Origin of the sequence: Cryobacterium psychrotolerans (assembly GCF_900101115.1) — a bacterium.
GTDB lineage: Bacteria > Actinomycetota > Actinomycetes > Actinomycetales > Microbacteriaceae > Cryobacterium > Cryobacterium psychrotolerans.
Map to the genome: position 1 here is coordinate 1 of NZ_FNFU01000017.1, position 57511 is coordinate 57511.

54 protein-coding genes, 1 tRNA gene and 1 rRNA gene are annotated in these 57511 nt (G+C 66.0%); 35 read left to right on the plus strand and 21 right to left on the minus strand.

Features of this window, described 5'->3' with window-relative positions:
* Positions 1–183 precede the first annotated feature (183 nt).
* Positions 184–300 (plus strand): 5S ribosomal RNA (rrf, locus tag BLQ39_RS12325).
* Between the two features lie 288 nt (positions 301–588).
* On the opposite strand, the gene BLQ39_RS12330 is transcribed toward rrf, so the two are convergent.
* The gene (locus BLQ39_RS12330) at positions 589–1470 is read right to left on the minus strand and encodes a hypothetical protein (protein WP_092324368.1); all 882 of its coding nucleotides are present in this window, start codon (positions 1468–1470) and stop codon (positions 589–591) included.
* Here BLQ39_RS12330 and BLQ39_RS12335 point away from each other — a divergent pair.
* From BLQ39_RS12335 to der, 16 genes are all read left to right on the plus strand, one after another.
* Positions 1417–2292, plus strand: coding sequence for a hypothetical protein (locus BLQ39_RS12335; protein WP_241986919.1), 876 nt, complete (start codon positions 1417–1419; stop codon positions 2290–2292). The two genes, BLQ39_RS12330 and BLQ39_RS12335, sit on opposite strands and share 54 nt — an antisense overlap.
* Positions 2267–3298 carry an HAD-IIA family hydrolase gene (locus tag BLQ39_RS12340; RefSeq protein ID WP_092324369.1) on the plus strand — a complete coding sequence of 344 codons (1032 nt, stop codon included), beginning with the start codon at positions 2267–2269 and terminating at the stop codon, positions 3296–3298. The genes BLQ39_RS12335 and BLQ39_RS12340 overlap by 26 nt, the downstream gene beginning before the upstream one ends.
* 10 nt (positions 3299–3308) lie before the next feature.
* Positions 3309–3473, plus strand: coding sequence for a hypothetical protein (locus BLQ39_RS15875; RefSeq protein WP_166784385.1), 165 nt, complete (start codon positions 3309–3311; stop codon positions 3471–3473).
* On the plus strand, positions 3470–4270 hold the full coding sequence (locus BLQ39_RS12345) for a TlyA family RNA methyltransferase (protein ID WP_092324371.1): 801 nt from the start codon (positions 3470–3472) through the stop codon (positions 4268–4270). Before BLQ39_RS15875 ends, BLQ39_RS12345 begins: the two co-directional genes overlap by 4 nt.
* Entirely contained in the window at positions 4234–5196 is a 963-nt protein-coding gene (locus tag BLQ39_RS12350) for an NAD kinase (protein ID WP_174775328.1), read from the plus strand. Before BLQ39_RS12345 ends, BLQ39_RS12350 begins: the two co-directional genes overlap by 37 nt.
* Before the next feature lie 9 nt (positions 5197–5205).
* A complete protein-coding gene (recN, locus tag BLQ39_RS12355) occupies positions 5206–6900 on the plus strand; it encodes a DNA repair protein RecN (RefSeq protein WP_092324372.1) in 1695 nt (564 codons plus the stop codon).
* A 31-nt stretch (positions 6901–6931) separates the two neighbouring features.
* On the plus strand, positions 6932–8614 hold the full coding sequence (gene pyrG / locus BLQ39_RS12360; protein ID WP_422386360.1) for a CTP synthase: 1683 nt from the start codon (positions 6932–6934) through the stop codon (positions 8612–8614).
* Positions 8615–8620: 6 nt separating this feature from the next.
* Positions 8621–9283, plus strand: coding sequence for an NUDIX domain-containing protein (locus tag BLQ39_RS12365; protein ID WP_092324374.1), 663 nt, complete (start codon positions 8621–8623; stop codon positions 9281–9283).
* Positions 9280–10185 carry a site-specific tyrosine recombinase XerD gene (gene xerD / locus BLQ39_RS12370; protein WP_092324375.1) on the plus strand — a complete coding sequence of 302 codons (906 nt, stop codon included), beginning with the start codon at positions 9280–9282 and terminating at the stop codon, positions 10183–10185. Before BLQ39_RS12365 ends, xerD begins: the two co-directional genes overlap by 4 nt.
* A gap of 177 nt (positions 10186–10362) precedes the next feature.
* Positions 10363–11250 carry a ParA family protein gene (locus BLQ39_RS12375; protein WP_092324377.1) on the plus strand — a complete coding sequence of 296 codons (888 nt, stop codon included), beginning with the start codon at positions 10363–10365 and terminating at the stop codon, positions 11248–11250.
* Between the two features lie 158 nt (positions 11251–11408).
* Entirely contained in the window at positions 11409–12233 is an 825-nt protein-coding gene (locus tag BLQ39_RS12380) for a segregation and condensation protein A (RefSeq protein ID WP_092324437.1), read from the plus strand.
* Positions 12223–12825 carry an SMC-Scp complex subunit ScpB gene (gene scpB, locus BLQ39_RS12385; protein ID WP_092324378.1) on the plus strand — a complete coding sequence of 201 codons (603 nt, stop codon included), beginning with the start codon at positions 12223–12225 and terminating at the stop codon, positions 12823–12825. Before BLQ39_RS12380 ends, scpB begins: the two co-directional genes overlap by 11 nt.
* Positions 12822–13634, plus strand: coding sequence for a pseudouridine synthase (locus BLQ39_RS12390; RefSeq protein ID WP_092324380.1), 813 nt, complete (start codon positions 12822–12824; stop codon positions 13632–13634). The genes scpB and BLQ39_RS12390 overlap by 4 nt, the downstream gene beginning before the upstream one ends.
* 86 nt (positions 13635–13720) lie before the next feature.
* Positions 13721–14803, plus strand: coding sequence for a prephenate dehydrogenase (locus BLQ39_RS12395; protein WP_092324381.1), 1083 nt, complete (start codon positions 13721–13723; stop codon positions 14801–14803).
* A gap of 5 nt (positions 14804–14808) precedes the next feature.
* A complete protein-coding gene (gene cmk, locus BLQ39_RS12400) occupies positions 14809–15501 on the plus strand; it encodes a (d)CMP kinase (RefSeq protein ID WP_092324383.1) in 693 nt (230 codons plus the stop codon).
* Positions 15494–17005 carry a ribosome biogenesis GTPase Der gene (gene der / locus BLQ39_RS12405; RefSeq protein ID WP_092324384.1) on the plus strand — a complete coding sequence of 504 codons (1512 nt, stop codon included), beginning with the start codon at positions 15494–15496 and terminating at the stop codon, positions 17003–17005. The genes cmk and der overlap by 8 nt, the downstream gene beginning before the upstream one ends.
* 211 nt (positions 17006–17216) lie before the next feature.
* On the opposite strand, the gene BLQ39_RS12410 is transcribed toward der, so the two are convergent.
* Genes BLQ39_RS12410 through BLQ39_RS12425 form a run of 4 tightly spaced genes read right to left on the minus strand, consistent with a single transcriptional unit; the run spans position 17217 to position 21064 of the window.
* Complete coding sequence (locus BLQ39_RS12410) at positions 17217–18701, minus strand: sodium/solute symporter (RefSeq protein ID WP_241982813.1); 1485 nt, start codon at positions 18699–18701, stop codon at positions 17217–17219.
* Positions 18698–19093: a DUF485 domain-containing protein gene (locus BLQ39_RS12415; RefSeq protein ID WP_092324385.1), complete on the minus strand. Its 396-nt coding sequence runs from the start codon at positions 19091–19093 to the stop codon at positions 18698–18700. The genes BLQ39_RS12410 and BLQ39_RS12415 overlap by 4 nt, the downstream gene beginning before the upstream one ends.
* 37 nt (positions 19094–19130) lie before the next feature.
* Positions 19131–19853 carry a LytR/AlgR family response regulator transcription factor gene (locus BLQ39_RS12420; protein ID WP_092324387.1) on the minus strand — a complete coding sequence of 241 codons (723 nt, stop codon included), beginning with the start codon at positions 19851–19853 and terminating at the stop codon, positions 19131–19133.
* Positions 19850–21064 (minus strand): sensor histidine kinase, encoded by a 1215-nt coding sequence (locus BLQ39_RS12425; RefSeq protein WP_092324389.1) that lies wholly within the window; start codon positions 21062–21064, stop codon positions 19850–19852. Before BLQ39_RS12425 ends, BLQ39_RS12420 begins: the two co-directional genes overlap by 4 nt.
* 177 nt (positions 21065–21241) lie before the next feature.
* On the opposite strand from BLQ39_RS12425, the gene BLQ39_RS12430 reads away from it, so the two are divergent.
* The 5 genes from BLQ39_RS12430 (at position 21242) to BLQ39_RS15880 (ending at position 26599) form a co-directional block, all read left to right on the plus strand.
* Entirely contained in the window at positions 21242–21613 is a 372-nt protein-coding gene (locus BLQ39_RS12430; RefSeq protein ID WP_092324390.1) for a DUF485 domain-containing protein, read from the plus strand.
* Positions 21610–23223 (plus strand): monocarboxylic acid transporter, encoded by a 1614-nt coding sequence (locus BLQ39_RS12435; protein ID WP_092324392.1) that lies wholly within the window; start codon positions 21610–21612, stop codon positions 23221–23223. Before BLQ39_RS12430 ends, BLQ39_RS12435 begins: the two co-directional genes overlap by 4 nt.
* A 14-nt stretch (positions 23224–23237) precedes the next feature.
* Positions 23238–25226, plus strand: a complete 1989-nt coding sequence (gene acs / locus BLQ39_RS12440; RefSeq protein ID WP_092324440.1) for an acetate--CoA ligase — start codon at positions 23238–23240, stop codon at positions 25224–25226.
* A gap of 208 nt (positions 25227–25434) precedes the next feature.
* On the plus strand, positions 25435–26004 hold the full coding sequence (locus tag BLQ39_RS12445) for an RNA polymerase sigma factor (protein WP_092324393.1): 570 nt from the start codon (positions 25435–25437) through the stop codon (positions 26002–26004).
* A 94-nt stretch (positions 26005–26098) separates the two neighbouring features.
* On the plus strand, positions 26099–26599 hold the full coding sequence (locus BLQ39_RS15880; RefSeq protein WP_167738525.1) for a hypothetical protein: 501 nt from the start codon (positions 26099–26101) through the stop codon (positions 26597–26599).
* 312 nt (positions 26600–26911) lie between these two features.
* Here BLQ39_RS15880 and BLQ39_RS12455 read toward each other — a convergent pair.
* The 5 genes from BLQ39_RS12455 to BLQ39_RS12475 form a co-directional block, all read right to left on the minus strand.
* Positions 26912–26988: transfer RNA gene (locus BLQ39_RS12455), tRNA-Pro, on the minus strand.
* Positions 26989–27092: 104 nt separating this feature from the next.
* Positions 27093–27782, minus strand: a complete 690-nt coding sequence (locus tag BLQ39_RS12460) for a hypothetical protein (protein ID WP_135109274.1) — start codon at positions 27780–27782, stop codon at positions 27093–27095.
* A 110-nt stretch (positions 27783–27892) separates the two neighbouring features.
* Complete coding sequence (locus BLQ39_RS12465) at positions 27893–28213, minus strand: hypothetical protein (RefSeq protein ID WP_135109276.1); 321 nt, start codon at positions 28211–28213, stop codon at positions 27893–27895.
* A gap of 484 nt (positions 28214–28697) precedes the next feature.
* The gene (locus BLQ39_RS12470) at positions 28698–30422 is read right to left on the minus strand and encodes a formate--tetrahydrofolate ligase (RefSeq protein ID WP_198417077.1); all 1725 of its coding nucleotides are present in this window, start codon (positions 30420–30422) and stop codon (positions 28698–28700) included.
* A gap of 238 nt (positions 30423–30660) precedes the next feature.
* The gene (locus BLQ39_RS12475) at positions 30661–32562 is read right to left on the minus strand and encodes an ABC transporter ATP-binding protein (RefSeq protein ID WP_092324401.1); all 1902 of its coding nucleotides are present in this window, start codon (positions 32560–32562) and stop codon (positions 30661–30663) included.
* Positions 32563–33306: 744 nt separating this feature from the next.
* Between BLQ39_RS12475 and BLQ39_RS12485 the strand changes: the two genes are divergently transcribed.
* Entirely contained in the window at positions 33307–33969 is a 663-nt protein-coding gene (locus BLQ39_RS12485; RefSeq protein ID WP_092324402.1) for a hypothetical protein, read from the plus strand.
* Here BLQ39_RS12485 and BLQ39_RS15640 read toward each other — a convergent pair.
* Positions 33966–34775, minus strand: a complete 810-nt coding sequence (locus BLQ39_RS15640) for a GIY-YIG nuclease family protein (RefSeq protein ID WP_134574771.1) — start codon at positions 34773–34775, stop codon at positions 33966–33968. The genes BLQ39_RS12485 and BLQ39_RS15640 overlap by 4 nt on opposite strands.
* Before the next feature lie 335 nt (positions 34776–35110).
* The gene (locus BLQ39_RS15885) at positions 35111–35254 is read right to left on the minus strand and encodes a hypothetical protein (RefSeq protein ID WP_166784382.1); all 144 of its coding nucleotides are present in this window, start codon (positions 35252–35254) and stop codon (positions 35111–35113) included.
* A gap of 253 nt (positions 35255–35507) precedes the next feature.
* Between BLQ39_RS15885 and BLQ39_RS12495 the strand changes: the two genes are divergently transcribed.
* Positions 35508–36407, plus strand: a complete 900-nt coding sequence (locus BLQ39_RS12495) for a proline iminopeptidase-family hydrolase (protein WP_092324406.1) — start codon at positions 35508–35510, stop codon at positions 36405–36407.
* Positions 36408–36491: 84 nt separating this feature from the next.
* Here the strand turns inward: BLQ39_RS12495 and BLQ39_RS12500 are convergent, their stop codons facing one another.
* The 5 genes from BLQ39_RS12500 to BLQ39_RS12520 form a co-directional block, all read right to left on the minus strand.
* Complete coding sequence (locus BLQ39_RS12500; protein WP_092324407.1) at positions 36492–37214, minus strand: FadR/GntR family transcriptional regulator; 723 nt, start codon at positions 37212–37214, stop codon at positions 36492–36494.
* 46 nt (positions 37215–37260) lie between these two features.
* A complete protein-coding gene (locus BLQ39_RS12505) occupies positions 37261–38736 on the minus strand; it encodes an APC family permease (protein WP_092324409.1) in 1476 nt (491 codons plus the stop codon).
* Positions 38733–39578 (minus strand): carbon-nitrogen hydrolase family protein, encoded by an 846-nt coding sequence (locus BLQ39_RS12510; protein ID WP_092324411.1) that lies wholly within the window; start codon positions 39576–39578, stop codon positions 38733–38735. Before BLQ39_RS12510 ends, BLQ39_RS12505 begins: the two co-directional genes overlap by 4 nt.
* 229 nt (positions 39579–39807) lie before the next feature.
* A complete protein-coding gene (locus tag BLQ39_RS12515; protein WP_198417078.1) occupies positions 39808–40251 on the minus strand; it encodes a GlcG/HbpS family heme-binding protein in 444 nt (147 codons plus the stop codon).
* 8 nt (positions 40252–40259) lie between these two features.
* The gene (locus tag BLQ39_RS12520; protein ID WP_218121505.1) at positions 40260–41714 is read right to left on the minus strand and encodes an APC family permease; all 1455 of its coding nucleotides are present in this window, start codon (positions 41712–41714) and stop codon (positions 40260–40262) included.
* Positions 41715–41966: 252 nt separating this feature from the next.
* On the opposite strand from BLQ39_RS12520, the gene BLQ39_RS12525 reads away from it, so the two are divergent.
* The 9 genes from BLQ39_RS12525 (at position 41967) to BLQ39_RS12565 (ending at position 51464) form a co-directional block, all read left to right on the plus strand.
* A complete protein-coding gene (locus tag BLQ39_RS12525) occupies positions 41967–42557 on the plus strand; it encodes a helix-turn-helix domain-containing protein (RefSeq protein ID WP_092324415.1) in 591 nt (196 codons plus the stop codon).
* Positions 42558–42638: 81 nt separating this feature from the next.
* Positions 42639–43775, plus strand: a complete 1137-nt coding sequence (locus BLQ39_RS12530; RefSeq protein ID WP_092324417.1) for an ABC transporter substrate-binding protein — start codon at positions 42639–42641, stop codon at positions 43773–43775.
* Positions 43776–43783: 8 nt separating this feature from the next.
* A complete protein-coding gene (locus tag BLQ39_RS12535; RefSeq protein ID WP_092324418.1) occupies positions 43784–44680 on the plus strand; it encodes an ABC transporter permease in 897 nt (298 codons plus the stop codon).
* Entirely contained in the window at positions 44680–45480 is an 801-nt protein-coding gene (locus BLQ39_RS12540) for an ABC transporter permease (protein ID WP_092324420.1), read from the plus strand. Before BLQ39_RS12535 ends, BLQ39_RS12540 begins: the two co-directional genes overlap by 1 nt.
* A complete protein-coding gene (locus tag BLQ39_RS12545) occupies positions 45470–46621 on the plus strand; it encodes an ABC transporter ATP-binding protein (protein ID WP_092324421.1) in 1152 nt (383 codons plus the stop codon). Before BLQ39_RS12540 ends, BLQ39_RS12545 begins: the two co-directional genes overlap by 11 nt.
* Positions 46622–46647: 26 nt before the next feature.
* A complete protein-coding gene (locus tag BLQ39_RS12550; RefSeq protein ID WP_092324423.1) occupies positions 46648–48066 on the plus strand; it encodes an NAD(P)/FAD-dependent oxidoreductase in 1419 nt (472 codons plus the stop codon).
* A gap of 41 nt (positions 48067–48107) precedes the next feature.
* The gene (locus BLQ39_RS12555) at positions 48108–48530 is read left to right on the plus strand and encodes a cupin domain-containing protein (RefSeq protein WP_241982811.1); all 423 of its coding nucleotides are present in this window, start codon (positions 48108–48110) and stop codon (positions 48528–48530) included.
* 16 nt (positions 48531–48546) lie between these two features.
* Entirely contained in the window at positions 48547–49776 is a 1230-nt protein-coding gene (locus tag BLQ39_RS12560) for a flavin monoamine oxidase family protein (protein WP_277871494.1), read from the plus strand.
* Positions 49776–51464, plus strand: a complete 1689-nt coding sequence (locus BLQ39_RS12565) for an amidohydrolase (protein WP_092324426.1) — start codon at positions 49776–49778, stop codon at positions 51462–51464. Before BLQ39_RS12560 ends, BLQ39_RS12565 begins: the two co-directional genes overlap by 1 nt.
* A gap of 596 nt (positions 51465–52060) precedes the next feature.
* Here the strand turns inward: BLQ39_RS12565 and BLQ39_RS12570 are convergent.
* Both BLQ39_RS12570 and BLQ39_RS15890 read right to left on the minus strand, forming a co-directional pair.
* On the minus strand, positions 52061–53131 hold the full coding sequence (locus BLQ39_RS12570) for a TM2 domain-containing protein (protein WP_092324427.1): 1071 nt from the start codon (positions 53129–53131) through the stop codon (positions 52061–52063).
* A gap of 76 nt (positions 53132–53207) precedes the next feature.
* The gene (locus BLQ39_RS15890; RefSeq protein ID WP_167738526.1) at positions 53208–53597 is read right to left on the minus strand and encodes a hypothetical protein; all 390 of its coding nucleotides are present in this window, start codon (positions 53595–53597) and stop codon (positions 53208–53210) included.
* On the opposite strand from BLQ39_RS15890, the gene BLQ39_RS15895 reads away from it, so the two are divergent.
* Both BLQ39_RS15895 and BLQ39_RS12580 read left to right on the plus strand, forming a co-directional pair.
* Positions 53596–54075: a MarR family winged helix-turn-helix transcriptional regulator gene (locus BLQ39_RS15895; RefSeq protein WP_256332757.1), complete on the plus strand. Its 480-nt coding sequence runs from the start codon at positions 53596–53598 to the stop codon at positions 54073–54075. The genes BLQ39_RS15890 and BLQ39_RS15895 overlap by 2 nt on opposite strands.
* A gap of 150 nt (positions 54076–54225) precedes the next feature.
* Positions 54226–56580, plus strand: coding sequence for an FdhF/YdeP family oxidoreductase (locus tag BLQ39_RS12580; RefSeq protein ID WP_092324430.1), 2355 nt, complete (start codon positions 54226–54228; stop codon positions 56578–56580).
* A gap of 72 nt (positions 56581–56652) precedes the next feature.
* Here the strand turns inward: BLQ39_RS12580 and BLQ39_RS12585 are convergent, their stop codons facing one another.
* Both BLQ39_RS12585 and BLQ39_RS12590 read right to left on the minus strand, forming a co-directional pair.
* The gene (locus BLQ39_RS12585) at positions 56653–56952 is read right to left on the minus strand and encodes a DUF6457 domain-containing protein (RefSeq protein ID WP_092324432.1); all 300 of its coding nucleotides are present in this window, start codon (positions 56950–56952) and stop codon (positions 56653–56655) included.
* A gap of 207 nt (positions 56953–57159) precedes the next feature.
* The coding region (locus tag BLQ39_RS12590) for a transposase (protein ID WP_143006470.1) at positions 57160–57511 on the minus strand (352 nt) is incomplete at its 5' end.

Consider the following 57511-nt stretch of genomic DNA (forward strand, 5'->3'; position numbering starts at 1 on the left):
TAAAGACTCTTGAAGCTGACCGGTACTAATAAGCCGATAATTTGATAACACTCAGTTTGAATAAGCTGCTCTGCGTCCACTATGTGGTTCTCGATGTACGGTCGAGAACAACGCCCCACGGTGTCTCATAAACACCAGGGGCTCTATAACTAAAAAATATAGGTTCGAAACATCGAAAAGTGTTTCGGCGGCTATAGCAAGAGGGAAACGCCCGGTCTCATTCCGAACCCGGAAGCTAAGACTCTTTGCGCCGATGGTACTGCAGGGGGGACCCTGTGGGAGAGTAGGACACCGCCGGACTTAACTTAGAAACAAACAAAATGGCCACCTCACAGGGTGGCCATTTTGCGTTAAGTTACGCTTGAACAGTCGGTCGAAATGACCAGGCACAATTACACAGGAGACACAGTGAGCCCTTCAGGATCGCACGGCAACGAATCACGCGACGGCGGACGCGACGAGCGTCGCTCCAGCGGGGGCCACCAGGGTCGGTCGGACCGGCCGCGCCAGGACGGCGCACGTCCTCCCTACCGTGCCAATTCCGATCGCCCCCAACAGGGCGGCGAGCGTGCTCCGTACCGCGGCAACTCAGACCGTCCCGCCCAGTCGCGTGACGGTGAGCGTCCGGCTTATCGCGGGAACTCCGACCGTCCACAGCGTGATGGCGAGCGTCCTCCTTATCGCGGCAACGCCGACCGGCCCGCGCAATCGCGCGACGGTGAACGCAAGCCCTGGGCGAAGGATGGGGAGCGTCCGGCTTACCGCGGAAACTCCGATCGTCCGCAGCGTGATGGCGAGCGTCCTCCTTACCGTGGCAACTCCGACCGTCCCGCCCAGTCCGGTGAGCGCAAGCCGTGGGCGAAGGATGGCGACCGCCCGGCTTACCGCGGAAACTCCGACCGTCCGCAGCAGGGCGGCGACCGCCCCGCCTACCGGGGCAACTCGGACCGTCCCGCGCCGTCGCGTGATGGTGAGCGCAAGCCGTGGGCGAAGGATGGCGAGCGGGCTCCGCAGCGCAACTCTGACCGTCCGGCCTATCGCCCCGATGCCTCGCGTGGAGAGCGTCCGCAGCGTGATGGTGAGCGCAAGCCCTGGGCCAAGGATGGCGAGCGTCCCGCGTATCGTGGCAACTCCGATCGTCCGCAGCAGGGTGGCGAGCGTCCCGCGTACCGGGGAAACTCGGACCGTCCCGCCCAGTCGCGTGACGGCGAGCGCAAGCCCTGGGCCAGGGATGGTGCCTCGTCCGAGCGCCCGCGCCGTGACTCTGCTCCCCGTGACGGGGAACGCAAGGAGTGGGGCGCACGCGGCGGTTCGCCGACCCGTGCCGGCGCCCCCCGTGACGCCGGAAAAAAGCTCTGGACCCGCGAAGGCGCCCCCGCCCGCGGTGACCGCGACGCGCGCGCCGTCGAAGAGGAGATGACCGAAGAACAGCGGATGCAGCGGGAGCTCCGCGCCGTTCGGCCTCGCCACGACGACCCCGAGTTGCCCGACGACGTGACGTCGCAGGACCTCGACCGGATCGCCCGAAACGAACTCAAGACCCTGACCAAGGACAACGCCGAGGCAGTCGGCCGTCACCTGGCCATGGCCGCCCGCGTCATCGACGAAGACCCCGAGCTCGCGCACCGGCACGTGCTGTCGGCAGCCCGCCGAGCCGGCCGGATCGCTGTCGTGCGCGAAAGCCTCGCCATCACGGCATACGCCACCGGCGACTTCGCTCTGGCGCTGCGCGAACTGCGCACCTACCGCCGCATCTCCGGCTCCAACGACCAGCTGCCCCTGATGGTGGACAGTGAACGTGGCGTGGGTCGCCCGGACCGCGCGCTCGAGCTCGGCCGTTCGGTCGATCGCAGCACGCTGCCGGCATCCGTGCAGGTTGCCCTGGCCATCGCCATGTCGGGCGCGCGCCTCGATCTCGGTGAGGCCGAGGCAGCGCTGAGCGAGCTCGAGATCCCGCAGCTCGACCCGAAGAAGGCCTTCTCCTACAGCCCGGAGCTCTTCTCCGCCTATGCCGAGGTGCTCGAGGAACTCGGCCGCGAAGAGGAAGCCGAGACCTGGCACGAGCGCGCGGCCCGCGCGGATGCCGCCCTCGGCACGGCCGGCGACCAGCCGGACGAGACGATGGAGATCATCGAGATCGACGAGGACGAGGACGAGGACGAGGACTACGCGGAGATCGGCGAGGTCCCGACAGGCTCGACCACTGAGGGCTCGACCGCTGGGGGCACGACCACTGCAGGCTCGACCACCGAGGGCTCGACCACCGATGCTGACGAAGCGGCGAAGGATTAGTACGGCGACGCCGCTCACCGGCGTCGACGTCGTTCTCGCCGATCTCGATGGCGTCGTCTACGCCGGCCAGAAGGCGATCCCGTACGCCGTCGAGAGCCTCAACCGGGCGGCCGAAACCCTGCGCGTGGGATACATCACCAACAACGCCGCGCGCACAGACCGGTCCGTGGCCGACCACCTGACCGAACTCGGCCTCGACGTGGCGGCAACGGATGTCGTCACCTCGCCCCAGGCGGCGGTCCGGCTCCTCGCCGGCCAGGCGCCCGCGGGGTCCCGCATCCTCGTCGTCGGCGGGGAAGGGCTCGTCTCCGAGGTGGAGAAGGCCGGTTTCGTCGTCACCCGGTCGGCGGACGACTCCCCGGCCGCGGTCGTGCAGGGCTTCGCCCCCGAGGTGGGCTGGACGCAGCTGGCCGAGGCATCCTTCGCGCTGCACCCCGCCGCCGACGGCTCCGCTATCCCCTGGATCGCCACGAACACCGACTGGACCATCCCGGTGGCCCGGGGGATCGCGCCCGGCAACGGCACGCTCGTCTCCGCCGTGCACACCGCGGTCGGCCGCCTGCCCATCGTGGCCGGCAAGCCCGAGGTGGCCATCTTCGTCGAAGCCGTCGACCGGTTCCGGGCGAAGCAGGCGCTGTTCATCGGCGACCGCCTCGACACCGACATCCTCGGCGCGAACCGGGCCGAGATCCCGTCCGCGCTCGTGCTCACCGGCATCGACAGGGCCAAGCAGGTGCTCGCGGCCGACGCGAAATCGCGGCCGACGTTCATCCTCGACGACCTCCGCCAGCTGCACGAACCGTACCCGGAGACCGAGTTCTCCCGCGACGGATCCTCGGCGAGCGTCAACGGGGCGACGGTGCGCATCCGCGGCGCCGAGGTGGAGATCGTGGCCGAGGGCGACGGAGCGATCAACCTGTTGCGCGCCGCCTGCGCCGTGATCTGGAAGTCCGGCCGCCCGATCTACGGGCTCAACGTTCCGGAGCGACTGTATCAGGGCCGGTAACCTAGGGAACGTGAACACCGAGGACCAGACACCGCTGGACGACGCTCTCGTCTCCACCCTCGCCGTGATCGAGGCGCAACCGCTGGAAGCGCGCGCCGCGGCCTACGTGCAGTTGCACGAGCACCTGCGCGAACGCCTCGAGGGCGGGGACGTTCCCGCCCAGGTGGCCGGATGACCGAGCTGCGGCTGGACGCCGCCCTCGCCGAACGCGGGCTGGTGCGGTCGCGCACGGTCGCCGCGCGGGTCATCGCCGACGGCCTGGTCACGGTGGACGGCAAGCCGGCCGTCAAGGCATCCGCGAAGGTGCGGGACAACCAGGTGATCGAAGTCGCGGCGACCGACCACTACGTCAGCCGCGGCGCCCACAAACTCATCGCCGCCCTCGACGCGTTCGGCCTTGACGTCACCGGCCGCACCGTGCTCGACGCCGGCGCGTCGACCGGCGGGTTCAGCCAGGTGCTGCTCGAACGCGGCGCCGCACAGGTGATCGCCGTCGACGTCGGGCACGGCCAGCTGGCCCCGCAACTGGCGCTCGAGCCCCGGCTCGCGCTCGTCGAGGGCTTCAACGTGAAGAACGCCACCGCCGAGAACGTTGCCGCGGCCTCCGGCGTGGCCGAGCGGCCCAGCCTGGTCGTCGCCGATCTGTCCTTCATCTCCCTCACCCATCTGCTGCCCGCGCTCGTGGCGACGGCCGAGCCCGGCGCCGATTTCGTGCTGCTGATCAAGCCGCAGTTCGAGGTCGGCCGCGGCGGCATCCGCGAGGGCATCGTGCACAACCCCGGGCTCCGGGCGGATGCCGTCTCCGGCGTGCTCTGGGCCGGCTGGGACCTGGGCCTCCACACCAACGGCCTGATCGCCTCGCCGATCGCCGGAACCGCCGGCAATCACGAGTATCTCTGCTGGATGACCACGAAGTCGGGCAGCAATCCGACAGAATGGATGGACCGGATACCAGCCCTGGTGGGAGCGTGAGCATTGTGACAGCACCGCCACGCAACATCCTCGTCGTCGCCCACACCGGCCGGCAGGACACCCTCGCCGCCGCGGTCACGGTCTGCGAACAGCTGCTCGCCGCCGGCGCCGTGCCCGTGCTGGCCCGCGACGAGCAGGCGGACCTGCTCGCCGCCTCGCCCTCCCTGGACGGCCATGTCGCCATCCTCGGAGACACCGTCGAGCTCACCGACCTCGAACTCGTCATCGTCCTGGGCGGCGACGGCACCATCCTGCGCGCCGCGGAAGTCGCCCGCGAATGCTCGGCGCCCCTGCTCGGGATCAACCTCGGCCATGTCGGTTTCCTGGCCGAAAGCGAACGCGACGACCTCGGCGAAGCCGTGCGCCGGGCGCTCTCCCGCGATTACCTCGTCGAAGAGCGCATGACGCTGGCCGTGCGGGTCAAGGTCGACGACACCGTGGTCTATGAAACCTGGGCGCTCAACGAAGCGACCGTGGAGAAGGCCAGCCGCGAACGGATGCTCGAGGTCGTCATCGAGGTCGACGGCCGCCCGCTCTCCTCGTTCGGCTGCGACGGGGTGGTCATGTCGACGCCGACCGGGTCGACGGCCTACTCGTTCTCGGCCGGCGGTCCCGTCGTCTGGCCGAGCCTCGACGCCCTGCTGCTGGTGCCGCTCAGCGCCCACGCCCTCTTCGCCCGGCCGCTCGTGGTCGGACCGGACTCGTCCCTCGCCGTGGAGATCCTCGCCCGCACGCCCGGATCCGCCGTGCTGTACGCCGACGGACGCCGCACCTACGACCTGCCGCCCGGCGCCCGGGTGGTCGTGCGGCGCTCCCCGGTGCCGGTTCGCCTGGCCCGGCTGCACAGCGGCCCGTTCACCGACCGCCTCGTGAACAAGTTCAACCTGCCCGTCTCGGGCTGGCGGGGCCCGGTCGGCCGTGAATAGGCCCCCGGCATGATCGAGGAACTCTTCATCCGGGATCTCGGCGTGATTGCCGAGGCAACCCTGCCGCTCGGCCCCGGCTTCACCGCCGTGACCGGCGAGACCGGCGCCGGCAAGACCATGGTCGTCACCGCGCTCGGCCTCCTGCTCGGTGACCGGGCGGATGCCGGCACCGTTCGCCAGGGGCAGGCCCAGAGCTGGGTCGAGGGCCGTTGGCTCGTCGCGCCCGACGGCGCCGTGGCCGACCGCGTGCGCGACGCCGGGGGAGACCTCGACGGGCCCGAGCTCATCCTGGGCCGTTCGGTGTCCGCCGAGGGCCGCAGCCGGGCCGTCGTCGGCGGCCGCAGCGCCCCGGCCGCGGTTCTCGGCGACCTCGGCGGCGACCTCGTCGTCGTGCACGGACAGTCCGACCAGGTGCGCCTGCGATCATCCGTCGCCCAGCGTGGCGCCCTCGACCGCTACGCCGGCGCCGAGCTCGCCGAGGCGCTGGGTAACTACCAGCAGGCCTTCCACCGCTGGCAGGCCAACCGGGACGAGCTCGACCGCCTGGTGGCCGAGCAGGAGCTGCGCGCCCGCGAGGCCGAGCAGCTGCGCGAGGCGATTGCCGAAATCGAAGCCATCGCGCCGCAGCCGGGGGAGGACGCCGAGCTCGGCGCCCGCGCCGAACGCCTCGGCAACCTCGAAGACCTGCGCCTGGCCGCGGCCGAGGCCCGGGAGCACCTCTCCGCCGAGGAGAGCACCGACGGGGCGCCCGACGGGGTCGCCCTGCTCGAATACGCCCGCCGCCGGCTCGACAAGGCCGCCGAGCACGACCCCGCGCTGCCGCCGCTGGTCGAGGCGCTGGCCGACGCCGGGTTCCTCGTCGCCGACATTGCCGGCCGGCTCTCCAGCTACCTCGCCGGCCTCGACGCCGACGGCGCCCGAGAACTCGAGATCGTGCAGGAACGCCGGGCCGAGCTGATCGGCCTCGCCCGCAAGTACGCCGGAGGCCTCGACGAGGCGATCGAGTTCCTGGACACCGGGAGCGCCCGGCTCGTCGAACTCGACAGCGACTCCGACCGGATCGAACTGCTCGGCAACGACGCGGATGCCGACGCTCGCCTGGTCGAGGAGCTCGCCGACCGGGTCAGCGCCATCCGCCGGGTCGCCGCCGCCGCGCTCGGCGCCGCCGTCACGATCGAACTCGGCGCCCTCGCCATGCCCGACGCGGTCCTGGTCGTGGAGATCGACAGCCGCGACGATTTCACCGCCACCGGGCGCGATCTGGTGAAGATCCTGCTGCAGCCGCACGCCGGGGCCGAGCCTCGGGCCCTGGCCCGTGGAGCATCCGGCGGCGAACTGTCCCGGGTGATGCTCGCAATCGAAGTGGTCATCAACCAGGCCGACCCGGTGCCGACGTTCGTCTTCGACGAGGTCGACGCGGGAGTGGGCGGGGCCGCGGCCATCGAGATCGGGCGGCGACTCGCCCGGCTCGCGGAGACCTCACAGGTGATCGTCGTCACGCACCTCGCGCAGGTGGCCGCGTTCGCCGACAACCACCTCAGCGTGGTCAAGGGCAGCGACGGCGCGGTCACCGCCAGCAGCGTTCGGCAGCTGCACGGCGACGAGCGGGCCGCGGAAATGGCCCGGCTGCTCTCCGGCCTTCCCGACTCCGCGAGCGGGCTCGAACACGCCCGGGAACTCATCTCCCTCGCCCGGTCCCGCTGAACGTCATCTCCAACTGATAGGATCAAAGCCCGTGGTGGAAAAAATAAACGCGGACGATTCACACGGCACGACCAAGCACATTTTTGTGACCGGTGGTGTCGTTTCTTCTTTGGGGAAAGGCCTGACGGCGGCAAGCCTCGGCAATCTCCTCACGGCTCGCGGACTGCGGGTCGTCATGCAGAAACTGGACCCGTACCTCAACGTCGACCCCGGCACGATGAACCCGTTCCAGCACGGTGAAGTCTTCGTCACCGACGACGGCGCGGAAACCGACCTCGACATCGGCCACTACGAGCGATTCCTCGACATCAATCTCAACCAGGCCGCGAACGTCACGACCGGCCAGGTGTACTCCCAGGTCATCGCGAAGGAACGCCGCGGCGAGTACCTCGGTGACACCGTGCAGGTCATTCCGCACATCACCGACGAGATCAAGCGCCGGATGCGCCTCCAGGCCGGCGACGAGCCGCGCCCCGACGTGATCATCACCGAGATCGGCGGAACGGTCGGCGACATCGAATCCCAGCCGTTCATCGAGGCCGCCCGCCAGGTGCGCCACGAACTCGGCCGCAAGAACGTCTTCTTCGTGCACGTGTCGCTCGTGCCGTTCATGGCCGCCTCCGGCGAGCAGAAGACCAAGCCCACCCAGCACTCCGTCGCGGCTCTCCGCTCGATCGGAATCCAGCCCGATGCCCTCGTGCTGCGCAGCGACCGCCCCGTCTCCGAGTCGAACAAGCGCAAGATCGCGCTCATGTGTGACGTCGACGAGGATGCCGTCGTCAATGCCATCGACGTGCCGAGCATCTACGAGATCCCGACCATGCTGCACGACCAGGGCCTCGACAAATACATCATCGACAAGCTCGGCCTCCCCGCGGCGGACGTGGACTGGTCGGCCTGGCAGAAGGTGCTCGACGCCGTGCGCGAGCCCAGGCACGAGGTCACCATCGGCCTGGTCGGCAAGTACATCGACCTGCCCGACGCCTACCTGTCGGTGACCGAGGCGCTGCGCGCCGGCGGTTTCGCGCACCAGACCAAGGTCAAGATCAACTGGATCCCCTCCGACGAGTGCGAGACCGAGGAGGGCGCGTCGCGCATGCTCGGCGAACTCGACGGCATCCTCGTGCCCGGCGGCTTCGGCGTTCGCGGCATCGAGGGCAAGCTGGGCGCCCTGCGTTTCGCCCGCGAAAACGGCATCCCCACACTGGGCCTCTGCCTCGGCCTGCAGTGCATGGTGATCGAATACGCGCGCAACAAGGCCGGCCTCGCCGGGGCATCCTCTTCGGAGTTCGACGTCGACACCGAGTTCCCCGTGATCGCGACCATGGAAGAGCAGGTCGAGATCATCGCCGGCGGCGACCTGGGCGGCACCATGCGCCTCGGCCTCTACCCAGCCAAGCTGGCCCCGGGCTCCCTGGTTGAGGAGATGTACGGCGCCCCCGAGGCCTCGGAGCGCCACCGCCACCGCTACGAAGTCAACAACGCCTACCGCAGCCAGATCGCGGATGCCGGCCTCTGGTTCTCCGGAACCTCGCCCGACCGCCACCTGGTCGAGTACGTCGAGCTCAAGCGCGAGGAGCACCCGTTCTACGTGGGCACCCAGGCGCACCCCGAACTGCGCTCCCGGCCGAGCAACGCGCATCCGCTGTTCCGCGGGCTCATCGGCGCGGCCCTCGACCGCCAGCAGGCCAGCCGCCTGTTCGAAGATGCCTAACGATTGATGCCTCGCGACTCAGGCGAGCCGGCCGGTCACCCTCCGCTGGAGGATGAACCGGTCGACGCGGACGTCTCCGGCAGCGAACTCGTCTTCGACGGCAGGGTCTGGGGCGTGCGCCGCGACCGGTTCGGTTACAACGGCTCGGCGATCATCCGCGAGTACGTCGACCACCCCGGGGCCGTGGCGGTCCTGGCGCTCGACGACCACGACCGGGTGCTGCTGATCAAGCAGTACCGGCACCCGGTGCGCGTGCGAGAGTGGGAGCTTCCGGCCGGCCTGCTCGACGAGCCGGGCGAAGACCCGGCCGTCGCGGCACGGCGCGAACTGGCCGAGGAAACCGACGTCGCGGCGACGGACTGGAGCGTGCTCGCCGAGTTCTACACCTCGCCCGGCGGCAGCACCGAGGCCATCCGGATCTACCTGGCCCGCGGGCTCTCGGCCATCGACGACGCCTTCGCCCGCACCGACGAGGAAGCCGACATGGAAATCCGCTGGGTGCCGCTCGACGACTGCGTCGACGCGGTGCTCGCTCGACGGGTGCAGAACCCGTCACTGGCCCTCGGGGTGCTCGCGGCACAGGCCTCGCGCTCGCGGGGCTGGGCCAGCCTCGCCCCGGCGGACACACCCTGGCCGCGGCATCCGTCGAACGGGATCGCCGGCTCGTGAGCGTCGAGACGGCTGTGGACTCGTTCCTGCGGCACGTCTCGGTCGAGCGCGGGCTCGCCGCCAACACGGTCTCCGCCTACCGCCGCGACCTGGCCGTCTACACGGCGTGGCTGGCCGAGCACGAGCTGACCGATCTGCGGGAGGTGACGAGCGGGCACGTCTCCGAATTCGTGCGGTACCTGGGGCAGCGCGAGGAGTCGCCGCTCACGGCCTCGTCGATCGCGCGGATGCTGTCGACGGTGCGGAGTCTGCACCGGTTCCTGCTGGGCGAGTCGGTGGTCGAAATCGATGTCGCCCACGACACGAAACCGCCGAAACTCGGGTCCAGGCTGCCGAAGGCCATCTCGATCGACCAGGTCGCAGCCCTCCTCGCCGCGACCGACGGCGACGAGGTGCAGCAGCTGCGCGACAAGGCCCTGCTCGAGCTGCTCTACGCCACCGGCGCCCGGGTGTCCGAGGTCATCAACCTCAACGTCGACGACGTGCTGGACGAGGAGGTCGTGCGGCTGACCGGCAAGGGCGACAAGCAGCGCATCGTGCCCGTGGGCAGCTACGCCCGCGCGGCCATGGACGCCTACCTGGTGCGGGCGCGGCCGCTGCTCTCGGTGCGGGGGAAGTCCACGCCGGCCCTGTTCCTCGGCATCCGCGGGCAGCGGGTGAGCCGACAGAATGCGTGGCTGATCATCCGGGCCGCCGCCGTGCGCGCGGGCCTCGAGGTCGAGGTGTCGCCGCACACCCTCCGGCACTCCTTCGCCACGCACCTGCTCGCCGGCGGCGCCGACGTGCGCGTCGTGCAGGAACTCCTCGGCCATTCCTCCGTGGCGACCACCCAGATTTACACGCTCGTCACCGCCGACACGCTGCGCGACATGTACACGACCGCCCACCCCCGAGCCCGCTAATCCCGCTTACCCCCCGCGAAACCGCAGTTGTGCGCGTTATTCGGCACGAATAACGCGCACAACTGCGGTTTCGCGGGGGAAGAAGGTGCGGGGGAGCGGCGATCCTGCCCGGATGAGCGGCATTCGCTCGCTACAATCGAACAAGTGAGTGGCGCAGGACGGATCGAGGACATTTCAGTGGCGAGTACGCAGACTGACCGGACACGACTCCCCGGTTTTGACGAGGTACCGCTCGGCCCCACCGGGCGGCCGAAGCAGGAATTCGAGCAACCGCAACCCCTGAAGAGCCATGGCCCGGCTCGGATCATCTCGCTCTGCAACCAGAAGGGCGGCGTCGGCAAGACGACGACGACCATCAACCTGGGCGCGGCCCTCGCCGGCTACGGCCGCCGCGTGCTCGCCGTCGACTTCGACCCGCAGGGCGCCCTCTCGGCCGGCCTCGGCGTGCCCACGCACGACGTCCCCACCATCTACGACCTGCTGCTCAGCGGGTCGAAGGACCCGTCCATCGCGATCCAGAAGACCGCGGTCGAGGGTCTGGACATCATCCCGGCCAACATCGACCTCTCCGCCGCCGAGGTGCACCTCGTCAACGAGGTCGCCCGCGAGCAGATCCTCGCCCGCGTGCTCCGCAAGGTGTCCGCCGACTACGACGTGATCCTGATCGACTGCCAGCCCTCGCTCGGCATCCTCACCGTGAACGCGCTCACCGCGAGCCACGGCGTGCTCATCCCGCTCGAGTGCGAGTTCTTCGCCCTCCGCGGCGTCGCGCTGCTGATCGAGACCATCGACAAGGTTCGCGACCGCCTCAACCCGGCGATCGAGCTCGACGGCATCCTCGCCACCATGTTCGACTCCCGCACCCTGCACTCGCGCGAGGTGCTCGAGCGGGTCGTCGACGCGTTCGGCGACCGCGTGCTCGAGACGGTCATCGGCCGTACCGTGAAGTTCCCGGATGCCAGCGTCGCCGGCGTGCCGATCACCGATTTCGCCCCGGAGCACCCGGCCGCGAAGGCTTACATGCAGGTGGCGCGGGAACTGATCGACCGTGGCGCCGTCGCCTAACCCGGCTCTTTCACAGGCCGGCGAGCTGGAGATTTCGAGCTGCGCGGGTGGTACGCCGTTCCGCGCGTGGCACATCTCCCGCGAAGCGGCGCACGACCCGCGCATCGATCCAAACGGGCCGGTTTGACCTCGTGGACGAAAAATCTCCGCGGTCGCGAATTGTCCCGGCGACAACGGCCGTCCCGCCTAACCCGGCTGCAGCGCCCGCATTCTCGGTTGCCCTCGGCAACTTCGAGGGCCCGTTCGACCTCCTGCTCTCGCTGATCGGCAAGCACGAGCTGGACATCACCGACATCTCGCTCAGCCGGGTCACCGACGAGTTCATCTCCTACCTGCGCGGGCTGGATGCCACGGAGGAGCTCGACCAGGCCACCGAGTTCCTCGTCGTGGCGGCCACCCTTCTCGACCTCAAGGTCGCCGGGCTCCTGCCCCAGGGCGAACTCGTCGACGCCGAGGACGTCGCCCTGCTCGAGGCCCGCGACCTTCTCTTCGCCCGGCTGCTGCAGTACCGCGCGTTCAAGACCGCGTCGGCCTGGTTCCAGGGCCGGATCGACGTGGAGTCCTCCCGGCACGTGCGCTCGGTGCGGCTCGAGGAGAAGTACCGCAAGCAGACGCCCGAACTGGTCTGGACGCTCTCCGCCGCCGACTTCGGCGCCCTCGCGGCGCTGGCCCTCACCCCACGCGAACTGCCCACCGTGGGTCTCGACCACCTGCACGCTCCGCTGGTAAGCATCCGGGAACAGGCCGCCTACGTCGTGGCGATCCTGCGGGCGGGGGAGACGGTCTCGTTCCGGCAGCTGATCGTGGGCGCCGGGCAGAAGGGCGTCGTGATCGCCCGCTTCCTCGCCGTGCTCGAGTTGTACCGGCGCGGCGCCATCTCGTTCGACCAGCTGGAGCCGCTCGGCGAGCTGAACCTGCGCTGGAGCGCGGAGTCCTGGTCGGAAGAAACCCTCGCCAACCTCGGAGCCGACTATGACAACTGACACCGTGACAACCGACACCGCGCAGGCCGACACCGCGATCGACCGGCAGCTCGAGGCGATCCTCATGGTCGCCGACGAACCGCTCGGCCTGATCCACCTGGCCACGGCCGTCGACCGCCCGCTGAAAGAGGTGAGCGCGGCCGTCGCCCGCCTCGTCGCCGACTTCGACGGCACGGGCACAGTCACGGGCGGCACGATTCGCCGCGGCTTCGAGCTGCGCGAGGTCGCCGGGGGCTGGCGCATCTACGTGCGCGCCGAATACGACGCCGTCGTCGCCGACTTCGTGCTGATCCAGAACCCCAGCCGCCTCTCCCAGGCCGCGCTCGAAACCCTGGCTGTGATCGCCTATAAGCAACCGATCAGCCGCGGCGCGGTAGCCTCAATCAGGGCAGTTAACGTGGACTCCGTCGTGCGCACCCTCCTGGGCCGCGGCCTGATCACCGAGGCCTTCACCGACAGTGAGACCGGAGCCATCAACTACGGCACCACCGACCTGCTGCTCACCCAGCTTGGAATCAACTCGCTCGACGAGTTGCCGCACATTTCGCCGTTGCTCGCCGACGGCGCAGAAGGATTCGAGGACTTGAAATGACAACCGACCACGAGGGAACCCCTGATTTCGCGGGCAACCCGGATGCCGCAGCCGACGGAGTGCGCCTGCAGAAGGTCATGGCCTCCGCCGGCGTCGCCTCCCGGCGCGTCTCCGAAGACCTGATCATCTCCGGCCGGGTGCGCGTCAACGGAAAGGTCGTCACCGAGCTCGGCCGCCGCATCCACCCGGAGTCCGACCAGGTCGCCGTCGACAATGTTGCCGTGCAGCTGGACACCAGCCGCCGCTACATCATGCTGAACAAGCCCGTCGGCGTCGTCTCCTCGATGCAGGACGAGAGCGGCCGCCCCGACCTGCGCGAGTTCACTGAGCAGTTCGAGGAGCGCCTCTTCAACGTGGGCCGCCTCGACGCGCAGACCTCCGGCCTGCTCATCCTCACCAACGATGGCGACCTGGCGCATGTGCTGGCGCATCCGTCGTTCGGCGTCTCGAAGACCTATATCGCCAAGGTCGAGGGCCGCGTCTCGGCGCAGACCATCGGCAAGCTGCAGACCGGAATCGAGCTCGACGACGGCCCGATCGCCGCCGACAAGGCCCGGATCCTCGCGAGCCCTCCCGGCGACGGCTTCAGCCTGGTCGAACTCACCCTGCACTCCGGCCGCAACCGCATCGTTCGGCGCATGCTGGAGGCCGTCGGCCACCCGGTCGTCGACCTGGTGCGCCGGCAGTTCGGGCCGCTGCACCTCGGCACGCTCCGCGCCGGCGACGTGCGCGAACTCACTAAAGTTGAACTCGGCGAGCTGCTCACCGTGTCGCGGGCCGGCGGCCGGGACGTAGCCGGCACGAAGTAACTCACCTCGTAACCAGGGTCGCCGGCCAGAGCGGCCCGGCCCCAGCAAATCGCGACGTCACACCCCGCGAAGTCAGGAGACGGCACGTGGCCGAGAGTCGCCTAGTCGGGCCCGTGCGCATCGTCGGCGTCGGACTGCTCGGAACCAGCATCGGCCTGGGCCTCCGTAACCGGGGGATCGAGGTCATCCTCGCCGACGCGTCGCCGACCAACCTCAGCATCGCCGTCGACTACGGCGCCGGCCGGGCCGCCGCCGCGGGCGACGCACCGCAGCTGGTCGTCGTCTGCGTGCCGCCGGACGTCACGGCCGAGATCGTCGCCCGCGAACTGGCATCCTTCCCCGGGGCCATCGTCACGGATGTCGCCAGCGTCAAGCTCGCCGTGCTCGACGACCTCCGCGCGAGCGGCGCCGACGTGTCCCGCTACATCGGCACCCACCCGCTCGCCGGCCGCGAACGCGGGGGACCGCTGGCCGGCCGGGCCGACCTGTTCATCGGGCGGCCCTGGGTGGTCGCCGGCCACGACGCGATCACCTACCAGCAGGCCACCGCGATCGACGACCTCATCCTCGACCTCGGCGCGACCATCGTCGAGATGACCGCGGAGGACCACGACCGCAGCGTCGCCCTGGTCTCCCACGTGCCCCAGGTCGTCTCCACGCTGATGGCCCGCCGGCTGACGGATGCCGCGGCCTCCTCGCTCAACCTCGCCGGCCAGGGCCTGCGCGATGTGACCCGGGTCGCGGCGAGCGACCCGGAGCTGTGGGTGCAGATCCTCGGCGCGAACGCGAAGCCGGTGCGCGACATCCTGCTCGCCTACCGCGACGACCTCGACCGCTTCATCGACGCCCTCGCCGACCCGGCAGCGCCCGGCGCCCGCCGCAAGCTGGCCGAGGAGCTCGCCGGCGGCAACGCCGGCGTCGCCCGGCTGCCCGGCAAGCACGGCCAGGACCGCCGCTTCGCGTCGATGATCGTGATGGTCGACGACCGGCCAGGCCAGATCGCGCGCCTGCTCAACGACATCGGCGACCTGGGTGTGAACCTGGAGGACCTCCGCCTCGAACACTCGCCCGGCGCTCAGCTGGGCCTGGCCGAAATTTCCGTTGTCCCCGAGGCGGTCTCCCGCCTCACCGAAGAGCTGGCCGCCCGCGGCTGGCGGATTGCTGGTTAACGTACATGGGCCGTCACGCCTTCCCCACCCTTGTCGCCATCGACGGGCCCGCCGGAAGCGGCAAGTCCAGCGTGAGTCGCGCCGTCGCCCGCAAACTCGGCTTCGCCTACCTCGACACCGGCGCCGCCTACCGGGCGCTGGCCTGGGCGATGCAGCACCGCAAGGTCGACACCAGCGACGTCGACGCGGTGATCGCGGAGCTGGCCGACTTCGACTACTCGATCGGCACCGACCCGGATGCCTCCGCCGTCACGGTCGGCGAGTCGGACGTGACCGAGGCCATCCGCGAGCCCGCCGTGTCGGCCGCGGTGAGCGCCGTCGCCCGCATCCCCGAGGTGCGCACACACCTGACCGAGCTGTTCCGGAGCATCGCCCGGGACGTGGACCGGCCCGGGATCGTGGTCGAGGGACGGGACATCACGACCATCGTCGCGCCGGAGGCAGAGGTACGAATCCTGCTCACGGCATCCCAGGAGGCTAGAATGGGTAGGCGCTCTGCGGAATTACCGACCGAATCGGCCGATACCGTGGCGGAGGCGTTGCGATCGAGGGATCGCGCTGACTCGCAGGTTGTCGATTTTATGAGCGCCGCAGACGGTGTGACGACCGTCGATTCCACCCATCTCGACTTCGAGCAGACCGTAGACGCGGTCATCGAGGTCATCAACACACGTACCGCGAGGAACTCGCATGACTAACAATATCGACGACGCGATCCCCGAGCTCGACAGCGAACTCGCATCCCGACTGTCCAACCTCGACGAAGACCTTGCGTCGCAGCGCGCCTCCGCGCTCCGCAGCGGCCTGGACGACTACGAGCTCGACGAGGAAGACTTCGACGTCCTCGAGACCGTCACGGATGACCCGAACGCGATCACATACCTCCCGGCCCTGCCGGTCATCGCCATCGTCGGCCGCCCGAACGTGGGCAAGTCGGCGCTGGTCAACCGCATCCTCGGCCGCCGCGAGGCCGTCGTCGAGGACACCCCCGGCGTGACGCGTGACCGCGTCACGTACAAGGGGGATTGGAACGAACGCAAGTTCAGCCTCGTCGACACCGGCGGCTGGGAACCCGACGCCCGCGGGATCGACGCATCCGTCGCCGCCCAGGCCGAGGTCGCGATCGACCTCTGCGACCTGGTCATGTTCGTCGTCGACGCCAACGTCGGCCCCACCTCGACCGATGAGGCCGTCGTGCGGATGCTGCGCAAGTCCGGCAAGCCGGTCTTCCTCGTCGCCAACAAGGTCGACGACATTCGCCAGGAGCCAGAGGCGGCCAGCCTGTGGGCCCTCGGCCTCGGCCAGCCGTGGCCGGTGTCCGCCCTGCACGGTCGCGGCGTCGCCGACCTGCTCGACGCGATCCTCAAGGAACTCCCCGAGATCTCCAGCGTCGCCAAGCAGGAGGTCGGCGGACCTCGTCGCGTCGCGATCCTCGGCCGCCCGAACGTGGGCAAGTCGAGCCTGCTGAACAAGGTCGTCGGTGAGGAGCGCGTCGTCGTCAACGACATCGCCGGCACCACCCGCGACCCGGTCGACGAGCAGGTCGAACTCGGGGGCAAGGTGTGGCGCTTCGTCGACACCGCCGGCATCCGTCGTCGCGTGCACCTCTCGCAGGGCGCCGACTTCTACGCCTCGCTGCGCACCAGCGCCGCGCTGGAAAAGGCCGAAGTCGCCATCGTGCTGATCGACGTGACCGAGGTGATCAGCGAGCAGGACATTCGCGTGATCGACCTGGTGCTCGAATCGGGCCGCGCCCTCGTGCTCGCCTTCAACAAGTGGGACCAGCTCGACGACGACCGTCGCCGCTACCTCGAGCGTGAGATCGAACAGGACCTGGCCCACGTGGCCTGGGCCCCGCGCGTGAACATCTCCGCCAAGACCGGCCGCCACATGGAGAAGCTCGTCCCGGCCCTCGAGCTCGCGCTCGAGTCGTGGGACACCCGCATCCCCACCGGCAAGTTCAACGCGTTCCTGGCCGAGCTCGCCGCGGCGCACCCGCACCCCGTGCGCGGCGGCAAGCAGCCGCGCATCCTGTTCGGCACGCAGGCCTCCAGCCGCCCGCCGACCTTCGTGGTGTTCACCACCGCGTTCCTCGACCCGGGCTACCGCCGCTACATCCAGCGTCGCCTGCGCGAGATCTGGGGCTTCGAGGGAAGCCCGATCAACCTCAGCATGCGCGTGCGCGAGAAGCGCAAGCGCTAAGCAGTCGCTCGACAGAAACGCGCGCGCCCTTCGGGTCGCGCGCGTTTCGCGTACCTCGCCCCGCGGGTCGAGCCTCTCGAGAGCTGGGTGGATGTCGCCCATTCCCAGCTGACTTGCGGAGAAAGTACCTTCGTTGGGCAATCTAAGGTACTTTCTCCGCAACTCAACTGTCAGCAACTCGACTGTCAGCGGCGGCCCGGGGAGGGCGCGATCAGCGGTTCGGGGCGGGCACCGGACGCTCCGGCGCGTGCAGACGGGTCATGATCGTCGTGATGCCGGCCGGGCGTCGGTTTTTTGTCATCAGCGAGACGCCGATCATCACGGCGAAGGCCGCCGGCACGCTCCAGGCCGCGGGCTGCGCCAGCAGGTCTCCCATCGGCCCGGCCTCGGCTCCCAGCGCGCGGCTGAGCATGATCGAGCCGCCGCACAGGATGGCGCCGGCCAGCATCCCGGCGATCGCGCCGGCGTCGGTCAGGCCGCGCCACCAGATGCCGAGCAGCAGCAGCGGGCAGATCGTCGACGCGGTGAAGGCGAAGACCAGGCCCACGCTTCCGGCCAGTTGCGTCGTGTCGGTCAGCAGGGCGACGCCGAGCGGCACCAGGGAGGAGAACACCGCGGCCAGCCGGAAGCCGCGCACGCGTCCGCCGAGCATGTCCTGGCTGATCACGCCCGCGACGGAGACCACGAGCCCCGACGTGGTCGAGAGGAACGCGGCGAAAGCCCCGGCGATGACGAGCGCCGTGAGGGCGTCGCCGGCCAGCCCGGGGATCAGCCGGCCGGGCAGCAGCAGGACCAGGGCATCCGGTGAGCCGCTGGTCGCGAGGTCGGGCATGAAGGCGCGCCCCACCACCCCGTAGAGGGTGGGGAAGAGGTAGAAGACCGACAGCAGCCCGAGCACGATCAGCGTCGTGCGCCGGGCCGACGGGCCGTCCGGGTTCGTGTAGAAGCGCACCAGCACGTGCGGCAGGCCGAGCGTGCCGAACAGCAGGGCGATCACGAGCGAGATGTTCCGGTACGCACCGGCGGTGGGGGAGCCGACCGGTTCGGCTGCGAACGGCTCGGCGACGGCGGGAACCGTCAGCCCCGAATTGGCCATGACGATTAGCACAAAGACGATCGGCACGGCGATCGCCGTGAGCTTGAGCCAGAACTGGAACGCCTGCACGAACGTGATCGAGCGCATCCCGCCGGTCACGACGGTGATGCACACGACGACGGCCACGGCCACGGAGCCGACCCACGGCGGCAGCCCGGTGGCGATACGGATGGTCAGGGCGGCGCCCTGGAGCTGCGGCACGATGTACAGCCAGCCGACGAGCACGACGAGCAGGCTGGTGATCCGCCGTGCCGCCGGGGACTCCAGGCGCGCCTCGGTGAAGTCGGGAATCGTGTACGCCCCCGAGCGCCGAAGCGGTGCGGCCACGAAGAGCAGCAGCATCAGGTAGCCGGCCGTGTAACCGATCGGGAACCAGAGCGCATCCGCCCCGGAGATCAGGATCAGCCCGGCGACGCCGAGGAAACTGGCGGCGGAGAGATATTCGCCGCCGATTGCTGAGGCGTTCCACCAGGGCCGAACCGTGCGCGAGGCGACATAGAAGTCCTCGGTGGTCCGCGAGATCCGCAGCCCGTAGAAGCCGATCAACGCGGTCACGGCGAACACCCCGATGATGGCCGCGTACCCCACACCGGCGTTCACTCGTCCTCCTCGACCAGGTCGAGGTAGCGGGCCTCGTTGCGGGAGGCGGTGCGCACGTACAGCCAGGCGCTCAGCCCGATGAGCGGATAGACGCCGACTCCGAGCAGCAGCCAGACGAAGGGCACCCCGAGGAACTCCGCCCGGTTGAGGCCGGGAACCCAGGCCAGGAGCAGGGGAAAGGCCAGCAGCACCAGCAGGAAGCCGACGGCGACGACCACAGCGAGCCTGAGCTGCGAGCGGATGAGGGAGCGCACGAACACCTGGCCCACCTCGGACTGCTCCGCGACTTCACGGGCGACCGGGTAGCCCGACGGCGCCCGGCTGGCCTGGGACCTGGGCGCGGTGACCCGCACCCGCTTCGGCGGCTGCCCGGGGGCATCCTCCCGGCTCATCTGGCGCGGCTCATCTGGCCAGGCTCATTGGCGCGGCTCATGTCGAGGGCCGGATGCGCGTGGCCTCGAGCTTCTCCCGGAGGGCCGGCAGGTGCCGGCGGCTGACCGGCAGTTCGGCGCCGTTCGCGGTGATCGTCGGCTGGGCGGCGCCGAGTTTCGCCTGGGTGACGTGCGTCATCGACACCAAATAGGACCGGTGGATGCGGAGGAACCCGGCCTCGGCCCACTGCTTCTCCAGCTCGGCCAGCGGCACCCGGATCAGGTAGCTCGATTCCTCGGTGTGCAGCCGGGCATAGTCGCCCTGGGCCTGCACATAGCGCACGTCGTCGCGGCGGATCATCTTCTTCATGCCGCCGAGATCCACGGTGATCACCGACGCGGGGACGGTCTCCGCGATCGCCAGCGTTTCCATCACCCGGCCGACCGAGGTGGCCAGCCGTTCGGCGCGGACGGGCTTGAGCAGGTAGTCGACGGCGGCCAGGTCGAACGCCTTCACCGCGTGGTCCTCGTCTGCGGTGACGAAGACGACGGCGGGGGAGTTGCCGGCGCGGGACACCGCGCGGGCGATGTCGAGGCCCGATAGCCCGGGCATGTGGATGTCCAGGAACAGCGCGTCCACCCGTTCGTGGTCGAGGATGCGCAGGGCCTCCGAGCCGGACGAAGCCCGGTGGATGGTGCCGATCCTCTCGTCCTTGCCGAGCAGGAAGGCCAGCTCGTCGAGGGCGGGCGGTTCATCATCGGCGATGAGCACAGTGATCATGCCGACAGTCTGTCAGTCAGGGAACCGAGGTCCGGCCGCGGCTGGGACTTGGGCACGCGCATGGTGATCAGCGTTCCGGCGCCGGGGGCCGTGTCGACCACCAGCCCGTGGTCGTCGCCGTAGACCTGGCGCAGCCGCGCGTCGACATTCCGAAGCCCCACGTGATCGCTGTCGCTGTGGCCGGCGAGCACCGCACGCAGGTGCTCCGGTTCGATCCCGACGCCGTCATCCTCGATCGTGACCTCCACGAAGGCCCCGGCAGCCTGGGCGGTGATCGCAATGTGGCCGATGCCTTCCTTGTCCTCCAGCCCGTGGCGCACGGCGTTTTCCACCAGCGGTTGCAGGCTGAGGAACGGGATCACCGTGCTCAGCACCTCCGGAGCGATGGTCAGGCTGACCAGCAACCGGTCGCCGAAGCGGGCCCGTTCCAGCTTCAGGTAGTGCTCGATGCAGCGCAGCTCCTCGGCGACGGTGGTGAAGTCGCCGTGCCGGCGGAACGAGTACCGGGTGAAGTCGGCGAATTCCAGCACCAGGTCACGGGCCTTGGCCGGGTCGGTGGTGATGAAGGATGCGATGGCGTTGAGCGAGTTGTAGATGAAGTGCGGGCTGATCTGCGCCCGCAGAGCGCGCACCTCGGCCTCCATCAGGAGCGTGCGGGAGGACTCCAGTTCGGCCAGTTCGACCTGCGCAGCCACCCAGTCCGCCACCTCACTGGTGGCGCGCACCAGGCCCGGCTTGGCCCGCGGCGCGTAGGCGACCAGTGCGCCCACGATGCGCGATCGGGCCCGGATCGGGGCCACGACGGCTTCCTTGAGCTCGGCCTGGTGAACCACGGCCTCACGGAACACCTGGGTGCGGCCGGTGGCCAGAACCTTGGCGGCCAGGCCGAGGGCGCCCTCCCGGTGCGCTTCCCCGATGCCGTCCCAGGCGAGTACGCCGGCGACATCCGTGATGGCCACGGCCTCACAGCCGAGCAGGCTGCGCAGATGCTTGCTGGCCTTCGCCGCGCCGACGGGCTCGAGTCCGTTGCGCAGGTGTTTGCCGGCCAGCGAGGCGGAGTGGAGCGTCGTGTAGGTGGCCCGCTCTGCGTCCGTGCCGAGCTCCCGCCACGAGCGGAGCAGCTTGAATCCGATGGCGCCGACAAGCGCGATTGTGAGGGTGATGACGAGGACGCCGATGACGGCCACGGCGAGCAACTGCGACTCGGGCATGCTGCCAACCCTAACCGCCGCCGCCGCAGAACTCACCGTTCGGCGCAGGCTGACCGCCGTTCGTCGATCCGCCCCGGCCGGGACGGCCTCGCGGGCCCCCAGGTAGGGGAGAGTGATCGGCACCGCATAAGAACCAGCGGTCTGCGTGCACGCTCTATCAATGTTGAGGAGAAAATCATGGGCAATGTCGCCCTGAAAGAGGAAGAAGTCGTTGTTTCGGCGGAAACCTTCCACCAAGTGCAGGAATCAGAAGAATTCCAGGAGCTGCGCAAACGCCACCGCAGTTTCGTCTTCCCGTTGGCCATCGCCTTCCTGCTCTGGTACTTCGCCTACGTGCTGCTCGCGGGCTACGCCCACGACTTCATGTCGATCAAGGTCTTCGGCAGCGTGAACGTCGGCCTGCTGCTCGGCATGTTGCAGATCGTCAGCACGTTCGCGATCACGACCTGGTACGTCAGCTACGCCGGTCGCCGGCTCGACCCGATCGCCTCGAAAATCCGCCACGAGATCGAGGGCCCGCTCGCCGCCGCCACGAAGGAGTCCAAGTGAACATCCACCTCGCAGCCGCGGCGACATCCCCGGGTGACCCGATCCTGAACATCAGCATCTTCGGCGCCTTCGTCGCCATCACGCTGATCATCGTCGTTCGCGCCAGCCGCAACAACAAGACCGCCGCCGACTACTACGCGGCCGGCCGCTCCTTCACCGGAGGCCAGAACGGCACCGCCATCGCCGGCGACTACCTCTCCGCAGCCTCGTTCCTCGGCATTGTCGGGGCCATCGCCATCACCGGCTACGACGGCTTCATGTACTCCATCGGCTTCCTGGTGGCCTGGCTCGTCGCGCTCCTGCTCGTCGCGGAACTGCTCCGCAACACGGGCAAGTACACGATGGCGGATGTCCTCTCCTTCCGTCTGAAGCAGCGCCCGGTTCGGATTGCGGCCGCGATCACCACCCTGGTGGTCTGCTTCTTCTACCTGCTGGCCCAGATGGCCGGTGCCGGCGGACTCGTCGCGCTGCTGCTGGGCATCAACGACAAGCTCGGCCAGTCCGTGGTCATCGTCGTCGTCGGCGCCCTGATGATCGTCTACGTGCTCATCGGCGGAATGAAGGGCACGACCTGGGTGCAGATCATCAAGGCCGTGCTGCTCATCGCCGGCGCCGCCGTGATGACCGTCTGGGTGCTCGCCCTGCACGGCTTCAACTTCTCGACCCTGCTCGACGCGGCCGTGTCCACGGCCAACAACCCGGAGATCCTGAACCCGGGGCTCAAGTACGGCCTGAACGACATCACCAAGCTCGACTTCATCTCCCTGGCCCTCGCCCTCGTGCTCGGCACCGCGGCGCTGCCGCACGTGCTGATGCGCTTCTACACGGTGCCGACGGCCAAGGAAGCCCGCCGCTCGGTGGTCTGGGCCATCTGGCTCATCGGCGGATTCTACATCTTCACCCTGGTGCTCGGCTACGGCGCGGCAGCCCTCATCGGTGCCGACCGGATCCTGGCCTCCCCGGGTGGCGTCAACTCCGCCGCTCCGCTGCTGGCCTTCGAGCTCGGCGGTCCGGTGCTGCTCGGCCTGATCTCCGCGGTTGCCTTCGCGACGATCCTGGCCGTTGTGGCCGGCCTCACCATCACCGCCGCGGCATCCTTCGCCCACGACATCTACGCCAGCGTGGTCAAGAAGGGCAACGCCCGTCCGGAGGACGAGGTCAAGGTGGCCCGTCGCACGGTGATCATCATCGGCATCGTCGCGATCATCGGCGGCATCGGCGCCAACGGCCAGAACGTGGCCTTCCTCGTCGCCCTGGCCTTCGCCGTCGCGGCCTCGGCCAACCTGCCGACGATCCTGTACTCGCTGTTCTGGAAGAAGTTCAGCACCCAGGGCGCGGTGTGGAGCATGTACGGCGGACTGGCCTCGGCCATCCTGCTGATCGCGTTCTCGCCGGTTGTCTCCGGCACGGAAACGTCGATGATCCCCGGCGCGGACTTCGCCATCTTCCCGCTGAGCAACCCGGGTCTCGTCTCCATCCCGCTGGCCTTCATCCTGGGCTGGCTCGGCACCGTGCTGGACAAGGTCCCGCGCGACATTGCCAAGCAGGCTGAAATGGAAGTTCGTTCGCTCACCGGTGTTGGCGCCGAGAAGGAGGCGGTGGACCACTGATGTCCAGGGAATCGATGACCAGCGAATCGATCACCAGGGAATCGATCACCCGGGACGGTCCGGATGTCGCGCGCACGTTCGCGCCGACCGAGCACTTCCAGGCCCAGGCCAACGCCGACGCCTCGCACTACGAGCACGCCGACCGCGACAGCGAGCACTTCTGGGCCACGCAGGCCGAGAACCTCGTCTGGACGCAGCCATGGGACGAGGTGCTCGACTGGTCGAACCCGCCGAACGCCCGCTGGTTCCACGGCGGCAAGCTCAACGTCGCCTACAACTGCGTCGACCGTCACGTCGAGTCGGGGCACGGCGAGCAGGTGGCGCTGCACTGGGTGGGGGAGCCTGGTGACACCCGCGACATCACCTACGCCCAGCTCAAGGACGAGGTCAGCCGGGCGGCCAACGCGCTCAGCTCGCTCGGGCTCGTCGCGGGGGACCGGGTCGTCATCCAGCTGCCGATGATCCCGGAGGCGGTCGTCTCCATGCTCGCCTGCGCTCGCCTGGGCCTCGTGCACAGCGTCGTCTTCGGCGGATTCTCGCCGGCGGCGCTGCGCGCCAGGGTCGACGACGCCGAGGCGCGAGTCGTCATCACCTCAGACGGTCAATACCGGCGAGGGGCCGGCGCACCGATGAAGGCGAATGTCGACGAGGCGCTGGTGGGCGCCGAAACGGTGGAGAAAGTCATCGTGGTGCGGCGTGTGGGGGAGCCGGTCGCGATGCAGGAGGGGCGCGACCTCTGGTGGGACGAGTTCGTCGCCTCCCAGTCGCCCGAGCACGAGCCGGAATCGTTCGACTCCGAGCATCCGCTGTTCATTCTCTACACGTCGGGCACGACCGGTAAGCCCAAGGGGATTTTGCACACCTCGGGCGGATACCTCACCCAGGTCGCGTACACGCATCGCGTGGTCTTCGACCTCAAGCCCGACACGGATGTCTACTGGTGCGGCGCCGATATTGGCTGGATCACCGGGCACAGCTACATCGTGTACGGGCCGCTGGCCAACCGCGCCACCCAGGTGATGTACGAGGGAACGCCGAACACGCCCCACGAGGGGCGGCACTTCGAGATCATCGAGAAGTACGGCGTGACCATCTACTACATCGCGCCGACGCTGATCCGCACGTTCATGAAGTGGGGCGAGCACATTCCCCAGGGGTACAACCTCGAGTCGGTGCGCCTGCTCGGCAGTGTGGGGGAGCCGATCAACCCGGAAGCGTGGATGTGGTACCACACGCACATCGGCCGGGGCACGACACCGATCGTCGACACGTGGTGGCAGACGGAAACCGGCGCGATCATGATCACGCCGCTGCCCGGGGTCACCGCCACGAAGCCGGGCTCGGCGCAGGTGGCCCTGCCCGGGATCTCGGTGCAGATCGTCGACGACCACGGTGCGCAGGTCGAGGCGGGCGAGGGCGGTTACCTCGTCATCGACAAGCCCTGGCCGGCCATGTCGCGCGGCATCTGGGGCGAACCGGAACGCGCCCAGGAGGTCTACTGGGACCGGTTCAAGGCGCAGGGCTACTACTTCGCCGGCGACGGGGCGAAGTACGACGAGCACGGTGACATCTGGCTGCTCGGCCGGGTCGACGATGTGATGAACATCTCGGGCCACCGGATCTCGACGGTGGAGGTGGAGTCGGCTCTCGTCTCCCACCCCGCCGTGGCCGAGTCCGCCGTCGTGGGGGCTTCGGACCCGACGACCGGCCAGTCGATCGTGGCGTTCGTGATCCTGCGTGACCGGAACGATGGCGACATCGTCGACCGGGATGCCATCATCGCGAGCCTGAGCGCCCACGTCGTCGCCGAGATCGGGCCGATCGCCCGGCCGAAGCGGATCCTCGTCGTGCCGGAACTGCCGAAGACCCGGTCGGGCAAGATCATGCGCCGGCTGCTGCGGGATGTGGCCGAGGGCCGCGACATCGGCGATGTCGCAACCCTGGCCGACACCTCGGCGATGCGCACCATCGCGACCAGCATGGCAGGCACGCCGACCGCCTAGGTCGTTCGCTGAGAGAGTGGCGGCGGGCGCATTGCGTCCGCCGCCACCCCCGGTGGTCGAGCCCCCAGTGGTCGCGCCCCCAGCGCCCGCGCCTGCTCCACCGCCCCGCGCAGCACCGTTGCTCGAGCCCCCGATGGTCGAGAACGGTGCGAGAGCACCTCGCATGAAATCCCCGCGCCCTTGCCGGACATGCCTCAGTATGAGAGTTGTGACCGACACCGAGCGCGAGAAGCGCATGCGCAACCTCGTCGCGCTCGTCGTCGACCCCGTGCGCCGCTACCTGTATCGCCGCACCGACGCCGCGACGGCCGACGACGTGATCGGCGACACCCTGCTGGTGTGCTGGCGCCGCCTCGACGAGGTGCCCGACGACGCCCTCCCCTGGGCGATCGTCGTCGCTCGACAGTGCCTCAGCAACGCCCGACGCGCCGAGCGTCGCCGCACCCGTCTCATCGGCCGCATCATCGCCATCGACCCGCCGCCGGCCGCTGCGGACGAGAACCCCGCAGCATCCACCGTCGATGAAGGCACCGCCGATGCGGCCCGCGTGACCGCAGCCCTCGCCGGCCTGCGTCGAGACGATGCCGAGATCCTGCGGCTGTGGGCGTGGGACGAGTTGACGAGCCCGCAGATTGCCGTCGTGCTCGGCATCAGCGAGAACGCAGCGGCCATCCGGCTGCACCGCGCGAAGGCGCGCCTCAAGCAGGAGCTACTGAAATCCGGGAACCCGACCGGACATGTACCTTACGACGAAGGGAGCGAAGATGCACGACGATGACCGTGCGCTGCGCGATCAGCTTCGCGCCGCCGATCCGGCCCGCGCGCTGCCCCCTGCCTCACCGACGTGGCTCGACCACAGAATGGAGCAGATCATGACCGACCAATCCTCACCCACCACGACCGCCACGCCCGAGGCGCCGCGACCCGCCTTCCGGCGGTGGATGCCGGTGGTCGGCGTCGCCGCCGGCCTCGCCATCGCCGCCGCAATCGTCGCGCCCCTCGTCCTCCGCGGCCCGGAACCCACCGTCGAGGCGCTGCAGCCTCCCATGGACGGAGGCCTCGCGAGCGGCAGCTGCCTCGTGCTCGAGCCGGCGACCGTCGCGGCGCAGGAGCAGGCGTTCGCCGCGACGGTGCTGCAGATCCAGGGCGACACCGTTCTGCTGGAGGTCACGGAGCGCTTCGCCGGTGACGTTGCCGACCGTGTGGAGGTGACGCAGGTCGACGCGATAACCTCCGACTTCTCGGGCGTGCCCTTCGAGGTCGGCCAGAGCTACCTCGTCGGCGCGGTCAATGGAACGATCACCGGTTGCGGCGTCACCGGGGCCGACAGCGCCGAACTCCGCGCGGTCTATGACGCAGCGTTCCCTGGCTGATCCACGCCCGCGAGAGCGGCTGACGGGAACAGTGCGTGGAATCGTCCCATCTGGGCGGGGAAGGCCACGGCGGTCTGTGCGACCGCGGTGGCGTTCCCCATATCCTCGTCGGCAAGTGAGGCTTGTCTGACTTGCGAGAAGTTCGCATCCCGTGCTGGACACCGAACGTGAGTCGCCGTGGCCCGGGGTATGCCCCAACCATCACGCAGCAACAATTCGAGGTCACGAACGGACGCGGAAGCCGCAGAAAACAGAAATCGCTCCTGAGAATTCTCAGGAGCGATTTCTTCTTGTTTCTGTTTCTGTTCTGTTTGGTCGGGCTGACAGGATTTGAACCTGCGACCCCCTGACCCCCAGTCAGGTGCGCTACCAAGCTGCGCTACAGCCCGCCGTCCCAGCGACTGCAGTTTCACGAAGAAACACGCGGGAGACAACTGGACTAGCTTACCGCCATCATGGGGGTGCCGCAGACCTCTTCTGGGGTGCCCAGTCGTTATTCGGCCTTCAGCGTCCACTGGCCGTCGGCGTTGACCACGATCACCGAGGGTCCGGAGCTGAGCGGGACCGTGCCCGAATAGGCGCCGATCTCGTTGATGAGCAAACCGAAGCTGAAGTCCTCCCCAGTCTGCTCGGTCACCGCGAAGTTGCTGGAACCCGCATGTGTGGCTGCGAGCTTCCCGGCGGGCCCTTCATAGAGGAACACTCGGTCTCCGGCACCCGAGGCGAGGAGCGTTGGTGCCGCGGAGACCGGAGCGATGGTCACGCTCCACTTTCCGTCTGCCGAGATCTCAAGAGTCGTGCCGTCTCCCAGGGAGTTGAAGCCGAAGGCGCTCGTCCCCGTGTACCTGCCGATGGTGTTCACCAGCAGCTGGCCGGTGGAGGCATTCGACGCGTCGAGCACCGAGATCGCGAAGTTGCTGCCGCCGTCGTGCGTGGCGGTCACGATTCCGGCCGTTGCACCGGCCGGGATGGTGACGAGGTTGTCGCCGGTTCCCGTCTGAGTGACCGGGGCGAAGGTGCCGAAGCTGTCGTCCGCCCAGGACTGGACCGTTGCTGCCTCCGCGGGCGCCTCTTCAGCGGGTTCCTCCTCGGCGGGGGCCGGGGCATCCTCGTTCTCCAGGGGGGCGACGGCCGCCGGGCTGTCGCTCGGGCTCGCCGCGTTGGTGACACCCGAGATGATCATGGACAGCACGATCCCGACGGCCGTGATGATCCAGGCGATCTTCTTGTTGGTGTCGTACCCGGCGAGCTTCCGGCCCTGCTTGTCCCGCTGGGCGCCTGCGAGAACGAGGATCAGGTCGACGAGCCACCAGATGTGCCCGCCGCTCCGCTCAGTACGGCGATACCGATGTTCAAGAAAGGAAGCCAGACTTCGGCGGCGAAGTGAGCGACGAGGGTCTGTTCGTTCCTTGGCGTCGCTACCTCAATCGGGAGGTCGAGCGCTCGCATCAGTTTGACGAACTCGACAATCGAGCTTGGGTAGACGAAAGGATCGTCATCTGGCCTGGTCAGGTTTTCCGGCAGTCCTGGGACGACGAGGATGAGATCGTCGCGCCACAAAGTGACTTCATGGTGATCCGCCGCGTCTGTTCCAGCATCGAGATTGTCAGGCATACATACATGATCGCCTATGGCCCCGACATAGACGGTGCAAAAGCGGCAGCGTCGCCTCGGTGTGCGTGGCAGCGTTCAAGCCCGAAATCATCATCTATAGGGCGATCACCGCGGCGGAGACGATCCAGGCGCAAGGGCAGTGGAGGAAAATCGCACCGTGTGCAGCGGAAAGGGCTTCCGCAAGAAGTCTGCGATCCGCGCCCTGCTGGCTTTCGCAAAGAGCCCACCAAACCAAAGGGCCGTTCGCGAAACTCTTCACGAAACGGTCCGGTCGAAACAAAAAGAAATCGCTCCTGAGGATTCTCAGGAGCGATTTCTGGTTTCTGATGTTGTTGGGTGTGTTCGCGGGAACGATTCTCGAGGTGCCGCCGCGATTTGGCCGGGTCCGCACGGTTTCGGGCGCGTCAGATTGGGGTAGGGCGCATGAGCAGCTCACGCTGGGGACGATCGAGGTAGTCACCGGCAGCCCGGCCGGGTCCGCCGATCAGGACAACCCGACGATCTCGCCGTTGTCGTCGATGTCGATGCGTTCGGCTGCCGGTGCGGACGAGAGACCAGGCATGGTGCGCATGTCGCCGCAGATGGGATAGATGAACCCCGCCCCGATCGACGCACGCACCTCACGCACCGGCAGTCGCCACCCGGTGGGTGCTCCTTTGATTTTGGGGTCGGCCGATAGGGACAGGTGTGTCTTGGCGATGCACACCGGCAGGCTGCCGAAGCCTGCCCGCTCGTACTTGTCGAGTTGCCGAGCTGCCAGAGGCGAGAGGTCCAAGCCGTCGGCGCCGTACATCTCGCGCGCGATCACATCGATCTTGTCGACCAAGGGAAGTTCGTCGGGATAGAGCCGGTGGAAGCTCGACGGTTCAGCGCAGGCTTCCGCAACAGCCTCGGCCAGCTCGACCGCACCCCTGCCGCCTTCGGTGAAGTGGTAGCTGATCGCCGCGCGCACACCTTCCTCTGCCGCGACGTCCATGATCGCCTGATGCTCACTGTCGTAGTCGGTGGGAAATGCGTTCACCGCAATGACCGGCGTCACTCCGTGCCGTCGGATGTTGGCGATCTGCCGGCGCAGGTTCGCTGCCCCGGCGATGACGTCGTCGGGATTCTCGGCGAGCATCTCCGGTGGCAGCGGTCGGCCGGCGACGACCCGGTACTTGTTCGAGTGAGTTTTCAGGTCACGCACGGTCGCGACGATGACGGCGACATCCGGCGCCAGCCCGGAGGCACGGCACTTGATATTGAAGAACTTTTCCGCGCCGATGTCTGCACCGAACCCCGCCTCGGTGATGAGGTAGTCGCCGGCATGGATGCCGATCAGATCGGCGACGACCGAGGAGTTACCGGTGGCGATGTTCCCGAACGGACCGCTGTGGACGAGCACTGGCGTCTGCTCCACGGTCTGCATCAGGTTCGGCTTGATGGCGTCCTTGAGTATCGCGGTCATGGCGCCGGCCGCCTTGAGCATCTCGGCGGTCACCGGTTCGCCGCCGCGGTTGTAGCCGACGACGATTCTTCCCATCCGTTCACGGAGATCCCGCAACGACGTGCACAGCGACAACAACGCCATCACCTCGCTGGCTGCGGAGATGTCGAAACCGGATTGGAACGGATTGCCGTCGTCAGGACCGCCGAGCCCGGTGATGATGGTGCGCAGTTCGCGATCGTTGACGTCGAGGACACGTCGCCAGGTGATCTCATGGGGGTCGAACCCGAGACGGTTTCCCTTGTGGATGTGGTTGCCGATCATCGCCGACAATAGATTGTGGGCCGCGGTAACGGCGTGCGTGTCGCCGGTCAGGTGCAGGTTCAGTGCCTCCATCGGGACCACCTGAGCGTAGCCGCCACCAGCGGCTCCGCCCTTGATGCCGAACGTCGGCCCCATCGACGGCTGCCGTATCGCGACGATCCCGAGCTTGTCGATGTGCCGGAAGCCCTGACCGAGCCCGACCGCAGTGGTCGTCTTGCCCGACCCGAGTGGAGTCGGCGTGATTGCGGTGACGACGACATACTTGGCCCGTGGACGGTCACGGAACTCATCGATCGCATCGAGGGAGATCTTCGACGCCGCACTTCCGTACGGTTCCAGCAGGTGTGGACCGATGCCCATGTCGGCTGCAACCTCTTCAAGCGGGCGACGGGCCGCAGCGCGCGAGATAGCGAGATCCGACGGCATGGCCGTGGTAATTGATCGAGATGGCTTGAACATGGTGCCTCCTCAGCGCCTCAGCGCCCCTGGGGCCTGGTGACCCAAGCGTACTGTCAGGCCACGGGCGCGTGCCGGCGTGGCGTGGAGCAGTTCGAATGGGGCGTTGCGGTACTGCCCCGGGTCCAGTTGACTCGTTGGAGCTGGTCAGAGTCAATCAAGTCGTCATCAGTCCCCATTAAACGAAACGTGATGAGACGACTTTCCGAGACGCTCGGGGCGGGGGCACCGAGCTCAGCGACTAGGTCCGGCTCAGCGCTTCCTCATCGGCCGCAACATTCTTCTGCACGGCGAACTGGGTCCGGTGCAATTCCTCGTACCGCCCACCCGCAGCCAGCAGTTCCTCGTGCGTACCGCGCTCCACGATCGAGCCGTCCTCAACCACGAGGATCAGGTCCGCGCTGCGGATGGTGGAGAGGCGGTGTGCGATCACCATCGCCGTCCGTCCCTCGAGTGCCTCGCTGAGCGCAGCCTGCACGGCGGCCTCAGACGTCGAGTCCAGCGCCGCCGTCGCCTCGTCGAGGATGACGACGCGCGGCTGGGCGAGCAGGAGCCTCGCGATGGTCATCCGCTGGCGCTCGCCCCCGGACAGCCGGTAGCCACGCTCTCCCACCATGGTGTTCAGCTGGTCTGGCAGGGACCGGATGAGCGGCTCGAGCCGCGCGCGGCGGACGGCGTCCCACACCTCGTCGTCGGACGCCTCCGGCCTCGCGAGGCGCAGATTGGAGAGGATGGTCTCGTGGAACAGGTGGCCGTCCTGCGTCACCATGCCCAGGGTGTGCCGCATGGAGACGAAAGTGACATCGCGGACATCCGTCCCCGCGAGGCGCACGGCGCCGCTGTCGACGTCATACAGGCGCGAGAGGAGCTGCGCAATTGTGGACTTGCCGGCACCGGACGTACCAACGAGGGCAACGGTCTGCCCCGGCTCGATCCTGAAGGACACGCCGTGCAGCACCTCCTCGCCGCCGCGGGTGTCTAGCGTGGAAACTTCCTCGAGAGAGGCGAGGGAGACTTTGTCCGCGGACGGGTAGGCGAAGCGGACGTCGTCGAACTCGACGGCCACCTGGCCTTCGGGGACGGCGACGGCGTCGGGCTTCTCCTTGATGAGCGGTTCGAGGTCCAGCACCTCGAAGACGCGCTCGAAGCTGACCACCGCGCTCATGATCTCCACCCGTGCGTTTGCGAGGCTGGTGAGCGGCGCGTAGAGGCGGGTGAGGAGGAGCGCCAGGGTGACCACGTCACCGGTATTCAGCTGGCCGGCGAGTGCGAGGGAGCCGCCGAGCCCATACACGAGCGCGAGGGCGAGAGCGGAGACGAGCATCAGTGCGGTGAAGAAGACGAACTGCAGCATCGCGGTCCGGACCCCGATGTCGCGGACGCGGGCGGCGCGGACGCGGAACTCCTCGGCCTCCTCGTCGGGCCGGCCGAACAGCTTGACGAGGGTGGCGCCGGGCGCCGAGAAGCGCTCGGTCATCTGCGTGCTCATGGCGGAATTGTGATCGGCGGCCTCGCGGCGCAGCGCGGCGAGGCGGCTGCCCATGCGGCGCGCGGGTACCAGGAAGATGGGGAGCATGATCACGGCGAGAACCGTCACTAGCCAGGACGTGCTGAGCATGACGATCAGGGTGAGGATCAGCGCCACGAGGTTCGTGACCACGCCGGACAGCGTGCCGCTAAAGGCCTGCTGAGCGCCGATCACATCGTTGTTGAGGCGGCTCACGAGGGCGCCCGTCCGCGTGCGGGTGAAGAACGCGATCGGCATTTTCTGCACGTGGTTGAAGACGGCGGTGCGGAGGTCCAGGATCACGCCTTCGCCGATCCGCGCCGAGTACCAGCGCGTCACGAGTGACACGGCGGCGTCGGCCACGGCCACGAGGGCGATGACGACGGCGAGCCAAACGATTGTGGTGACCTCGCCCCGGGCGACGATGACGTCGACCACCTGGCCGGCGAGTACCGGCGTCGCGACCGCGAGGAAAGCTCCCACGGTGGAGAGGGTGATGAAGATCAGCAGCTTGGACCGGTAGGGCATCGCGAACGTCATGATCCGCCGAACGGACTCACGGGAGAAGCCGTGCTTACCGTCCCTGGCGGTAGAGATCTTGTACAGCGAGCTCCAGGCCGCGCCTTCCATGCTCATTAAGGTTCCTTCCGTGGGCAAACGACCAGCTTAGATGGCGACTTGCCCGAGCTCGGGGTTCTCCCCAGCGGCGGCGAGCCGAGGGTGTTTGAGGAAACGGCTCGGCCGGCAACGAACGTGTGGGCGGTATTTGCGACGCGGCTGCCGAGGTGACGCGCGGTGCGCCGGTCAGCGTCATGGACCGCGTCGGGTCCGCGGTCATTCCATAACCGTGCGCCGGCTCCGAGGTAGAAGCCAAGACGGTTGTCGTCGTGGTCGGTGGATGCGGTCAGTCGGCGTCAATCTGACAAGGCGCCCTATGGCGAAGGCAGACCGCCAGCAAGGTAAGCGTGATCTCTGGTTGCAATCGATGGATGCGTTGGGTATCGGATTCGATTCATAGCGCGGCCCTGGGGCGCGTGTGGGTGAAGGGCTGACAACACACGCACCTCGGGGCCGCGGGAAAGTGGAGGAAAATCTGATGGGCCGCGGAGGAAAAAGCCATTCCATCATCGTCCCGGATCGCGCCCTCCTATGTTTAGCAAAGAGCCCACAGATGGGCCGGTCGCGAAACTCTTCACGAAACGGTCCGGTCGAAACAAAAAGAAATCGCTCCTGAGGATTCTCAGGAGCGATTTCTGTTTTCTGCGGCTTCCGCGTCCGTTCGTGACCGCGGCCTCGGCCTCGCGCCGACTAGCGCGTCGCTCTCCGCCTAGGCCGATCAATCGAAGACCATTGAGTTTGATCGGGTGTACGGTTCGCGATATGACGATCAGGGTCAGACGGTTTGCCGTCGCTGCATTGGTTGCTGCGTTCTTGACGGCTGGAGCCGTGGCGTCCGCTTATGGGTCCGAGGCTGGCGATCCGGCACCGGATTCGAATAAGGTGACCCCGTCCTCTTTGCCGTTGGACGTCACCGGTGATGCTTCCTTCTCGGAGGAGCGTGATCGGCTGTATGCGCTCCTTTCTCCTCTCCTAGACTCCAATGGCAGCTATATCTGGGACTTCGAAAACGAGATACTGACGATTCAGATGACGTCCGAGGCGGCCCTCGATCAGGTGCGGGAAATCATCGCAGACTCCGGAACCTTTCTCACCACCGACTTCGTGCACGTTCAGTACTCGGAGCGGGAACTGAACGAACTTGCCGACTATCTCCTGGGAAATCAGCTCGAATGGGCGGGAGCGACAGGAATCGGCGGTGGCTATTTGCCCCAAGCCAACCGCGTCATCCTGCAGGTTGATCCCGACTACGGTGATGGCCCCGCTCTCATACACGCGATCGAGGAACTCAACGACCCACGCGTTAATCTGGAACTCGTCGAGCCCTCGGAAACTGGGGGACCAGAAAGCAGGATCGACGACTACGCTCCTTGGAGCGCCGGCCCAAAATCAAGAAGGGGACTGCTGGGCTGCGTTGTCTACTAGCCTGCGATGATCCTGGTCGGTTGTTCCTCGTCGCCCACGGGTTCCGCAGCGCCAAGATCAGCATCGATATTCAACACCTCATGCTCGCCATCAAGCTGGGCCAGCAGCACAGCCGCATTCTCCGCGAGTCGCCTCGCCGATTTCCATCGCAAGTCGACCGGATCACCGTCGACCCCGAGAACGACGTCAGTCGCAATCGAAAAAGCAACTTCGCCCCCTATCCGTAGGTGCCGGACCAATTCCTTGTGGATGCGTCGGCTGGTCCGTTGGCTGGAACGATCCGTCTTAGCGTTGCGGTAGTTGCTACCGCGCCGAGCGAGGTCGACGGACTCACCGACGTAGACGGTGCCCCTGCCACCGGGCTCGAGGGCTCGGAACGAGAACCGGTAAAGTCCAGGCGCGCGTGGGAGCGGTGGAAAGGACGGCCAGCCGTCGCTGTCAAGCGTGATGCCGCCAGCGTGTAACCAAGTGAAGCTCGTTGTTGCGGAGACTGTGTCGATTTCAGTCAGCCGAGTGGGGTCGAAACCTCGTGAGCTACGCGTCGACGGTGACGGCGCTGCAGGAACGGGCGGTTGATCCATATCGACCGGGAATCCGAGCTTCCGCAGTTGGCGTCGCGCCGTTTGGGAAGTGAAGGCAGCGTGCGGCAGGCCTGCCGCGATGCCGAATGCTTGTTTGACTGGCCACTCACGTCCGTCGATAACGACCGAGTACTCGAATACGCGATCCGGTTCATGCCCCCGCAGCCGTTCACTGACGTCGGCTCGTGTCAGATCGCGCTTCTCCCCATTGATGATGAACTCCACGCGGCTCTTCCCTACTTATTCGTTGGATGGCGAGACTATCGCGCCGCTGGGGACTGGCCTGTCTGTAGAGGCGCTGCGTCGGAATGCTGCTGGCGCCGACGCGGCCTGTCGGGTTTCGATCCTGCTTTCATAACCCGCTCAGATCGGCCAGAGACCCGTGCCAGTGTCGCTGCTTCATCCGGGCAATCTTAGAAACTCGCAAGTACGGTCGGGGATCCGCTGAGCGTTGAGCACGAGACGTCGCCGTGCTGGGTTTCGTAAACAGCCGACAGATAGATGAGCAAGAAATTGCTCTTGAGGATACTCACGAGCGATTTCTTGTCAACGCTGGGTCGCTATTCGGCCTTGAGCGTCCACTCGCCGTCGGCGTTGACCACGATCACCGAAGGGCAGGCGCTGAGCGGGACCGTGCCCGAATGGTCGCCGATCTCGTTGATGAGCAGACCGAAGTTGAAGTCCTCCCCGGTCTCCTCGATCACCGCGAAGTTGCCTGAACCCGCGTGCGTGGCAGCGAGCTTCCCAGCTGCCCCGTCATAGAGGATTGTTTCCTCGTCCGTCGTCGTTACCCGGGCAACTCGCTCGTTAGTATGAAGAAATGCGCTTTGCTCTCTCCGCACGCGATGGCGCAAGGTGCGCTGCTCTAATGGGACGCCACGTAGAGCAGACGCTGGAAAAAATTTCCGGGACGGCAGCAAACGGGGACTTCATCCCGGCTTCGCGCGGAGTGAGTTTATGATTCGTCAGGGTTTCGTCGAGTGGGCCGGGTACAAGACCTGGTTCGCCTCTTTTGGAGAGAGCGTCGCTGGCCGGCTTCCTTTGCTTGTTGCCCACGGTGGGCCGGGGATGACGCACGACTATCTGCTTCCCCTCCAGGCGCTCGCCTCAAGCGGCCGTCAGGTGGTTTTCTATGACCAGCTGGGCAATGGCAACTCGACTCACCTCCCCGAGTATGGGGGCGACACTGGATTCTGGACGCCAACTCTCTTCCTTGCCGAGCTCGATGAAGTGATCAAGCACCTGAATCTTGACGCAGGAATGCACTTCCTCGGCCAATCGTGGGGCGGGATGCTCGGAATCGAGTACGCCGTGCGGCGTCCCAAAGAACTCGCGTCGCTCATCCTTGCCGATTCGCCTTCGTCGATGTCCACCTGGGCGGCCGAGCTCGGCAAGCTGCGCGATGGCCTACCAGACGACATCCGACAGGTTCTTGACGCATGTGAGGCAGCGGGAGCCACCGACACTCCGGAATACGCTGAAGCCACGCTGGCCTTCTACCGTCGGCACCTTTGCCGGCTCGATCCCTGGCCAGAGGGCATGCAGAGAACCTACGATCTGGCCGTGCAGTTTCCGACGGTGTACGGCACGATGATCGGTGCCAGTGAGTTCAATGTGACCGGTTCGCTCAGTTCGTGGGACATGGATGACCAGCTGTTCAGAATCTCGGTGCCGACCTTGGTCCTGCATGGTGAATTCGATGAGGCAACTGATGAAGTGGTGCGCGCCAGTCGTGAACTCATCCCCGATGTCGAGTACCGAAAGATTCCGGGCACAAGCCACACTCCACATCTCGAAAAGCCCGAGTTGACCATCCCGATTATTGCCGAGTTCCTCGCGCGCCACGATTTGTCGTAGCGACTCAAACAGAGAGACACCGATGAGCTCGCCCCCGGCGAGCAGCGCCGATGACAGTGTTCGAGCCAGTGGGCGCAGGCCCCACTACTCGGGTCTGTTAAGCCCGATGTACATGCTGTGATGCAGGTCGGCCACGTGCATCATCACGGCATCCGCGGCCGCGACCCTGTCTCGGGCGGCGATCGCATCGCGCATGACCCGGTGATCCTCGTTGCTCTCGTGCAGGTAGGCGATCGGATAAGGCAGGAAGTAGGAGTGGAGGTCCGCGAGTGTGCGCCGATAAAGCGGAAGTACGTTCGACAAGCCGGCTGCGGACGCCACGCGAAGGTGGAAGGCCTCGTCGCCGCGGCGAAAGCTGGCCCAGGACTCCGTCGCCGCCATCTCGCCGATGGCGGCATCCATCGCGGCGAGGTCGGCCTCGGTGCGGTGCTCGCACGCAAGGTGCGCGAAACCGGCCTCGAGCACGCGCCTCTCGTCAATGAGCTGCCGCACCCGATCGGCGTCGGCGCGGTAGGCGGCGGTTTGCGGCACCGCGTCTCGCGGCGGGTTCTTCGCGAGGTAGGTTCCCCCGCCCCGCCCTCGACTGCGCTCGACGACTCCCGCGCGCTGCAGCTCGGTGAGGGCCCGGCGCACCGTGATCTCGCTCACCTCGAGTCCCGCCGCCATGTCGGCGGCGGTGGGAAGGCGCTCACCCGGAGAGAGGAGGCCGAGGTCCGCGGCGAGCGAGATGCGGGCACGGACCGTGTCGACGGCGCTCGTTCGCCGGATCGACCCGACGGCACCGGCGCTGAGGGCGGGAGGCAGCATAGAAGGTACTCCTTTGGCTGCGCTCACGCCCTCAGCGTATCAAGGCTCAGATCCCCTTGGTAGCGATGGTCGAGGTGGCCTCCGAATCGACTTCGGCGTCGTTCCTTCCCCGTCGCTGGCCGATGATGGCGCCGGCAACCAGCGCCGCGACAGGGATGAGCCCGAGGATCACGCTGACCGCCACGCTGGAGCCCGTCACGAGGGTGAAGTTCGAGAGGACGAGCCACATGCTGACTGTGAGCGCAAGAACAGCGACCACCGGAATGATGCGCGTCGTCCACAGCCGGCCAGGAGCCAGGTCGCGGTGGCGCGCGAAGAACACGACGACCGCGATCGAGGTGGTCAGCATGAGGATGACCATGCCGACCGTCGCGACGCCTGCCATCGAACCGAAGACGCCGACGAGGGGGTCAAGTCCGACGATGGCGAACACCGTGACGAGCACGAGAGCCGTGATCGACTGCGTGATCGACGAGACCGCCGGAGAGTGCTGCTTGGGGTGCACCCGCCCGAGGCCCGCCGGCAGGAGGCTCTTCCGGGCGAGCACGAACTGGTAGCGCGCGATGACGTTGTGGAACGACAGCACGCAGGCGAACAGGCTCGTGATGAGCAGCACCTGCATGATGTCGCGCAGGGTCCCGCCGATGTACAGCTGGGCCGTGTCGAGCAGCATGTTGCCTTCGCCGGCGAGCGTGCGCTTTGCTACGTCGACCGCGTTGCTCGGCCCGTCGGCCAGGATCATTGCCCAAGCGGAGATTGTGTAGAAGATGCCGATGATGAGCACCGCGAGGTAGGTGGCTCGGGGAATGGTGCGCTCCGGGTCACGAGCTTCGTCACGGAAGACCGCGGTCGCCTCGAACCCGATGAACCCGGTGAGAGCGAACAGCACGGCGACACCGAGCGGCCCGGAGAACACAGCCTCGGGGGTGAACGAGGTCAGGGAGATGCCCTCCGCTCCTCCGCTGATGAAGATCGCGGCGTCCATCACGACGACGACCGCGATCTCGAGCACGAGTGCGATTCCGAGCACCGTCGCGCTCAGTTCGATGTGCCGATAGCCGAGCGCCGCGACGATCGCGATTGTGACAAGCGCGTACAGCCACCACGGCAGCTCTGGTCCTCCGTAGAAGGTCACGAGGTCGTTCGCCGCCCAGCCGAGGAAGCCGTAGACGCCGACCTGAATGGCCGTGTAGGCAACGAGCGCCACGAGGGCGATCCCCATCCCGGCCCGTTTGCCGAGGCCGAGAGTCACATAGGCGAAGAACGCCCCGGCTTCCTTCACGTGGGGAGTCATCGTGACGAATCCGACGGCGAAGAGGAGCAGGACGAGGGAGGCGATCAGGAACCCCACGGGAGCGCCGACGCCAGGGCCGATGCCGACCGCGAGAGGCACGTTGCCGGCGAGCACGGTGAGCGGTGCCGCGGCGGCTATCACCATGAAGACGATTCCGCCGGTACCCAACCTGCCGGAGAGTTGGCCCGTCGGAGTCGCTCGGGCCTTGGTGGGAACGTGAGTAGTCATGCTGTCCTTATCTGTTGGGTGGAGTCACGATCGACGGCGGATGCCGGTGCTGGGGAAACTTGGGGCGTCTCGTAGAGGTCTGAACGACGGTCGTCGAGGTAGGGGTTGGCGCGTCGCGCTTCATCCACGACCTCGGTGTCGATCGTCGCGGTGAGCGTGCGTGTGCCGTGCTCAACCGAGTCGAGCACCTGCGCGAACGGATCGACGATGCGGCTACGTCCCACATAGGAGAGGGTGAGCTCGTGCCCGTCATGGTTGGCGTAGGCGACGTAGACCTGGTTCTCCCAGGCGCGAGCGCGCACGACCTGCTCGGCGATGAACTCGAATGGTGCCATCTGCGCCGTTGGTACCGCGATCAGGTGGGCGCCGGCGGCGGCGGCGGCGCGCACGGGTTCAGGGAACTCGACGTCGTAACAAATGAGAGTCGCGATGCGCACTCCGCGGAACTCCACCATCGAGACGAGATCGTTTCCCGCGGTGAAATAGGTGTGGTCGAGTTCGCCGAACAGGTGGGTCTTTCGATAGGTGTTCTTGACCTCGCCGGTTTCGTCGATGAACACGGCGACGTTGTAGTGGTGCCCGTCTTCGAACAGCGGCAGGCCGACGATGAGGGCGATCCGCTCCTCGCGAGCGACCTCCGCAGCGGCGGCCGTCAGATCGGTGCGCCCCAGTTCGTGGACGAGCGGGCCGATATTGTAGCCCGTGAGGAACAGCTCCGGGGTGATGAGCAGGTCGGCGCCATCCGCTACCGCCGCGCGCGCCGTCGCCCTCAACTCGGCGAGATTCTTCTCGACGTCGCCGGGCACGCCGGCCGTCTGCAGCACTGCAATCTGGATCTTCACATGTCGTCCGATTCACTAGGCGATGAATTGATCAATTTGAGCAGTATAAGTGGCACCGCGGAACCACGCCGAGTGCCACGCTGTCTTGCGCAGTCCGTGAGTTGACGGGCGACAGGTGCGTCACGTGCGACGCGGTCCCCGCGGTCCCCGCGGTCCCCTCGGTCTACCGCATCCAGCGTTTCGCCAGGTGAACAAGAAGGGCCCCCGAGAAATCGGGGGCCCTTCTGTATTACCGGTCGGCTTCCGGTGGCCGAGCCTGTCGGGAATCCCCGGTCATCACGCGGAACCATTCCGCGGCTGCCTCAGCGCAGGAAGCATCCTCTGGCGCAGTTGCGCCGCTGACGCCGATCCCGCCGACGATCAGGTCCTTCTCCCGGAAAGGGACGCCGCCCGGGAAAATGACGTAGCGCCCGCCACCATTCGCCTGCAGGCCGAAGAGCGGCCCACCGGGGGCCGCCAGGAGGGCCAGCTCAGCGGTGGGCGCGCTATGCGCCACGGACGTGAATGCCTTGTCGACTGCCAGCGTCGGACCGGCGATCTCCGCGCCGTTCATGCGTGCGAAGGCAACCAGGTGGCCACCTCGATCGACGACGGCGATGCTCACGAGCACGCCCAGTTCCTCGGCGCGCTCCCGGGCGACGGCCACCATCCTTTCGGCGGTGCCGAGTGTCAACGACCGACTCATCGGGCTCCGGAGCCTACCGGTGCCGAGTCCTCTTCCGGCACTGCGTCGTCTACGCCTCCGGTGGCGAGGACTGCGCCTGCCCGCTTGAGCAGTTCAGGACGCTTTCGACCGAGGACGAATGCGATGCCTGCCATGACGGCGATGAGTGTCAACACGATGTAGGGGAACGTGTTCAGCGGAGCCGGCGGCACCGGGTAGACCTGCCCGTAGATCGGTATCCCGAGGAGCAGGATGCCGAGGACGGGGAGCACGACGTGCCGCCAGAGGGTCCGTTCGGCCCGGCCGGGGCCACTGAAATGACGCATGCACGCAATGTTGGTGAGGATGTAGACGGGAATAATCGCGAGGGTCAGGATCGATCCGAGGTAGATATAGGCATTGAACGGCCCGGCCAGGAGCCCGACACCAAAGGTGAACACGACAGCGACGGCCGCCTGCAACCAGATCGCGTTCGCCGGTGTGCGGTGGACGGGATGGATGCGTCCGAGCACGGGCGGCAGCATGCCCTCTCTGCCCATCGCGAAGAGAATGCGAACGACGCCATTGTTGGCGTTCATGGTTACGGCGAAAATACTCGAGACGCCGGCCAGGCCGATCAGCAGCTCCAGCCACGGTGCGTACGTTGCCGCGAGGGTGTTGAACGGTGCGGCGTCCTTGACGAGCTTGCCGACGCCATCGGTACCGAAGCCGATCATCTCGCTGTAGGTCGTGAACAGGTAGATCGCCCCGACGAGCAGCAGCGACAGGAACATGCCGCGCGGGATGTTCCGGTGCGGATTGCGCACTTCCTCGCCGAGGGTGGTGGCGGCCTCGAAACCCACGAAGGACAGGATGCCGAACACCATGCCGAGTGCCAATCCGGAAAGACCGTTTGGCGACGAAGCAGGGGACAACGGCTCCAGCGTCAGGCCGTTCGCGCCGCCCTGGGCCAGCACAATTGCGCTGAGGAGCACGATCACCGCAACTTCAACGACGAAGAGGATCGCTGCGGTCTTCAGGGAACCGGTGATGCCGCGAAACGACAAGAAAACCATGAGCACGAGGAAGGCAGCGGAGATGACCATCCAGGAGATGTGCACGCCGTAGCCGGCCAGGATGCCCTCGGCATAGGTGCCGATCAGCGCGAGTTCCGCGGGCACGAGCAGGCCATAGGCAATGAACATGAGGCCACCCGTGACGAAACCGCTGCGGGCGCCGATCCCGCGCGATACGTAGGTGTAGAAGGATCCAGCACCAGGAAAAGTACGTGCCATCTCCATGATGCTGCTCGCCAGGACGAGCATGACCACAAGCGCCAGGACGAACACGAGCGGCGTCGCAGCCCCGGCGTTGGCCGCCACCACCTGCGGATTGAAGTACACGGACACCGCGGGTCCCATGAGCGCAGCGGACATGATGACCGCCCCGCCCAGGCCTAGCGCGTTCCTGCGCAAAGCATGCGTTTCTGCCAAAGCGACTCCTTCGTCGATCAAGTTGATGAGAACGGGCTGACGGTACATGCCGCAGATGGAACGTGTCAAATCGTTGGCCAAGGGTCCGGCAGAGTCTCTCACCCGGGATCTGGACGCGGGATCCGCGACCTCCACTCAAGGAAACGAAAAGTTCCTTGACACCCGACCATCGGCGCGCCTAAATTCAGTCCAACGAACATTTCGTTCGCTAGGAAGTAACACATTGTTTCTTTGAGCCGATCGGATGTTCGCATGATCGATGGCCTAGCAGACGCGGGCGAGGTGACGCCGGAGGAATCGCTGGGTGCGCGTATCCGCGAGTTTCGACTCGCTCGCCGCATCAGCTTGCGCGCGCTTGCCCTGCTCGCTCATACCTCACCGGGCTTCCTGAGCCAACTTGAGCGAGGCCAGGCCAACGCCAGCGTAGGGACCCTTCGCAAGCTGGCGGATGGACTGGGAATCACTCTGCCTGACCTCTTCACGGACGATGACGTCACGAGACCCAAAGTATTGCGGCGCGAACACCGTCCGGAGATTCACACCAGCAACCTGACCTCGAAGTACCTGTTGTCTCAGAAGCCACTGCGCAATCTGGAGGTGTATGTCGCTGACTTCCTTCCCGGCGGAAACTCGGGCGATGCGTACACTCACGGCGATGTTCAGGAAATGCTTGTTGTCATTTCCGGCAGCGTGACATTGGAACTGGCTGGCGCTGAGTACCAACTGAACCGTGGCGACAGCGCCGAGTACCGCACGTCGACGCTCCACTCGGTCCGCAACACCAGCGCGGAACCGGCAGAGGTCATGTGGATCATCAGCCCACCAACCCTCGGAGCCCCTTAAGCCTCCAGCGACTGATTCTGGTCAACACGGGAACCGCCGAGTCCTCATCCTGAAACGCAACGAAGCTCACAAGGAGAAAAAATGAAAATCGCGAAATCAACCTGGAGTGTCCGGGTCGGTGCCATCGCCACCGTCGCCGCAGGCTCACTCTTTCTAGCCGCCTGTACCACAGGTGGCGGCGGACCGGCTAAACCAGTCGATCTCGGGAGCGGAGCGGCGGTCTCTGGGTCTGTCAAGGCAAATGCCTTGACGGGCCAGACCCTGACCTTCGTTTCCTACGGGGGTATTTACCAGGATGGCCAAGTCGCCGCAGCCATCTCTCCGTTTGGTGCTGCTTCAGGCGCGAAAATCCTTCAGGACGGGCCCACGGACAATGCCAAGCTGAAGGCGCAGGTCACCTCAGGAAATGTGACATGGGACGTTGTCGACACCACGAACGTCTTCGCAGCCCAGCAGTGCGGCAAATTGTTCATGCCGCTCGACACCAGCATCGTGGACACGAGCAAGATCCCGGCCGGCCTGCTTACAGACAAGTGCTCGGTGCCGGCGATGAGCTACGGCATGATCGTCATGTACAACACCAAGAAGTATGGAGCCAACCCTCCGACCAGGTGGGCCGATTTCTACGACACCAAGAAGTTCCCTGGTAAGCGAGGGATCGAGGGCGGAACTGGCGACCTCGACCCGGGTGTCTTTGAAGGTGCCTTGCTCGCCGATGGTGTTTCCGCCGACGCCATGTACCCGATCGATGAGAAGCGCGCCATGAAGAAGATGGCGTCGATCCGGAAGGACATCGTGTTCTGGTCGACCGGCGCCCAGTCCCAGCAGCTGCTCGAATCGGGTCAGGTTGACATGGCGCTGGTCTGGAGTGGTCGCGCGTACTCTGCGGTGAAGAACGGCGCGGCGTACGCGCCGATGTGGGACCAGTGGATGCCCGAGGCTGACGCCCTCGCTGTCCCTATCGGCGCTAAAAACCCGAAAGCATCAATGGCAATGATCAACTACTACCTCGGGAGCGAGCAACAGGCCAAGCTCACCGAACTGACCTCATACAGTCCCGTAAACACGGATTCCAAGCCGAAGTTGGACGAGCTGGCTCAATCCTTCGTGACGACCACGCCTGAAAGAGTCAAGGATGCCTTCAAGCTGGACAACGCCTGGTGGGCAGAGAACCATGACGAAATGGTTACGGCCTACACGAACTGGCTGGCCGGCTAGGCATCTCGATGGCTACCGTGGAAGCACTCGTGGCAGGACCTATTACCGCTGACACGGTCATCGACCAGGCGGCCCCATCGAAGAGGTGGGGCCGCCTGGGCTTGCTCGTCCCGGCAGGGCTATTGCTGATCATCGGGTTCATCGTCCCGCTGGTCATCATGCTGTGGTACGCGTTCACGGACCCCTCGGTTGGGTTTGGCAACTTCGCGTGGTACCTGGGAGACGCGGTGCAGCAGCGGATACTGCTGCGCACGTTCACGACTGCTGTCAACGTGACAGTCATCTGCCTGCTGCTGGGATATCCATACGCCTACGCCATGGTTGCAGCAGGGCCGAAGCTGCGAGCTGTGCTGACCTTGCTGGTCCTCGTGCCCTTCTGGACCAGCTTGATGGTTCGCACGTTCGCCTGGGTGATATTGCTCCAGGATCACGGGCCGATTCAGTCCCTCCTCGCAACCGTCGGTCTGGGTCAGATCCCGCTCATCAGGACCAACCTGGGCGTCGTTATCGGCATGAGTCAGGTCCTGCTGCCATTCTTCGTCTTGCCGCTGTACGCGGTAATGACAAATATCGATCGCCGCTTGATTCTGGCTTCTTCGAGCCTTGGCGCCGGCCCGATTACGTCCTTCTTTCGGATTTGGCTGCCATTGTCCTTACCTGGGGTGGGCGCCGGTTCGCTGATCGTGTTCATTAGCAGCCTGGGCTTTTACGTGACCCCGGCGCTGCTGGGGTCTCCAGGGAATTCGCTGATCAGCCAACAGATATTCACTCAGGTGAACGGGCTGCTGCAATGGGGTCGCGCCGGGACCATGGGGGTCGTGCTAATTGTCATCACGCTCGCGATCCTCGCAATCCTGGCGCTCGTCATTGGGCGTTCAACCAGCACGATCAAGGGGGTGCGCTGATGAGAAAGCCCGCGGCACGGATGTGGAAGGGCGCCTTGTGGCTGTTCTGCGCGCTGGTGGCGCTGTGGCTGGCCGCTCCTTCGTTGATCGTCATCCCGCTCAGCCTGACCGACAAGCCATCCTTCTCCTTTCCGCCGACCGGCTGGTCGACGCGCTGGTACACGAACTTCTTCCAGGACCCAAGCTGGGTTGGAGCCCTCGCGTCCAGTTTGCAGGTGGGGGCGCTTGTCGCGGTCGTCGCGACCATTGCCGGCACCGCTGCTGCTGCAGCTCTGACCCGATCGGCATTCCGTGGCCAACAGACCGTGAAGGCGATACTTCTCGCGCCCATGATTGCGCCGGTGATCGTCGTCGCAGTCGGGCTGTACGCGCTGTTCCTCCGCACAAACCTGCTGGGAACAACTCTTGGCTTTGTCATTGCGCACAGTGTTCTCGCTCTGCCGTTCGTCATCATCCCCGTTACGGCGAGCCTGAACGGCTTCGACCGTCGCCTCGAGAGCGCCGCGGCTATCTGCGGAGCGAATCGCTGGACCACGTTCCGTCAGGTCACGTTGCCGCTCGTTGCGCCCGGTGTTATCTCGGGTGCCCTGTTTGCCTTCGTCACCAGCTTCGACGAAGTCGTCTTGTCCCTATTCATTCAGAGTCCGTATCTTCAAACCCTCCCCGTGAAGATGTACGCCTCCGTCACGCGGGACACCGACCCGACAATAGCGGCGGCCGCCACCCTCATCCTGGGATTGACGACCGTTCTCACGCTGACCACAACTTTCTACATTGCTCGGAGGAATCGTGTCCGATAGTTCGATCTCGCAGGGTGCTGCCATCACCCTCAATAAGCTGACCAAGCGTTACGGTGATGCAACGGCCGTAGACGCGATTGACCTCAACGCAGAGCCTGGCGAGTTTCTCACCCTGCTGGGGCCCAGCGGTTCGGGCAAGACGACCACACTCAACATGATCGCCGGGTTCGTGGACGTCACCGAAGGTGAAATCCTCGTCGATGGCAAGCCCGTCTACGCCCTTCCGCCCCACAAACGGAACATGGGAATGGTGTTCCAGCACTACGCGCTGTTTCCTCACATGTCGGTGGGCGACAACGTTGCGTATCCGCTTCGCCAGCGCAGACTGCCCAAATCCGAGCGAGGGCGCCTTGTCGCGGATGCATTGAACAAGGTCGGCCTTGCCAATCTCTCCCACCGCATGCCGCGGCAGTTGTCCGGCGGGCAGCAGCAGCGCGTCGCCCTCGCGCGCGCGATCGTTTACAGCCCGCGAGTGCTGCTGATGGATGAACCACTCGGGGCATTGGACAAGAAGCTTCGTGACTCCCTGCAGCTGGAGATCAAGCGGATCCATGCGGAGCTCGGGACCACCTTTGTATACGTCACACATGACCAGGACGAAGCCCTCGTTCTTTCAGACCGCATTGCGGTGTTCAACCAGGGAAAGATCGAGCAGGTGGGCAGCGCCCAAGACCTCTACGAGCGTCCGAGCACGATTTTTGTCGCACAGTTCGTCGGTGAATCGTCCTTGTTCCACGGTCTGGCTGTCGACCATGGAGCGGGGAAGGGGGTGTTGAGTTCAGACAGGACTTTGCATGCGCACCGGGGTGACGCGCGAACCGGCGCGCCCGCCGCTCTGGTCGTGCGTCCCGAGCGGATTCGAGTGCAGTCAATCGACGGGACGGCACCGAGCGGCAACGCGGTTCGGGGGCGCATCCTTCAGGAAATCTACCTTGGCAACTCACGCAAGCTTGAGGTTGAACTGGGCGACGGAAGTAAAGTCCTCGTCCGCGAATCCGCGGGTGATGTCACGGCGAATCGCCCCGGGGACCTCGTGTGGCTCACTTTCCGCGCCGAAGACGCCGTTGTCCTCACAAGTAATGAGAGCCCCGATAGGCCACAGGCCGCCGACGACCACGTTCCCGTCTTCGCATCGCACTAGCCGTCCACAGAAACAGGAGTGCATCAATGACCAGCATCAAGCATGACTCTCGGCAGGCCGAGCGTGCGATCCCAAACGGCGGCGTTTCTTTCTGGTACTCCAGCACCGAAATCCCCGCGTACCGTGCTCCGCTTCCTGGCGACCTGGAAGCCGACATCTGCATCGTCGGGGCTGGGTTCACCGGGCTGTGGACCGCGTACTACCTGAAACGCGAGCAGCCCGATCTGCGAATCGTCATCCTTGAGAAGGAATTCGCAGGATTCGGTGCGTCTGGCAGAAACGGCGGCTGGCTTTCTTCAGAGCTCGCAGGATCACGCTCTGCCTACGCGTCGACCCACGGGCATCAGGGCGTTGTCGACTTGCTGCGCGCCATGCGAGGCGCGGTGGATGAGGTGATCGAAGTCGCACGGGCCGAGAACATCGACGCCGACATTGTCAAGGACGGACTTCTTCATGTCGCCCGCAACAGTGCGCAGCTTGGCCGGCTGCAGGAGAGCCTCGAGTATGAAAAACTTTGGGGCGCGGGCGCGGACGACTTTGTTCTCCTGAGTCGCGCTGAACTGGACGCCCGAATCGTCGTTGAAGGTTCCCGAGGTGCCACTTACAGCCCTCACTGCGCCCGCGTCCAACCGGCCAAGCTCGTGCGGGGTCTCGCCGCCGCAGTGGAGCGGCTTGGAGTCTCCATCTATGAACAGACGACGGTGCGAGAGATCAAGCCTCAGACTGTCCACTCGGACCGGGGGATAGTCCGAGCGCCGATCGTTCTTCGCTGCCTGGAGGGATTCACTCCAAGCATCGAAGGTGAACGGCGCACGTGGTTGCCGATGAATTCCTCGATGATCATCACCGACCCTCTACCGGAATCGGTGATGTCCCAGATCGGGTGGGCAAGTGGAGAGCTGCTCGGAGACGCAGCTCACGCGTACATGTATGCCCAGCGCACCGCGGATAATCGAATCGCCCTCGGTGGACGTGGCATCCCGTATCGGTATGGGTCCCGCACCGATGACAATGGTGAGACCCAGGGCTGGACGATCCGCGCTCTGACTGACTTGCTCCACGGCATGTTTCCCGCAGCAAGTGACGTTCCAATCGCTCAAGCCTGGAGCGGTGTCCTGGGTGTACCCCGTGACTGGTGCGCGACGATTGAACTCGACCAGGAAACTGGTCTCGGCACCGCGGGGGGCTACGTGGGCAGTGGGTTGACGACCACCAACCTTGCCGGTCGGACCCTCGCCGACCTCGTGCTCCGCCGTGACACCGAACTCACCCGACTCCCGTGGGTCGGGCGTCGCGTTCGCCCGTGGGAGCCTGAACCTTTGCGTTGGCTGGGTGTGCAAGCCATGTACACGCTCTATCGCGAAGCTGACCGTCGTGAATACGAACGGGACCTGCCGGGCACCAGCAAGATCGCACGCTTCGCCAATAAGATCACGGGCCGCTGAACTGCCCATCAAGAGCAACGCCGATCAGAAAAGGAAATATCGTGAGCGAAAACGAAGCCCTGGCCAGCGCGAAGACCGGCTCCGAGACCGTCAGTCTGCGTCACGTGATGGCAAATACTGTGGCCCTCCCGCAACCACAGTCCAAACCCACAAGCCGAACAGGTCAGATGGAATCGACGCTCAGCCTGTGGGAGGCCGGCCCCCACACCTCAACCGGGGTTTGGGAATGCGAGCCGGGCGAGTTCACCGCTGTGCGCGACACCTGCACCGAGGTTTGCCAAATCCTGAGCGGAACCGCCACGGTGCATGGTGACGACGGGACGAGCGTTCACCTTGCAGCCGGCTCACTTCTTGTGCTCCCGATTGGGTGGCGCGGTACTTGGGTCATTCACGAGACGATCCGCAAGACCTATGTCCTCGTGGGGGCCGCGACCGAGCCCGAGCCCATTGCCGAACCGCACTGAGCCTCGTGGAGCCGTCGTGCGGGTAGCTATCGTCGGGGCGGGATTGGCCGGATTGGCTGCGGCGAGCGAGTTGATGGATGCCGGGCACGACGTCCAGGTCTTTGAGGCGCGCGACCGGGTCGGAGGGCGGGTCTGGTCGGAATCGCTGCCCCTGCCCGACGGGCAGAGCGTTATTGTCGAGCGCGGCGCGGAATTCATTCTTCGCGGATACGACCTTCTTCGCAGCTATGTCGCCGAATTGGGTCTGAGCCTGGTCGACACGGGAATGAGCTATTACCTTCGCGAACCCCGCGGCGCCGGGGAAGTCGATTCCGCCGCGATGGTCGCGGCCGGGTCAAGGCTGACCGACGCCATTGGCGGGGACGAACGCTTGTCGATCAGCGACGTGCTGTCTAACCTCACGGTGTCTACGGATCTCGCCGAGGCCATACGATGCCGGGTCGAGATTTCCTGCGCTCTTGAGGCGGAATTCCTCGACAGCAGTGTCCTGGGACATGTGGCATCCCTGTCTCCTCTGCCCAGCCATCGCATCGCAGGAGGAAACCAGGGTCTGGCGCAGGCCCTCGCCGGGCGACTCGGTGATCGCGTGCATCTCAACACCCCGGTCAGAGCGATAGTGGCTGAGGGCGGCACCTTCGAGGTCCTAACCGACCTGGACACATACCGTGCCGACCACGTCGTGCTCGCCATTCCGCTGCCGTTGGTGAGCGAGTTATCCATCTCACCCGCACTTCCGAGGTGGAAGCTGGACGCGTTGGCTCGGAGCGCCTACGGTGACGCTGCGAAGCTCCATATCCCTTTGGCGCGCTCGGTCCACACGAGCGCCGTCATGAGTGTTCCCGACCGATATTGGTCCTGGACCGCTATGGATGGCACCGGGCGTGTACCAGCAGTGCTGAATTGCTTTGCTGGCTCAGCCACGGCCTTGGATCGGCTCGACGTTCGAGACGGACCGGACGCTTGGGTTGCACGTGTGAAGGAAACCCAGCCCGACATGCCTTTGGTCAGCGAAGGCGCCCTTCTCACCACGTGGTCCAACGACCCGTGGGCGAGGGGGGCCTATTCTGCGCGCGGAACTGAGGTCACAAAAGATGACCTGGACTACCTGAGACGATCCATCGGGGCCCTGCATTTCGCGGGGGAGTACCTCGGAGGAGATTTCGCAGGGTTGATGGAGGGTGCCCTACGAAGCGGACGCGAGGCCGCAGCAGAGATTCTCGGTGACCGTAGGCCAGGGAGACGCTGATGGCTGGCGTGGCGGACATCGTATTCGTTGACGGCTGGATTTTCTCTGCGCCTCAGGACGCCCCGGTCCGCGCCGATGTCGCGGTAGCGGACGGTCGAATCATGGCGGTGGGGGCCGCAGAGGACATCGCGGCGCTCGTGGGAGAAAACACGGATGTCGTTCCGCTCACAGGCCGCCTGTTGTTGCCAGGATTTCAGGATGCTCACATCCATCCCGTCGCCGGGGGAATCGAACTGTTGCAGTGCGATCTCACCGGCGCGAAAGATGCAGAAGACTGCCTCCGGTTGATCGCTGACTACGCCCGTGCGCACCCACACGCAGAGTGGATCATGGGCGCAGGTTGGTCGATGGAGTTCTTTGCAGGCGGGACGCCGACCCGAGACCTGCTTGACGCTGTCATCCCGGGCAGGCCTGTCGCCCTCATGAACCGGGATCACCACGGCATGTGGGTCAATTCCCGCGCACTTGGTCTCGCCGGTGTCACCGCGGAAACCCCGGATCCCATCGACGGACGCATTGAGCGCACCCAGGGAGGCGAGCCAAGCGGCACGCTCCATGAAGGTGCGATGGATCTGGTCGGCCGCTTCGCACCGTCTGCAACGGGCGACCTCGCCGACCGCGGACTCTTGCGGGCGCAGGAGTATCTGCACAGCTTCGGCGTTACATCCTGGCAGGATGCGCTGTTGGGGAGCGGCCTCGGAATGGAAGACTCCACCATGACTTACCTCGATGCGGTCGCCCGGGGCGAGCTGACCATGCGCACCGTCGCTGCGATCTGGTGGGAGCGAGGTCGAGGGCTGGAGCAACTTCCCGAAATCATCGATCGACGAGCACGAATCCGCGACGCTGATCCATCCGGGCACTTCCGCGCGTCGGCCGTCAAGATCATGGTGGATGGCGTGCCGGAGAACTTCACGGCCGCCATGAGCCAGCCCTACCGGGATGCTCACGGCGACGTGACGGAGAATCTCGGCCTTTCATTCATCGATCCCGAGGATCTCAAGGTATGTGTGACGGCACTGGATGCAGCGGGGTTCCAAGTCCATTTCCACGCCCTCGGTGATCGGGCCGTAAGCGAGTCGCTCGACGCGATTGAGGCCGCCAGGGAAGCGAACGGTGATCTGGGTAACAGGCATCACCTTGCTCACCTGCAGGTGGTTGGGATGAGGGACATACCGCGTTTCGCTGAGCTCGGCACAATCGCAAACATGCAGATGCTTTGGGCTGCGCACGCCCGACAGCTGGATGAGTTAAACGTGCCATTTCTGGCACCGGAACTCGTTGAACGCTACTACCCCTTTGGCGACCTCGCCCGCGCGCGAGCCCAACTTTGTGCCGGAAGCGACTGGCCGGTGTCGAGCCCCGATCCGATCGCCGCCATCCACGTTGGCGTCAACCGAATTAGCGAGGGCAGCGTTGAGCGGCCGTTAGGTGAGCAGCAGCAACTCTCGTTAGCCGCGGCCGTCACTGCGTACACCTGGGGCAGTGCCGTTGTGAATAGGCAAGAACACGAAACCGGCAAAATCGCCGTCGGGTATCTCGCCGATCTCGCCGTACTCGACCGCAACTTTTTCGACCTGCCGGCCGAAGACATCCACCTGACTAGCGTCCTGCGCACCTACTCCGCGGGTTCGCTGGTGTACCGCCGCGGGGACGAGTCGCCCGACGTTTTTACCGGCCACCAGTAGCTGCCCAGCACGGGTCAGATGACGATCTACTTGAACCTGACAATGGCCGGAACTGACTAGAAGGAGCCGGCGTACCGAAGTTCCTGGGCGACCAAACGCACGGCATTCAGACATTCCCGGAGGGGTTCCCGCCTCCGGCGCCCGAGCCAACGACCCGCAGTTCTTCAGGCGGTGGCCTGTGTTGACGCCGACTGAGAACAGGGCTATAAACGCCTACTGAAAATAGGGCCACCAACCATGATGGAAGGTGATCAAATTGCGGAGTTGCAGCGAGTTCCACATGGAACCCTTGGCGGGACGGCTGCAGGTTTGCCTGGCTCCTTCGGGTTTCACAAGGACCACCGTCTTGCGGCATCCTCGCTGCCGTTCCGCCCATCTTGAGTCGCATGCGTGATCGACGAGGGGATCCGCCGCCGCATCAGCAACTCACCGTCCGTCAACTGTGAAGGAGAATCACGAGGGACGCGGAGGAAAATGCGGTTTCTGGCGCCTCGCGATCCGTACCATCACGAGTTTCGCGAACAGCCCACAGAACAGAACCAAAAGAAATCGCTCCTGAGGATCCTCAGGAGCGATTTCTCGTTAACGCGTGGACGCTATTCAGCCTTGAGCGTCCACTGGCCGTCGGCGTTGACCACGATCACCGAAGGTCCGGAGCTGAGCGGGACCGTGCCCGAGTATGCTCCGATCTCATTGATGAGCAGACCGAAGCTGAAGTCCTCCCCAGTCTGCTCGGTCACCGCGAAGTTGCTGGAACCCGCATGCGTGGCCGTGAGCTTCCCGGCGGACCCTTGATAGAGGAACACTCGGTCTCCGGCGCCCGAGGCGAGGAGCGCTGGTGCCGCGGAGACCGGAGCGATGGTCACGCTCCATTTTCCGTCTGCCGAGATCTCAAGAGTCACGCCATCGCCGAGGGAGTTGAAGCCGAAGGCGCTCGTCCCCGCGTACCTGCCGATGGTGTTCACCAGAAGCTGACCGGTGGAGGCGTTGGACGCATCCAACACCGAGATCGCGAAGTTACTGCCGCCGTCGTGGGTGGCGGTGACGATTCCGGCCGTGGCGCCGGCCGGCAGGGTGACGAGGTTGTCGCCGGTGCCGGTCTGCGTGACGGGGGCGAAGGTGCCAAAGCTGTCGTCCGCCCAGGACTGGACCGTTGCGACCTCGGCGGGCGGCTCTTCTACTGGTGCCTCCTCGACGGGCGCCGACGCATCCTCGTTCTCCAGGGGAGCGACGGCCGCCGGGCTGTCGCCCGGGCTCGCCGCGTTGGTGACACCTGAGATGATCATCGACAGCACGATCCCGACGGCCGTGATGATCCAGGCGATCTTCTTGTTGGCGTCGTACCCGGCGAGCTTCCGGCCCTGCTTGTCCCGCTGGGCGCCGGCGAGCACGAGGATCAGGTCGACGAGCCACCAGATGCCGAACCCGGAGAGGGTGAACAGTTTGAGCAGGCCCGTGCCGACCTTGCCGAGGTAGAAACGGTCCACGGCGAAGAGCCCGAGCAGCCAGGCGAACAGCCAGGTGACCACGAAGGACTTGTCCGATGCGATCGCGTTGACGGCGCCCACGGGGGCGTTCTCCTGCGCTGCTGGGTAGGTCGGGGGGATCGGCTGTTCCCGCTGATCGTTCGGGATGCCGGCTGGGGTCGAGTGCTGGTTGTCGCTCATGGTGTTGATCTCCTTGTGTTGGCTGCGATTGAGGTGCTTGGCGCGGATGCGCCAGCCGTTCGGCGGGCGTCGCCGGTCATTTCTCCACGACCACGACCTCGATCACGATGTCGAGGCCGTTGTCGGGGTGGTACCCCCACGAAGCGGAGAAGTCATCCCAGGTCGCCGTCTGGCCTCCGTCGAGGGCGCGGGTGCCCTCCAGACGGTTGATGACGCTGTCGGGGATGTCGAGTTCGCCGAAGATGCAGGCGATATCGGAAATGTCGGCGCCCTCCGCCTCCTCGCCCTCGCTGTTCATCGAGATGCTTCGGCCTTCGTCGCCGACGTTGATCCAGGAGTTTGTTTCAACGTCGCATTCCGTGGCTGCGGCCGCCATCGGGCTGGACGTCACGAGCGATCCGATACCGCCGGCAACGGATGCGACGAGAAGCGAGCCGACAATGCCGACGACGAGGCCGAGTCCCATGCCGGTCGCGCCGAGCCGGAGCTCACGAGGGGTGAACGCAGGTGGACCAGCCGGCGCGGGTGCAGCTGGGCTCACCGCCAGCGAGCTTCGCGCACTGTTCCGGGTCGCTGCCGAAGTGAGCGTCACGCCCAAGAAACTCGCCGGCTACCTGAATATGACCACCGCGGCGGTCACCTTCATCTCGCGCCGACTCGTCGATTCAGGGCTGCTCCACCGGGTCAACAATCCGAACGATCGTCGGAGCCTCTACCTCGAACTCACGCCTCTCGCGCACCAGATGATGCGCGATGTCCATCGCGACTTCGTCGCGCTCCTTGAGGCGGCCACGAGCGACCTGGATCGCACCGAACTCGACACATTCTCCGCGACACTCCAGTCGGTGGCTCGATCGATGGTGCGCCACTCCGCTCGTGCCGACACGTCCGAGCCCCGCGAAGAGCTCCGCCCCGGCAGTGCGGGCTCGACAACCCACCTCTAGCGATCCTTGGGGGGTGAGAACCTTTCGTTTTTCACTCCAGAGCGAGCAGGCTCTTCGCTTCCAATCCCGGCTGAGGTCTTGCAACACCTGGCCAAGGCTGTTACTGCTGAAGGACACAGCTTAAGTGGGGCTGTCGAAAGGGTAGGGACCATGACTCGCGAGCATCCCTCAGTGTCAGAGCCAGACGACACCGACCTCGAGGTCACAAAACCGAAAGACTGGGCCGCGGGCGTGCCCGGCGTGTACCACTCCATGAAACCGGCGCTGGAAAAACTGGGCGTCATCCGCACCGGCAAGACGATGCTCGCCCTCAACCAGAAAGACGGCTTCGACTGCCCCAGTTGCGCCTGGCCCGACCCGAATCACCGCAAGGCCTTCGAATTCTGCGAGAACGGCGCGAAAGCCGTCACCTGGGAGGCCACTCCGGTCATCATCGAATCGGACTTCTGGGCCCAGCATTCCATTGACGACCTGCTGGAGAAGTCGGAATATTGGCTCGGAATGCAGGGGCGCCTCACCGAGCCGGTCTATAAGCCCGCAGGCGAGAACCACTACCGACCGATCAGCTGGGCCGACGCGTTCTCCGTGTTGGCCACGAAGCTCAACGGTCTCAAATCCCCGGACGAGGCCGCCTTCTACACGAGCGGGCGCGCCTCGAATGAGGCCGCGTTCGCCTACCAACTCTTCGTGCGCGCTTTCGGCACGAACAACCTGCCTGACTGTTCCAACATGTGCCATGAGTCAACCGGATGGGCCATGGGCCAGACGCTGGGCATCGGCAAGGCCACGATCAGCTACGACGACTTTGCCCAGGCCGATCTCATCATCATTATGGGTCAGAATCCGGGAACGAACCATCCGCGGATGCTGACGGCCCTGGAAGAGGCGAAGGACTCCGGCGCGGAGATCGTCGCCGTCAATCCCCTGCCGGAGGCCGGCCTGCACCGGTACAAAAACCCGCAGCGGGTCAAGGGAATCATCGGACGCGGCACCCCCATCGCCGACCAGCACGTGCAGATCCGGCTGGGCGGCGACATGGCGCTGCTGCAGGCGGTCTCCAAAAAGGTGCTGGCCGCCGAGGCGCAGAATCCCGGAACTGTGCTGGACCACGAGTTCCTGGCGAAGTACTGCTTTGGCCTGGAAGATCTCACCCGGCACCTGAACCTGCTCGACGAGCAGACCGTGCTCGAGGCCACGGGACTTGAGGAACACGAGATCGACGAATTGGCCGCACGCTATCTCAAGGCCGATCGCGTGATCGTGACCTGGGCCATGGGCCTGACGCAGCAGAAGAAGGCTGTCGCGACCATCAAAGAGATCATCAATCTGCTCTTGTTGCGCGGAAACATCGGCAAACCCGGCGCAGGCGCCTCCCCGATTCGCGGTCACAGCAATGTGCAGGGTGACCGCACCATGGGCATCTGGGAACAAATGCCGCCGGCATTCCTGAACGCCCTCGAGCGGGAGTTCGGGTTTGAACCGCCCCGGGAACACGGTGCGGACGCCGTCGAGACAATCAGAGGACTGCGCGACGGTGACATCAAGGTGTTCATGGCGCTCGGTGGAAACCTGGTCGCGGCAATCAGCGATACGAACGCGGCCGAGGCCGCCATGCGGGGCGCCGAGATGACCGTGCAGGTGTCCACGAAACTCAACCGGTCCCATGTGGTCACCGGCGCCGAGGCACTCATCCTGCCGACGATGGGCCGCACCGAGATCGACATGCAGACCTCAGGGCCGCAGTTCGTGTCGGTCGAGGACACCGTCAGCGCCGTGCATCCGTCGTGGGGAAAAATCGATCCGGTGGCACCCGGCCTCCTTTCGGAGGTGGCGATCATCTCCAGGCTGGCGCGGGCCGTTCTCGATGACAAAGTGAAGGTCGACTGGGACGGTTTCGAGCAGAACTACGACCTCATTCGCGACCACATCTCCCACGTGGTCGACGGATGCGAAAACTACAACCAGAAGATCCGTCAGGAAGGCGGATTCATGCTTCCCAACGGCCCGCGGGACTCGCGCACCTTTCCCACGCCCATCGGCAAGGCAATACTCACCGTCAACGATCTCGAGCCCGTCGATCGCCCGCCGGGCACCCTCATTTTGCAGACGCTGCGCTCGCACGACCAGTTCAACACCACGATCTACGGGCACAACGACCGGTATCGCGGCATCAAAAATGGCCGCCACGTGGTCTTCGTGAACCCCGATGACCTCGCCGAGCTGGGCCTTATCGATGGCCAGTTCGTGGATGTGCACGGGGTGTTCAGCGACAAGATCCCGCGGGTCCTGCGGAAATTCCGCTTGGTGTCCTACCCCACCGCTCGCGGATGTGCCGCGGCCTACTATCCCGAGGCGAATGTTCTGGTTCCGCTTTCTCACCTCGCCGAGGGCAGCAATACCCCCGTGTCGAAGGCGGTGATCGTGCGGCTCGATCCGGTGGAAGCGGATGCGGACAAAGCGCCTAACGCGGCTCGTAACCGGTCGGGGGCGGCCCTGCCGAGCTGACCGCCGGGGCACGGCTCTCGGCCGCGCGGCCCCGGACCACCCGGACCACCCGGACCACCCAGGTCGCCAGGGTTACTGAGCCGTGTCAGCCCAGCCGGTTGCGGTGGGCTCTGCGAGGACTTGCCGTGCGACGGCGGCGGCTGATTCCACTGCCGCTGTCGCGTTTTTCTCGCCCGTAGCCGCCGCTAGTCCGGCCGCGTAGCCGACAACGAAGGTGCTGATGGGACCCGCTGACGGGCTGACAACGCTCGATTCCTCCGCGAGGTCAAGCAGCAGATTGCGATCAACCTGAAGGTCGAGAATCTGCAGGGCCTGGGTGAGCTGGCGGCTCCAGTCACGCAGTTCAGGTTCGCGGGCGTCATGGTCCGTCATCGTGGCTCCTTGATTCGGCAGTAGGCGCAGGTATGCTCTCAGGGTTATCACCGATCGTGTTTTTTCGATACCCAGTGCGCGCGCCGAGCCCATGAATCCGAAAGCCACACCGAGAGCGTGAGCGTGTTCGCGGCGACGTACTGAATAGTCCGTGGTCTGAAGCCGCGTCTCGGCATGAGTGAGACCGCCTGGCTGCCACGGGGCAGACTAGGGCGTGTCTCCTAATTCGTGTAACCAGATGGTGATGGCGCGGAGGACGACTCCTCCGCGGTAGGTGAGGGCGAGTTTGTCGTAGCGAGTGGCGAGGCCGCGCCACTGCTTGAACGTGTTGAATGAGCGTTCGACGACGTTGCGGCGCTTGTATGCCTCCTTGTCCAGGCCGATGGTCCGACCGCCGTTTCGGCCGCGGCGTTTCCGGTTCGCGACCTGGTCGGAGCGCTCCGGGATCACGGTTTGGATGCCGCGGGTGCGCAGAAATTCCCGGTTCGCCTTGGACGAATACGCCTTGTCGCCCAGCAGTCGGTCGGGGCGGGTCCGTGCCCGGCCGGGCCCGGTTCGG

Excerpts from the sequence above, each read along its gene's own strand:
- BLQ39_RS12335 (WP_241986919.1), top strand. The coding sequence starts at position 1,417 with ATGACCGAAGAACAGCGGATGCAGCGGGAGCTCCGCGCCGTTCGGCCT.
- BLQ39_RS12340 (WP_092324369.1), top strand. The coding sequence starts at position 2,267 with ATGCTGACGAAGCGGCGAAGGATTAGTACGGCGACGCCGCTCACCGGC.
- BLQ39_RS12345 (WP_092324371.1), top strand. The coding sequence starts at position 3,470 with ATGACCGAGCTGCGGCTGGACGCCGCCCTCGCCGAACGCGGGCTGGTG.
- BLQ39_RS12350 (WP_174775328.1), top strand. The coding sequence starts at position 4,234 with ATGGATGGACCGGATACCAGCCCTGGTGGGAGCGTGAGCATTGTGACA.
- recN (WP_092324372.1), top strand. The coding sequence starts at position 5,206 with ATGATCGAGGAACTCTTCATCCGGGATCTCGGCGTGATTGCCGAGGCA.
- BLQ39_RS12365 (WP_092324374.1), top strand. The coding sequence starts at position 8,621 with ATGCCTCGCGACTCAGGCGAGCCGGCCGGTCACCCTCCGCTGGAGGAT.
- scpB (WP_092324378.1), top strand. The coding sequence starts at position 12,223 with ATGACAACTGACACCGTGACAACCGACACCGCGCAGGCCGACACCGCG.
- BLQ39_RS12390 (WP_092324380.1), top strand. The coding sequence starts at position 12,822 with ATGACAACCGACCACGAGGGAACCCCTGATTTCGCGGGCAACCCGGAT.
- cmk (WP_092324383.1), top strand. The coding sequence starts at position 14,809 with ATGGGCCGTCACGCCTTCCCCACCCTTGTCGCCATCGACGGGCCCGCC.
- der (WP_092324384.1), top strand. The coding sequence starts at position 15,494 with ATGACTAACAATATCGACGACGCGATCCCCGAGCTCGACAGCGAACTC.
- BLQ39_RS12415 (WP_092324385.1), bottom strand. The coding sequence starts at position 19,093 with ATGAGCCGGGAGGATGCCCCCGGGCAGCCGCCGAAGCGGGTGCGGGTC.
- BLQ39_RS12420 (WP_092324387.1), bottom strand. The coding sequence starts at position 19,853 with ATGATCACTGTGCTCATCGCCGATGATGAACCGCCCGCCCTCGACGAG.
- BLQ39_RS12425 (WP_092324389.1), bottom strand. The coding sequence starts at position 21,064 with ATGCCCGAGTCGCAGTTGCTCGCCGTGGCCGTCATCGGCGTCCTCGTC.
- BLQ39_RS12430 (WP_092324390.1), top strand. The coding sequence starts at position 21,242 with ATGGGCAATGTCGCCCTGAAAGAGGAAGAAGTCGTTGTTTCGGCGGAA.
- acs (WP_092324440.1), top strand. The coding sequence starts at position 23,238 with ATGACCAGCGAATCGATCACCAGGGAATCGATCACCCGGGACGGTCCG.
- BLQ39_RS15880 (WP_167738525.1), top strand. The coding sequence starts at position 26,099 with ATGACCGACCAATCCTCACCCACCACGACCGCCACGCCCGAGGCGCCG.
- BLQ39_RS12460 (WP_135109274.1), bottom strand. The coding sequence starts at position 27,782 with ATGATCATCTCGGGTGTCACCAACGCGGCGAGCCCGAGCGACAGCCCG.
- BLQ39_RS12465 (WP_135109276.1), bottom strand. The coding sequence starts at position 28,213 with ATGCCTGACAATCTCGATGCTGGAACAGACGCGGCGGATCACCATGAA.
- BLQ39_RS12470 (WP_198417077.1), bottom strand. The coding sequence starts at position 30,422 with ATGTTCAAGCCATCTCGATCAATTACCACGGCCATGCCGTCGGATCTC.
- BLQ39_RS12475 (WP_092324401.1), bottom strand. The coding sequence starts at position 32,562 with ATGAGCATGGAAGGCGCGGCCTGGAGCTCGCTGTACAAGATCTCTACC.
- BLQ39_RS12485 (WP_092324402.1), top strand. The coding sequence starts at position 33,307 with ATGACGATCAGGGTCAGACGGTTTGCCGTCGCTGCATTGGTTGCTGCG.
- BLQ39_RS12495 (WP_092324406.1), top strand. The coding sequence starts at position 35,508 with ATGATTCGTCAGGGTTTCGTCGAGTGGGCCGGGTACAAGACCTGGTTC.
- BLQ39_RS12500 (WP_092324407.1), bottom strand. The coding sequence starts at position 37,214 with ATGCTGCCTCCCGCCCTCAGCGCCGGTGCCGTCGGGTCGATCCGGCGA.
- BLQ39_RS12505 (WP_092324409.1), bottom strand. The coding sequence starts at position 38,736 with ATGACTACTCACGTTCCCACCAAGGCCCGAGCGACTCCGACGGGCCAA.
- BLQ39_RS12525 (WP_092324415.1), top strand. The coding sequence starts at position 41,967 with ATGATCGATGGCCTAGCAGACGCGGGCGAGGTGACGCCGGAGGAATCG.
- BLQ39_RS12530 (WP_092324417.1), top strand. The coding sequence starts at position 42,639 with ATGAAAATCGCGAAATCAACCTGGAGTGTCCGGGTCGGTGCCATCGCC.
- BLQ39_RS12535 (WP_092324418.1), top strand. The coding sequence starts at position 43,784 with ATGGCTACCGTGGAAGCACTCGTGGCAGGACCTATTACCGCTGACACG.
- BLQ39_RS12540 (WP_092324420.1), top strand. The coding sequence starts at position 44,680 with ATGAGAAAGCCCGCGGCACGGATGTGGAAGGGCGCCTTGTGGCTGTTC.
- BLQ39_RS12550 (WP_092324423.1), top strand. The coding sequence starts at position 46,648 with ATGACCAGCATCAAGCATGACTCTCGGCAGGCCGAGCGTGCGATCCCA.
- BLQ39_RS12565 (WP_092324426.1), top strand. The coding sequence starts at position 49,776 with ATGGCTGGCGTGGCGGACATCGTATTCGTTGACGGCTGGATTTTCTCT.
- BLQ39_RS12570 (WP_092324427.1), bottom strand. The coding sequence starts at position 53,131 with ATGAGCGACAACCAGCACTCGACCCCAGCCGGCATCCCGAACGATCAG.
- BLQ39_RS15895 (WP_256332757.1), top strand. The coding sequence starts at position 53,596 with ATGCCGGTCGCGCCGAGCCGGAGCTCACGAGGGGTGAACGCAGGTGGA.
- BLQ39_RS15890 (WP_167738526.1), bottom strand. The coding sequence starts at position 53,597 with ATGGGACTCGGCCTCGTCGTCGGCATTGTCGGCTCGCTTCTCGTCGCA.
- BLQ39_RS12580 (WP_092324430.1), top strand. The coding sequence starts at position 54,226 with ATGACTCGCGAGCATCCCTCAGTGTCAGAGCCAGACGACACCGACCTC.
- BLQ39_RS12585 (WP_092324432.1), bottom strand. The coding sequence starts at position 56,952 with ATGACGGACCATGACGCCCGCGAACCTGAACTGCGTGACTGGAGCCGC.